This window comes from Alkalimarinus coralli (assembly GCF_023650515.1).
Classification (GTDB): domain Bacteria; phylum Pseudomonadota; class Gammaproteobacteria; order Pseudomonadales; family Oleiphilaceae; genus Alkalimarinus; species Alkalimarinus coralli.
The window spans coordinates 2,581,375-2,639,045 of record NZ_CP096016.1 but is presented as its reverse complement, the minus strand read 5'-3'; the positions used below and the strand labels follow the sequence as shown (position 1 = coordinate 2,639,045).

Genomic DNA, 57,671 nt, shown 5'->3' with positions numbered 1-57,671 from the left:
TAAGCGTCTGATAAGCCGGTTCTCATTTTTGGTGACGGCCGGTGGTGTTGATGCACTAGGTGATTTAAAAGCGCTTAAAAAATGCTTCTCTGTTGACTCTGTGCCTACTGCAAAGGTCCTGTATCAGAGTCTTGAGTTACTGGAATCTCTCGATGTAAGAAACAGGCTAAAAGACCTCAAGGTGCCTCTGTTGCATCTTTTCGGAGAGCAGGATCAACTGGTTCCGGTTGATGTGGCTTGCCAGGTTGATAGCGCTTTACAACGTAGCGAACTCGTTTGTAAGGGGCGACACTTCAGCAGGCGTGTTGAGTTAATACCTGAGATGTCTCACTTTCCATGTGTTAGTGCAGCAGACTTGGTTGTTAAGCAAATAGTTCGATTTATTGGGGAAACCGTTTGAATTCCGATGCCGTAATGATTGAAAAGCGAAATGTTGCAGCGTCATTTGGCCGTGCTGCGACAAGTTATGATACCGCAGCGCATTTTCAGAGAAGTGTTGGTGATCGGCTGTTAGCGTTGTTGCCAAGTAGCAAGTCTGACTTAGCGGTGGATTTAGGGTGTGGAACCGGGCACTTTACTCCGATGTTAGGCAACCAATTAAAGGCGGCTCAAACGGTCGGTATTGATCTCTCAGAGGGGATGATTACGTACGCTCGTGAAAACAGGGGGTATACAGAGGACTCCATTTCATGGTTGGTAGGCGATGCAGAGAATTTGCCGATAGCAACAGGCTCAGTTGATGTGATATTTACATCATTGGCGATTCAATGGTGCGATAGCTATCACTCACTGTTTGAAGAATTATATAGGGTGCTGAAACCGGGGGGAGATGTTGTTTTTTCCACTCTTCTGGATGGTACACTCAAAGAACTCGAACTAGCCTGGCGTGAGGTCGATAGCTATCGACATGTAAATACCTTTGTTAGTGCCGGTGTTATCGCCGACGCTGTGAAAGGTGCCGGATTTGAAACAGTTACATCTCAACAATACACTCACACCTTAAAATACCCGGCAGTTAAAGCATTGACTCGTGAGCTAAAAATGCTTGGTGCGCACAATGTCAATGAAGGCAGGCCAACCAAAGTGACTGGGCGAGAGCGCATTCTGCGATTTAAAAATGCCTATGAGCGTTTCAGAGGTTCGGATGGCATGCTGCCCGCAACCTACGAAGTATTTCTCGGACGTTTAAGAAAACCCTTAAACGAGTAGCCTGGCAAAGCCGGTTCTGCACAAGCTCAGTTAAATCAATAAAGAGTAATTAACTATGGCAAAAACGTTTTTTGTGACTGGAACTGATACCGATGTGGGTAAGACGATTGTTTCTGCCGCCTTGCTAGAGGCAGCCAAACAAAAGGGGTTGCAAACACTAGCCATTAAGCCTGTTGCAGCGGGCTGTGACATTACCGATGAAGGTTTGAGGAATAGCGATGCGCTGTTACTTCAGGAGCATATGACGCTGGATCTTCCATACGCACAAGTAAACCCTGTTGCGTTAGACGCTCCAGCCGCACCGCACATTGTAGCGGCGGGTCAAGGAAAAGCGTTATCGGTATCTCGTCTGGTCGGTTATTGTAGAGGCGCGTTGATGACAAAACACGACCTTTCGCTTATTGAAGGGGCAGGAGGGTGGCGAGTCCCACTTAACGCGCGTGAGACATTGGCTGACCTGCCTTGTGAATTAAACATTCCAGTCATTCTGGTGGTGTCGGTAAAGTTAGGCTGTATTAATCATGCGCTACTGACAGCAGAAGCAATTCGACGGGATGGATTGCCTATTGCGGGCTGGGTGGCAAACCGCGTCACTTCAGAGCCTATCGATTTCGAACATGAAAATATCGAAACGTTGCGATCTGCGTTGCCTGCACCTTGCCTGGGAGTGCTGCCATACTCTTCGCCCCTGTCAATTGAAACGCTGGCTAAAAGCCTTTCAATTGACGCGCTAAACTGTGAATAACCGCGCGTTATGTAGAGTTAGTAATCGCTTGTTGGTTGAAAATTGTACTATTAAGTGCTTTAATTGCCATGGGTATTGTTGTGTCTGGCGTTTGACCTTGGTATAGACGTCCAGAGAAGTAACAGCAGAATTGAGGTGTCTATGAGTATTGGTTCAGTTTTAAATACCGGCATACAAGGTGTTCAAACAGGTGTACGAGGCATGGAACAGGCTGCACAGGAGATTGTGCAGGCAGGTTCCAGCAACAGCACAAACGGTGGTGCTGGAGACTTCGTGGAACCGATTATGGATCTTAAGCTCTATGAAAATTCTGTTGAAGCGTCTGCCAAGGTGATTAAAACGGCAGATGAAATGATCGGCACACTGCTTGATACTATGGCGTAAAGCCCTAGGTTGAGCTAACTGTCAGTATAGTTTTGTGGGAGGTGAAGCCGTTGCAGATTACGAATGCTAGCGTTCCTTTCCCAAATGCTGTCGCACCGTTCTCTCCAAAGGTAGATCAGCCCAGTTCGGGCGTCACAAAAGATATACTCGCCTCAAGCTTCGCTCCTTTAAATGAAACCCAAACAGTTTCTGCGTCTCAAAATAGTCTAAGTGAAAGAAACGTTGTATATAGCCCTGAGTCGTTGGTTCAATCTGTTGGTGAGGCAGGACAGGAACCGGTCACCGGTGTTGCGCCGCAAACGATTGGCAATGCGCCAGAGCCGTCGACGAGTGGCGCTGTCAGCCTTTCACCTGAAGGCAGTGGCTCAAGAGCCTCTGATGAGGGAAGCAATGAAGCTGCAACAGGGACGGTTAATGGTGACGCTGCCCCAGATGCTGAGCAAGGGGACGTAAGCGGTGCCAATTCGACTCCAGGTTCCTCATCAAGCACCGAAGAAGGGACTTCTGAACAGCCTGATTCATTTGGTGGTTTAACGCCTGAAGAGCAAGAGATTGTCAGTGAACTGGCGGCAAGAGACCGAGAAGTGCGTACCCATGAGCAGCAACATCAGGCGGTGGGTGGACAATATGCCGGATCGGCCAGTTACTCCTATCAGGTGGGGCCTGATGGTGTTCAATATGCCATTGGTGGAGAGGTGTCCATTGACATATCAGAAGTACCTAATAATCCCCAGGCAACGATTGATAAAATGCGCATTGTGCAGAGTGCCGCGCTGGCACCGGCAGAACCGTCCGCTCAGGATCGCTCGGTGGCCTCTACTGCAAGCAGGATTATATTGCAGGCGCAGGCTGAATTAGCCTCTCAGCGGTCTGAGGAACTGCAAGCCAGCCGAGACGAAGTCCAGCAGCGGCAGATAGAGGCGGCTGAGGCGCGAGAGCAGCAGCAAGAACGCCAGGATGACGCACGAACCTCGGTTTCAGAGGGCGTTCGTACGTACGAAAGTCTGGTGGAGCTGGGCCAGCAATTTGAAAACGGTTTAACGCCTGCTGTTAACCTTGATGAAGTCGTCTGATTTACCCCCCCTGAAATACTTAACTCCCTTATTTAGTCGCTGATATCTACCTGTAAACGCGATGACTTTCCCGTCTTAATCCCAATACTCTTTCCCTCTTGGTACCTTCAGTATTACGTTTGTTAACAAAAAAAACCGGGATGCAGAAAATCGCCGCCACTATGTCGCTTTAGGGCTGTAACTCACTGAAAATAATACGCAATAAGAATATAGTCAGTAAATAAATGGCCTGCTACAAGGGGAAATATCATTGGCAAAAACTGAATTTTTACTCTAAACAAAGGTATTGTTTCTTGACAATTGGTTAAAGCAAACGTATGTTTCAAACAGTTGTTTGATATAAGGGTGTGGTACACATGTCCTTATCGTATTCGAATCATGTCCTTGTCGTATTCGAATATAGTATTTGAATACAATACTTGAAACAGTATTTGAATAGGTACGTTTAACCTTGGTGAGAAGTTCTTAGTCTCTATTATTAGAATGCTCCACTCACTGTGCCGTTGTAAATGTTATTGCGAAAAACAGACAGCCTAAGCGGTTTATTTAGCAGTGATGCCAAACCGAAACAAAAGGTCTAAGCATCACTCAATGTTGATAAACCGCTTGAGTTGTTTATCGCATAACCCAGATAAATTCGAGGTAAAAGAGTATGCCAGAATATAAAGCCCCCCTTCGTGAAATCAACTTTGTAATGAAAGAGCTTCTCGATAGTGAAAAACACTATGAGAGTTTTCCAGGTGGAGCAGAAGCCTCACCAGAGATGGTTGATGCAATTATCGGTGAAGGTGCAAAATTTTGTGAAGAAGTACTGGCGCCATTAAACACGGTTGGTGATGAAGAAGGTTGTACTCTAACAGAAAATGGCGTTACCACGCCTACAGGCTTCAAAGAAGCTTACCAGCAGTTTGTTGAAGGTGGATGGCCAACATTAAGTGCTGACACCAACTACGGTGGTCAGGGCTTGCCAGAGTCTTTGAACATTGTTGTAAGTGAAATGGTTGGTACTGCTAACTGGTCTTGGGGTATGTACCCAGGCTTGAGCCACGGTGCAGTAAATACTGTGAGCGAGTTTGGTACTGACGAGCAGAAAGAAACATACCTGACTAAGCTGGTTACAGGTGAGTGGACAGGTACCATGTGTTTGACTGAGCCTCATTGTGGTTCTGACCTAGGTATTCTGCGCACTAAAGCTGAACCAAATGCAGACGGTTCATACAGCATTACAGGCACAAAAATCTTTATCTCGGCTGGTGATCACGACATGACGGACAATATTGTTCATATCGTGTTGGCACGCCTACCAGATGCGCCTCAGGGCACCAAAGGTATTTCTCTGTTTATCGTTCCCAAGTTCTTGCCAGAAAACGGTGAAGCGAACGCAGTAACGTGTGGTTCTTTAGAGCACAAAATGGGTATCCATGGTAACGCAACGTGCGTTATGAACTTTGATGGATCAAAAGGTTGGTTGATCGGCCCTGAAAACAAAGGTCTGAACTGCATGTTCACGTTCATGAACACTGCACGTATCGGTACTGCTCTACAGGGTGTTGGTGCTGCTGAAGGCTCTTTCCAGGGCGCGATTGCATACGCTAAAGACCGTTTGGCCATGCGCTCATTAACAGGAATTAAAAACCCTGATGGTGCTGCTGATCCGATCATCGTACACCCAGACGTACGTCGTATGTTGTTAACTCAGAAGGCTATTGCTGAAGGTTCGCGTGCAATGTGCTACTTCTCAGCACAACAGGCTGACTTGGTGCATGGTTCAGACTCAGAAGAAGTTCGTAAAGCGGCCGATGACATGCTTGGTTTTATGACGCCAATCTTGAAAGCGTTTATCACTGAAGTAGGTTATGAAGCTGCTAACCACGGTATGCAGGTATTTGGTGGGCACGGCTTTATCTCTGAGTGGGGTATGGAGCAGATTGTTCGTGATACCCGTATCTCGTTGATGTACGAAGGAACAACCGGTATACAGGCTCTTGACCTGCTGGGTCGTAAAGTACTTATGACTCAGGGTGCTGCACTTAAGCAGTTCACCAAGCTTGTTCACGTATTCTGCAAAGAGAATGCTGACAACGAAGAGATGAAGCAGTTTGTTGAGCCACTACAGACACTTAACAAAGAGTGGGGCGATCTGACCATGAAGGTTGGTATGGCTGCAATGAAGAATCGTGATGAGGTAGGTTCTGCTTCTGTAGATTACTTGATGTACTCTGGTTATGTGACAATGGCATACTTCTGGGCGCGTATGGCTCTTGTAGCGCAGCAGAAGTTGGCTGAAGGAACGACTGAAACCGGTTTCTATACTGCCAAGGTTCAGACCGCTCAGTTCTACTTCAAGCGCTTATTGCCACGAACTAAAGCACACGCAGAGATGATGGTTGCTGGTTCTGACTCAGTAATGGCGATGGAAGAAGAAAACTTTATCTTCTAAGCATTGCTCGATAAAAAAACCCGCGAAAGCGGGTTTTTTTATGCCTGCTATTTGGCAATAGGCTAATCGCTGAGATCAAAATGATGGTTTGCTGACTGATTGGCTTGGGCAAATAAAGTGAAAATGCGAGTTTTGCCTTTCTTGATAGGAACTCATATTGAAATCAGGTAAAATGCTGGGTTGTACTGACTGATACAGATTGATAATTGAGTGCTTGTTCAAACTAAGGTACATCAAGGTTGTTCATCTGTATAGGCAGTACGATAAGGTGAATAGAAAGTAAATTTGAGAGTGGTATATCCATACCGTTAAACACAGTCACAATAGAGGAAACGTAAATGGCTGAGTATCAAGCGCCATTGCGCGATATGCGCTTCGTTCTTAATGAAGTCTTTGAAGCAGATAAGTTATGGGCTTCTTTGGCAGGGACTCAGGACACGGTTGACCCTGAAACAGCAGAAGCAATACTGGAAGAAGCAGGCAAAATAACTGCGTCTTTGATTGCACCTTTGAGCCGCGAAGGGGATGAAGAAGGCTGTACTTGGCATGAGGCGGGTGTGAATACACCAACTGGCTACAAAGAAGCCTACAAGACATTTATTGAAGGTGGTTGGTGTGGCCTGAGTGGTAATGCTGATTATGAAGGCATGGGTATGCCCAAAATGCTGGGTGCGCAGTACGAAGAAATGCTGTATTCATCTGATATCTCATTCGGTCTGTATGCATGTTTGACATCAGGTGCATGTCTTGCCATCGACGCTCATGCGACTGAAGAGCTTAAACAGAAATATTTGCCAAAAATGTATTCTGGCGAATGGGCGGGTGCGATGGACTTGACTGAGCCTCATTCAGGCACAGACCTTGGCATGATCCGTACTAAAGCCGTTGAAAATGGTGATGGAAGCTACTCGATTACTGGGACAAAAATATTCATTACAGGTGGTGAGCAAGACTTAAGTGAGAATATTATTCACTTAGTTTTGGCTAAGTTGCCGGGTGCACCTGCCGGTTCTCGTGGTATCTCACTGTTTTTGGTGCCTCGTAACTCTGTTGATGAAAATAATGTTGTTGGTGAGAACAACAAGGTAACCTGTGGTTCTATTGAGCACAAGATGGGTATCAAGGCATCAGCCACCTGTGTTATGAACTTTGATGGCGCTCAGGGTTGGTTAGTCGGCGAAGAGAATAAAGGCTTGGCTGCAATGTTCACTATGATGAACTACGAGCGTCTAAGTGTAGGTATTCAAGGGTTCGCGGCTGCAGAACGCTCTTATCAGAATGCTGTTGAATATGCGAAAGATCGCATTCAGGGCCGTGCGCCGACTGGTGTGGTTCTGGCCGATAAAGAAGCTGACCCCATCATTGTTCATCCTGATGTTCGTCGTATGCTTATGACAATGAGAGCATACACCGAAGGTAGCCGAGCATTCTCGACGTATGTTGCTTCTTTCCTTGATGTTGCCAAGTTTTCTGATGATGCAGAGCAGAAGAAGAAAGCAGACGCAATGGTTGCGCTGTTAACGCCGATAGCTAAAGCCTATATGACGGATCGTGCACTGGAAAGCTGTATAGCTGGCCAACAGGTCTTTGGTGGACACGGATTTATTCGAGAGTGGGGCCAAGAGCAGTTAGTACGTGATACTCGTATTACCCAAATTTATGAAGGAACCAATGGCATTCAGTCTCTTGACTTGATGGGGCGTAAAGTCGTTTCAAATGGCGGTAAGCTGTACGAACTATTCGCAACTGAAGTTTCTGAGTTTGTTGAAGCTAATGCTGGTAATGATGCACTTGCGTCATACATCAAGCCTCTGGCGGTTGCCATTGAGCGATTGTCTGATGTGACAGAGTTTGTTATCAACTCAGCCGCGGAAGATGCAAATGCTATTGGTGCTGCGTCAGTTGAGTATTTGGAGTTGTTCGGTCTTACTGCTTATGCATATATGTGGGCTCGAATGGCTGCAGTTGCTGCGCCAAAGGCTGGTAGCGATACCAGTGGCTTTTACGAAGCTAAGCTTAAAACAGCTAACTTCTTCTTTAGCCGTTTGTTACCTCGTTCAGCTTATCTTTCAGAGAGCATTCGTTCTGGTAGTGAGGATATGATGTCGCTAGATGCTGAAGCGTTTTAATCGGTGATGTGACTTCTATGAAACAAAAAAGGCGATCATAAGATCGCCTTTTTTGTGTCTGTTTGTCGTTATTTGGCTAAAGTGAATTTGCTCTCTCAGGGGTGTTGATAAATGGGTTTTCATTACCCTGAATTTCACCCACGCGCTTATTTCTTGCTATTTCTTCTTCGCTTGGAGGGTCAGCCCTGTTCCAGCGTTTTAGGTCATCAATAGCCCCCATGATAGGGAGTTTGTAGGTGTCGTGCATGTACAGAATTGCCCGCGCGATATCACCCTTAATTTCTTCGGGGGGTTGCAGAAGCTGGAATGAGCGACGGAACCCGCAATTCTCTATTTCAACTTCATCGCCTAGCTCTCCGAAGCGGGCATTTTTTCGCTTGAGCTCAAAGCGTGAATCAGCAGGTACTATATTGTGAAGGTCTGAGGTTATCTGGCGGTACTGTTCGCTTTCGTTTCGGCACTGTCTGGGTGTGCCACAGGCAAGGTGGTCACGAACCCATCCGGTTGAGTAAATATGGCTGTCTGTGACTAAAACATTCTTTTTAGTAAAAGGCTTTTTGCAATAAAAGGTGGTGCCGCCATCTTTATACAGCTCGCCCCAAAAGTACTTTTTTAATGTTTCTTTAGGATCGTTAAACCTTGTTTGCGCCTGCGCAGAGGTGCAAAAAGCTAAAAATACAATAAGTGATAGAAAAATACCTGTTCTTTTTATCATAAAGCCGACTCGTTTCTGCTGGTATATATTAAAACTGGTTTTGTGAAGAGTGGCTGCCAACCAAATTACTTTGCTTGATAATTAACGTGTAGCTTACAAAATGCTAACGCGCACTTTGCAAGTTGTTTATTATTTTCAATTTTAAGTATAGTTTAAAACCTTAGCTCATGAATTGAAAGACTGTTTTATTGTTTTACAATGTGTTTGAGCTGCGTTATCGGTTGTAACACTAATTCGTCAACGATATTAGAGCTTGGATGGATAAGACGTTGGGTTATGAGGTCTGCCAGCTAATGGAATATCGTATGCTGGCAGAGGAGTGATATTAAATTTTGGCTTTAACTCTTTCGTAGCCCTCTTTGATCTGGTGACCCAGTTCCTTGGCCGAGTCCATAATATCTCGTCCAGCGGTCTCGGCTTCTTTGCCGATATCTGACATCTTATCTAGCAGTTGATTCCACTTTTCTTCCAGTTCGTCCAAATCGTCTTTGATGTCTTCTTTGGCAAGGTGTAATTGTACGTTTATTTCATCTCGCTGCTGCTTGATCGCATCAGAAATTGATTTTAGTTCGTCGTGTAATGTAGACATGTCGACCTCCTTGAGTTTGCAAAAGCGCTATCTAATATAGGAACTTCTATATACATCCTTTATCTGTAATAACATACTTTGATTCAGTCTTGAGTCAATGATTTGGGTCAATCAGTGTTAAGGGAGTGATAGGGGTGGGGCGGCTTGTTAGATTGCAGAAAGATTTACAGGCTGCCCACTTAATATCAGTACAAATTCAGCCAATAGTTCCCAGCTTGAGCCATATTGCTTGTTCCCTTTGATGCTTTGATCTATGCGCTCTGATAACTTAATAAGGTGGTTGAGTTGCTGAACGGATAGCCTTGCTGCTGATCGACTCAGTAAATTCTGCCGTTTGGCGATAACGCGGTGAGCTGAAAAAACGGGTTTTTGGGGTGTTCCTTGTCGATTGCAGCTAGATAGCTCGTAGATTACCCTCAGGTCTCTGGTCAGTGCCCAAAGTATGACGGGGGGTTCTGTGCCTTCCGACTTTAACCCTTGTAGTATATGTAGTGCATGCTTGGTTTGTCCTTTGACGCACTCGTCTGTGAGGTTGAATATGTCAAAGCGGGCGCTATCAGCGACGCTCTGGCTCACTTGCTCTGGTGTAATCTGCCCATCTGGGCAGAGTAGTGCCAGCTTTTCCAGCTCTTGTTTGGCTGCAAGCAGGTTTCCTTCAACACGCTCTGCCAATAGGGATAGTGATTCTTGATCAAGGGTTAGGCCTATTTGGCGGCTTCTGGCTTGTATCCAGCTGGGGAGCTGCTCTCCACTAACGGGCCAAAGAGTGACAATGCTGCCGATTTTATCGATAGCGCTAACCCACTTTCTTTTTTGGGTTGCAGCGTCGAGCCTGCAGGTGATAACGATTAAAACGGTATCTTCCGATGTTGCCTGGCAAAACTGTTCTATTGCCTTGCTTCCTTTGTCTCCGGGTTTGCCGTTATCTAACCTGATCTCGATAATTTTTTTGTCACCGAAAAGAGATAGACTACCTGCTTCTTCGAGTAGCTGGTTCCAGTCAAACTGGCGATCAGCGTGCCAACTTAAGCGTTCTGTAAACCCCTCTTTTCGGCACGTTCTTCTGACTTCGTCGCACGCCTCCTGCACCAGTAGTGCTTCATCCCCATTGATCAGGTAAACCGGAAGCAACTGGTTGGATAGGTGACCTTTTAGCTGTTCAGGTTTAAGTTTCATTTATTGGCCTTTAATGTGACTTATCAATAGGCATGGGTGTCTGGTGCTTGTTTCTTAAGTGCGCGGCTTTACTAATCCGTACTATCAGCTTTCTTGTGAGGCTCTGATTTGATCGATTTTTAGTTTGTTATAGGGAGAGAGTCGGCTGATTATTTTATAGGCTAATTGTTTGTTGAGTTGTTCTTTAACTTGTTCTTCTTCTCGTGTTTTGCTGATGACGTTATCTTCATCAAATCGATAGCTCTGCCTTGCGGAGGTCGACGTGTCTTTAATAATGACGGTTTGGTCGGCAGCAACAAGGTTAAATGTTGCCTTATTAGTAACCTCATATTCGACAGCGACTGCCCGGTCTGTGATAGATACGGCGCGTCGACTGCTATTCAGTGAAATGATTGTTAGGATGTAGTTAGCTGAAGCGCTATCAACCAGATTCACGCCGTTAAGTTCAAGCTGTTTAGTCAGCGATTGGCATAACGCCTTCGACAGGTCGTTGCTGCAATTCAAGCTCATTAGGCGTAGCTCGGCCGGAATGCTGGCGCTACCTCTGAGTTGAAAGCCGCACGCAGTCAGTGCAAGGGTTAACAGGGCGATTGATATTACATTTAGCTTGTTGTGGAGCATATTGGCCTCAGATGAGAAGGGGGAATAATGTTTCCCCCTATGGGTCTGCTTAGTTGGCGACGATATTAACCAGTTTTCCGGGTACGACAATGACTTTTCGTATTGTCTTGTCTTCCAAAAAGCGTTGCACGTTAGCGTCGTCCATGGCTGCTTTTTCCATGCTGGCTTTGTCTGCATCGGCAGGCATTTCAAGTTTTGCCCTGACTTTTCCGTTAATCTGTGCAACCACTTGAATTGAGTCTTTGGTCAGCGCTGACTCGTCGACTGTTGGCCATGCAGCGTCAAGTACTACATCTTCATGGCCTAGTGCTTCCCACAACGTATGACTGATGTGAGGAACAATAGGGGAGAGCAGCAGTGTGGCAGCTTCTAGCGCCTCATGAAGTACGGCTCGACCTTGCTCACTGGTATCACTGTATTTGTTGACCTGATTCATCAATTCCATTACCGCAGCAATCGAGGTATTGAAGGTTAGGCGGCGACTGATATCATCGCTGACTTTTGAGATGGTCTCATGTGTCTTGCGTCTAAGCGCTTTCTGGCTATCGTTAAGCTGATTAATCTGAAGCGGCTCGACATCTCCCAGCTCTGTGTGGCTGTGAACGGCTTTCCAAAGTCGCTTCAAGAATCGGTGAGCCCCTTCAACAGCACTGTCGGACCACTCTAATGACTGCTCCGGCGGTGCAGCAAACATCATAAACAGTCTTACGGTATCTGCGCCGTATTTGTCGATAATCATTTGAGGGTCGATGCCGTTATTTTTTGACTTCGACATCTTGCCTGTACCGGCATGTAGAACTTCTTCACCATCTACCGTGCTTTTGTATCTTACGACCTTGCCTTTGTCATCGTGTTCAGCTTCGACATCTTGTGGAGATATCCACTGCTTACCGCCGCCTTCTTCGTCACGGTAATAGGTTTCTGCCAGAACCATGCCCTGGCAAAGCAAGCGCTTAAATGGCTCGTCTGAGTTAACAAGACCGACATCTCGAAGCAATTTATGGAAGAAACGCGCGTACAGCAAGTGAAGGATTGCGTGCTCAATACCACCAATATACTGGTCAACTGGCAGCCAGTAGTTTGCTGCATCACTATCAAGCATTACGTTGTCGTTATTTGGGCTGCAATAACGAGCGTAATACCATGAAGACTCCATAAAGGTGTCAAAGGTATCGGTTTCTTGCAGTGCAGGCTGTCCGTTATAGGTTGTTTTAGCCCACTCCGGGTCGCTTTTAATAGGTGATTTGACGCCATCTAACACCACGTCTTCGGGAAGTTTAACCGGTAAATCTTCCAGGGGCACGGGCACGGCGGAACCATCTTCCAACGTCATCATTGGAATCGGTGTTCCCCAATAACGCTGACGGGACACGCCCCAGTCGCGCAACCGGTAGTTAATGGTTTTGTGGCCTTTCCCTTCGGCATTCAGGTGCTCGGCTATCTGATCAAATGCCTCTTCAGAGGTTAAACCGGTAAATTTGCCAGATGAAACCAGAATGCCTTTTTCTGTGTAGGCGCTTTCCTGAATATCTATCTCAGTGCCATCTTTTGGCGAGATCACCTGTTTCACAGGCAGACCAAATGCCAATGCGAACTCATGGTCGCGCTCGTCATGGCCCGGTACCGACATGACTGCACCAGAACCGTATTCCATGAGTACAAAGTTAGCAACCCACACAGGTACGTCTTCACCAGTGATTGGGTGAACAACCGTTAAACCCGTTGCCATGCCTTTCTTTTCCATTGTGGCCATGTCTGCTTCGGCCATTTTGGTGTTTTTGCACTCGTCGAGAAAGTTTTGTAGTTCAACGTTGTTCTCAGCCTGCTGCAGTGCCAACGGGTGCTGAGCTGCGACCGCGACATATGTGACGCCCATTAAGGTATCTGGGCGTGTAGTGTAGACCGTCAACTCTTCTTCACTGTCTTTCAGAGAGAAGTTAAGTTCGACACCTTCAGAGCGGCCTATCCAGTTGCGCTGCATGGTTTTTACTTGTTCTGGCCAGTCGTCCAGCTGATCGAGGTCGTTGAGCAGTTCTTCAGCATAATCAGTAATCTTGATGAACCACTGCGGGATCTCTTTGCGCTCGACAAGAGCGCCTGATCGCCACCCTCTACCGTCAACGACTTGCTCATTAGCCAGCACTGTCTGGTCGACCGGGTCCCAGTTAACGGTCGCATTTTTTTTGTAAACCAACCCCTTCTCATACAGCTTGGTGAAGAACCACTGTTCCCACTTGTAGTACTCAGGTCGGCAGGTTGCCAGCTCACGATTCCAGTCATAACCAAAGCCTAACTGGTTAAGCTGGTTCTTCATGTACTCAATGTTCTCGTAGGTCCACTTAGCGGGGGCGACCTTGTTGTTGATGGCTGCGTTTTCTGCGGGGAGACCAAATGCATCCCAGCCCATGGGCTGCATGACATTCTTCCCTTGCATACGTTGATAGCGCGAGATTACATCGCCAATGGTATAGTTGCGAACGTGCCCCATGTGGAGCTTTCCGCTGGGGTATGGGAACATCGAGAGACAGTAGTATTTTTCTTTGCTTTCATCTTCAACGACCTGAAAGCTCTTGTTTTCTGCCCAGAAATTTCTAGCCTGCTCTTCGATTTGTTGAGGTTTGTATTGTTCTTCCATTGTTCCTGCTTTCGTTGTCATCAACTTACTACGCCATCTGATGAGACTGAAATCTATTGTTCTTATTCAGCCTGCTGAGAATTTATGCCTTGGATCAAGTGTGCCATTTTTAAAATGTGCCAGACTTAATTCGAAGTATGTACTTTCTATGGCGTTTGGCATGTTATAACTGCTCTAGTTAAAACTGTCCAAACAAAAGGCGATATTCTAACCTACTAATAGGAATACAGGTAGGGGGAAAAGGCGATGACTACACCAGAATTACCAAAACATTCAGAACAAGCGGCTACCGTGTATAACCGGATTCTGGAGAGGATAGACGACTCAATAGCCGATATTGAAGAGCGCACCTGGGAGACTCTCAAGCAAGAGATCGATGACGCGGTTGAATTTGAATATGATGTTGCAGAATTAACGCGGGATGAAATCGACTTGCTGGGCGCTTATATCAAGCGTGATCTGAAAGACCTATATCACCATGTTGCCGAGACGGGTGAAGGGGTCAAAGAGTGGTTAAAGCTTGATCTTGCGCTGGTAGAAAAGAAAGTGAAAGATACGCTTTTATCGATTGCTGATAAAAGTGTGGTTGAACAGACCGCGTTGGAACAAAAAATAGAGCACAAGCCGGGCGACTATATGAGTGGCGAGCTAGCATGTGCTGGAATGCTGAGATGCCTGGGCTGTGGCTATATGATGTGTCTGACAGACAATACTCATATTGAAGATTGCCATCAATGTGGTGGCCACTACTTCCGGCGTGTTACGTCACGCTGGCCGCGTGACCCTGAGGCAGAATCCTAGTAACTGGATTCGGTATATTTCTCTAGTAGAGGTGAGGTTATCGTTGGCCGTGTCTTTCATTTAAGCCTTGATGAAGGGGTTCACAGCCATCTGCTATCCCTTTTTCGTGGGGCGACTGATATTATCCTTCTTAACGAAGCCGTATAGCGGCAGATAGACTCGTAGAAGGTAAGTCGGGAGTAGATCAAGTAACGACCACTATCGACCAAAATGACCTACGGGAGAATCTAACAGCTCGTTGATACGGAAAGCTAGAGACTGGTGGATGCGTTGAGGTTGGTTAAGTTAAAAACAACGCGATGATCCTTTGTTTCGAGGGGCTTCCGCATAACTCAGTTTGTTAGGCATCAAAAGGAGTGGTCCATCTGATGGATAAAAGGTACCAGGTTTTTATTTCGTCAACGTTTGTCGATCTTATAGATGAAAGGCAAGCTGTACTGAAATCCATATTGGAAATGGACCATATGCCAGCGGGTATGGAGCTATTTCCTGCTACTGATGACACTGCATGGAATTTGATAAAAGATGTCATCGATGCCTCTGATTATTATGTCCTTATTGTAGGGGGTAGATATGGTTCGCTAAATGAGGAAGGGATAGGTTTCACCGAAAAGGAATATCAATATGCGATATCAACTAAAAAACCGGTTATTCCTCTTCTACATGAAAATCCTGATAACCTTCCTAGGGACAAAACTGAAACTGATGAAGATTCATGGGAAAAACTAAAATCATTTAGACGTGAAGTTGAAGATAAGCACACTTGCGTGTACTGGAATAGTGCTGATGATTTAAAGGCTAAAGTCATAATCGGGCTTACTTCTGCCGTAAAAACGTACTAATAAGACACTCATCCTATAGAAAAATCAATAATTCATCATCCATTCGAAATTTCGCTCTCAATAACGTGAAAAAGAGTAAATCAACAGGCCATTACTCGGTTCCTGTTGGAGTCTGATAGACATTTTGTATGGTTGACGAAAAATCCGTCAGTTCGAGATCGTTATGAACCCTCAGGCGAAAACCTGGTCATCTTGGTAGGTAAGCGGGGCGTTAGAAACAGGTTATCAGGCTGACAATAGCTCCCTACAACGCTGCAACCCTCTATGTCGTTGGTAACCCAGTGTCTGATAAGCCTCTTTCATCTTGTCTTCATCGCCAACAAAGTGTTGAAAGTATTTTTCGAAGTCTTGGGTGAGCGCCTTCCATTGGCATGGCGTTAGTGCGAGTCGTTGCAATATCGGTGGCAGGTTGTGATCGATAACGCCGCGTTTGTCATCACGAGATATCTTGCCGGTCCAATCGACCAGCGCCAGGTAATCGGTGAGTTCATAGGGGAGCCCGTCTGGCATATCCTGCCGTGGATTGCCGACAAACGGTAGCATGTGCCGGGGTTGATGAGGTCGTTCAGTTGGTTGAGCACATTTGATCCGCGCTTTGACGGAGGTGTGATCAGAGGTTTCCGGCGTATCGGCTATGCCCGCGCGGATCGGGTTGAGATCCACATAGACCATACAGGCCGCCAGTGCCTTTTCATCGAGCAAGGCTTGGGATTTGAATCGCCCTTCCCAGAAGCGGCCGGTACAGTTATCTTCGTGATTGGCCTTGCGTGCGATGTGCTCATTCAGGTTACGCATGAACCAGCTGATACTGTAGAGCCTCTCCCTCCAGATTTTCACCACGCTGTCGAGTTGTTGCTGTTCGGCAGGCCCCAGCGGTTGCCCAGCGATAAACCGTTGGGATAGATGATTGCCTGCATATAGCAGGTGCCAGCGTTCGATCACCTGTTGCTTACTCCAGGATTTGGCCAGTCGCTCATTAACTCGCAGGACGGTATGAGTGTGGTTCGACATCACTGCATAGGCACATAACTCGATGGCAAATGCTTCAACCAGTTTGATCAGCCGGTCTTCAACCCATTGGCGTCGATGTTCGTAACTGACGCCGGTGTGATGATCGTCTCCACATAAGAAACTACAACGGACACAGCGGGAAACGCAATGATAGTAGGGGGTAGTGTCGAGGGCAATCAGCGTTTTTCGGGCTTTGGGCATGAGACAACTCCTTGTAAGACTGTTTACATTCCTTGTAAATGGGGCTGGTTAAATATCCAGTATTTAGAGGGTGCTGTCAACTGTTAATATGGGTGTCTTGTTTAATCGGTTTAATCGTTTTTGTTTAATCGTTTAATCTTTCTTTTACGGACAATCAGAAGCTTATGGATGAAAATACTGAAATTTGGCGTCAGTACTACGAAAAGGCATTAGCTCGCCCACATTCAAAACGTACTGAATTTGCAGCCCGACTCAATGAATCAAACCTCAAGGTAGCCACTGACTGTGGTTGTGGAACAGGCAGTGATATCGAATACCTAGAGCAACAGGGTTTTCAAGTCCATGGTTTCGATATTAACCCTGATTCGGTCGCTATTTGTAGGGACAGGTTTGGGTCAAAGTCATTAGTGGATATCGTAGAGTCTTCGTTTGAGTCATTCGACTATCCAAAATCTGGTGTAGTTATCGCAAATTCCAGTTTGTTCTTCGCTGACCCAGACCAACTTGAAGCGACCTGGAGCAATATTAAATCTTCAATTGAAATTGGTGGGGTGTTTGCTGGTGACTTTATGGGTTTCAAAGACAGTTGGGCTAAAAATTATCGCAGCCCGACAGCACCGTTATCTGACTCAGAGGTAAAGGCTTTGCTTTCAGGTTTTGAAATAGTCAGGTTCTTTGAGCGTGATGAAGAAGCGAATACTTCATTAGGTAGAATGAAGCATTGGCATACATATTCCGTGGTCGCGGTGAAGCGTACATAACAAAGGGTTTAAAACTGTTAATATGGGTGTCTTGTTTAATCGCCAAACCGGTGTTTGAAGCGTTAGGCCCAAAAGAGGATTGCATGGAACTTAAGTGTAATTGTAATTCATATGAAGATCTTCCATTGGATCTTGCTGTTATTCAACAGAGAGTTCTGGAATATCAAAGCATGAAGAAGCACCTTAAACAATTGACGCAAAAAGTTGTAGAGCGATGGATCGAGCATTATCGGTTATTCAGGTGTGAAGTATGTGGTCAGTACTGGCAGTCAGCTTTAGCTCCGCGCGATGATGAAACGTGGTATTTATTTAGAGTGCCAAATACCACTCAAAAATCGTGGAAAGAGAGGCCATATATTTCGCCAGATATGATAGTTTTATATTTGGAAGCTAGAAGGGAATTTTTATCCAAAGATTTTGGTTTAAGCTCAAAATTGTGCAAAGTTGATGGTTGTAAGGAATTTGCAATTTCGGGTTTAAATAAATGCCAATATCATCAATTCTTGCAAATAGAAGGTCAGGAAGAAATGGATAATTTATTAAACAAAAGGTGGTTCGGTCCATATAGTCCTGACCTAATAAAAAATGCCTAACAAGTGCATGCTACGGACAAAAAACAGCTGTCACCTTTTCCGCATTTACGCTGCGCGGGCGCAAAAGCCGCCAGCTGTTTCTTGCCGCAGATGCAGGCGTGTGTGCCAGGCATGGCACTTAACTAGTTGGGTGAAAGTCCCGATACCAGGTATTCGCAGAGCCGAAGGTTAGCCAAAGGGCAAGGGCCAACTCGTGAGGGGCGGTCTGAAGGAAGCTCAAGGCAAATTCGCGGGGCGATGAACAAGAACCCAATAAGAGGTGTGACGTATTCGGGGCCAGTGGGCACGTGACCATTAAGCCCTCCATCTGCAATCGGGATACGTTTTATAAATTGGGCGTCTACGCGAGGAAAGTTAAGTGTCTTACCCTGGGAGGTCTCCTGATGTTGCGCTGGGACGCTGCGTGCAGCTGAAAACCGCTGAGGGTCGAGCAATTGACCCCGACCGCACAGGAGAAGTCAGCAGAGGGCATAGTACCGGTGATTACTCGGCTGGATTTTTTTTTCCAGAAGTGAATGTCTAAGGGAAGGCCCGAACGGTGCCCTTTATCGGGTTTAAATGAAGAGAGTAGTTATTGAAACAATGGATCTAGGTATGGCATCCGAACAGGATGAAACCCAGGTTGGGTTATTCAAAGAAGACGCTCCGGTTATCAATGATCAACTGATGGAACGGGTGCTGGAACGTGAAAACCTCCAACGTGCTTTCCGTCAAGTCAAACGCAACAAAGGAAGCGCGGGGATAGACGGGATGACCGTTGACGACCTGACCGCCTTTGTCAATCAACACTGGCCCAAGATTCATCAACAACTTCTGGAAGGTAACTACCGGCCACAACCGGTCAGACAGGTAGAAATACCCAAGCCCAAAGGCGGTGTTCGGAAATTGGGTATACCAACGGTACTAGATCGCTTAATCCAACAGGCATTGCTCCAGGTCTTACAAGCAGAGTGGGACGGAAGCTTCTCCCATTTTAGCTATGGTTTTAGACCGGGCAAGTCGGCCCATCAGGCTATCCGTCAATCGCAACACTTCATCAATGAAGGGTATAAGTGGACGGTGGACATGGATCTGGAGAAGTTCTTCGACAGAGTGAACCATGACAAGCTGATGAGCCTGATTAAACGCCGAACCCAAGATAAGCGTGTTCTTAAGCTGATCAATAGCTTCCTAAAGGCAGGAGCACTAAGCGGAGACGTTTGGGTTCCAGCTTCAGAGGGTACGCCCCAAGGAGGCCCCCTTTCACCACTGTTAGCGAATGTGCTCCTGGATGAATTTGATAAAGAGCTCGAAGCGAGAGGGCACAGGTTCGTGCGCTACGCGGACGATTGTAACATCTATGTGAAGAGTGCTCGTTCAGGCGAGCGCGTGTTGGCCTCGGTCACACGCTACTTATCAAACCGGCTAAAGCTCAAAGTAAACAGTGAAAAGAGTGCAGTTGATCGACCTTGGAATCGCTCATTCCTGGGATTAACGTTTAGCCGACGAAGAAAGCGAAAGGTGAGCGACGAGTCAATACAACGTTTTAAGTATCGAGTCCGTCAAATAACCAAGCGAACCCGTGGGCGTTCCATAGAAGCAATCTACAAAGAACTTTCGGCGTACATGCGGGGCTGGAAGGCTTACTTTGGTATAGCGGAAGTAAAGTCTCCTTTATTAGACCTAGCTAAATGGGTACGGAGGAAGTTAAGATGCTATCTTTGGAAGCAATGGGGACGATCAGGCTACCGGCAGTTAAGAAAACGGGGTATAGATAGATGGCTAGCCTGGAACACGGCGAAGTCAGCGCATGGCCCGTGGCGTTTGAGTGGGAGTCCGGCGTTAAGATACGCACTGCCAACGAAGTACTTTGTGGCAGTGGGTATACCGGAACTTGTTGATCGCAAATAACTCAATCAACCGAACCGCCATGGTACGTGATCCGTATGCCTGGTGGTGTGGGGGGAGAGGCATCGTGAGGTGTCTCCCTATCCCGATTAGGCATAAAATGAGCATCCGGGCATATACACAGAATGATCTAGCTGCGATTTTTGATATCTATAGTCGCTCAAAACTTGATGAGCTCAAATTCGAAGATAAAGTCTTTACGCTTCTACCATTAGAGGAAGATGACGTTAGATTAAACGGATTAATGGAGTCAGAAATATATGTGCACCAAGAACAAGGCCAAATATTGGGTTTCGGAGCTGTCTGTGGGAACGAAATTCGCGCCCTGTTTGTACTTCCCGAATGTAGAGGGCAAGGTGTAGGAAAAAATTTACTTGAATTTCTATTGTCAAATATCCAAGGCCAGCCTTGTCTATATGTCGCAAGCACAAATCAACCAGCTAAATATTTATACCAACGGTATGGTTTCGGTGTCACAGACACTTTTGAAACCACATATAATCAAGTGGCTGTTATTGCGCAAAAAATGGTTCGTATAGCTCCAGCCAGCACCAGTCGGAGTATGAGTTAAATGGATTTATCTACCGTATTTGGTATATCCGGGGTTGTTGCTAATGCGTCATGGCCTCTTATAAAACAACGAAAATTCCTTTTAATAGGCCAAGTTATAGCCTGCATTTTTATGTTTGCGCACTTCTGGTTGCTTGGTGCGTATACTGGGGCTACGGTTATGGCTGTTGCTGGAATACAAGCCTCCTTGGCTATTCCACTAGAGGCTCATCCGCAATTCAGGTCAGTCTATCTTGCATCTCTCCTATTAACTCCTTTGGTCGCTTGGTTAAGCTGGCACGGGCTGCCGTCTGTTTTTTCAACTCTTGCGCTAGTGTTTTTCTGTATAGGTAATCTCCAAATTAACACCAAGCGCCTTCGTATTTTTCTGTTGTTTTGCCTCTTTTGTTGGATCGGCCATAACCTGCTAATTTTATCGTACCCTGCGTTAGCGTCTAATTTAATCGCACTTTGTACCAGTATTTATGGTCTCTCGCGGGAGTTCATGCCTAACAAGTCAAGGCAGCAGGATGCGCAAACAGCGCGCGCCTCTGCTTGAGGTGTTAATTTCAGTTGATGACGTTCGGCACACGTTGTGCTAGTCTTTCTTGCATGAAACAAATTAACTGGAATGCAGAGAAAAATCAGACTCTGATGAATGAACGAGGTATCTCTTTTGAGGATATCCTTTTCTCTATTCAGCAGGGTGATTTACTGGATGACCTAATTCATCCGAATAGTGAAAAATATCCTAATCAGAGGGTATTCGCTATAAACGTTGAGGATTACGCATATTTAGTCCCATATGTTGAAAACGAAGAAGAGATTTTTCTCAAAACCATCATTCCAAGTCGCAAGGCGACAAAGAAATATTTACGAGGTGAGGTATGAGTAGAGTCAAACTGGATCAAGAAGAGCAAGACATTCTGGATGCTTTTGAATCAGGTGAGTTTGAATCAGCTCTAACAGAGGAGCGTAAGTCTTATTTAGCTCAAGCAGCAGAAGAAACGTTCAAGAAAGATAAACGTATCAATATAAGAATTTCTAGTAGAGACTTATCTGCACTACAAAGAAGGGCTCTAGAAGAAGGTCTGCCATATCAAACGTTAGTAGCAAGCATATTGCACAAATATGTTTCCGGTGGCTTGCGAGACATCACAGCTAACAAAGCATTGCACCGGACACGCTAACGCTCGCTCGGTGAATGCAGCGTTAGAAGAATATAGGAGTCATACCTCGGTTGTGGGCTGGACTCGCCCTGCTGCGCGCCGCTCGGCCTTTGTTGCGGCTGTAGAATAACTAAATTGGATATTGTTCAAGTGATATTGAACATAAAATAGACTAGAAATGGCGCTACTACGTGAAAAGTAGATAGGTTTTCCTCTATTTTTATTTTAAATTTACGTACGCGCGTTTCATTGAAAGCCGGTTAGGTTTTTCTACAGGCTCGTTAGGGAGAAATACGATCTCGCCAATAACCTGGTTTTCTGGACTGATGTGCAACTGCAACAATTATTGTTAGTTCGTGGCGTTCTAGAACAACTATATCAAATGGAAAGCGCTTAAGAATCAAACGCCTTAAGTCAATGCGATTTATTTTATTGGGCATAGGGCTTAATGGAATAAGTTTATCTTCTATAACGTCAAAGGCTGCTTCAATGGCATCATAGAAATCATATCCTAAGCCTTCACATTCTTTTTCATACCAGGCAGCCGCCTCTGCTGCTTCTTCGAGAGCCTGATCTAAAACCTTAATTGGCAAAATGTTACCCTTTCAGCCTAGCTTCCATGCGTTTACGAAAAGTATTTCTGTCTAGTAGTTTTGCGTTACCAGCATCAATTTGGGCAACTCGTTTTTCAATCTCATGCTCCCACTCACTTGAAACGTTACTTTTATTTGGGGCATCAAGGCTCTCTATTAAATCATGCGCAAGCTCTGCACGCTCTGATTCAGATAATGTCATTATTTGAGATCTTAAATGGTCAAAAGCGGCTGTAGACATATGGCCTCCATAAGGAATACTATCTGTAGCATTCTAATCGGATTAAATACCCCTAACAAGCGGCTCCACCGGACAAAATTTTAAGTCGCTTTTTTATACCAAAAAAGCCGCCATTAAATTTTCCAGTGTGCCATGCTCGTTATATGCCAAGGAAGTTGATATTTTGAAGAACTACCTAATTCAAGGCTAAGGGATACTAACAAGACACTTATTCTATAAAAAATCAATAATTCATCATCCATTCGATATTTCGCTCTCAATAACGTTAAAAAGAGTAAGTCAACAGGCCATTACTCGGTTCCTCTTGGAGTCTGATAGACATTTTGTAAGGTTGACGAAAAATCCGTCAGTCCGGGATCGTCATGAGTCCTCAGGCGAAAACCTGATCATCTTGATAGGTAAGGGGGCGTTAGAACACGTTATCACAAGAACACGAAACACTAACTGTTAATATGGGTGTCTCGTTTAATCTTTCATCGTTTAATCTTTCTAGCTATCTCACGCATCACTTGAAAAATGCTTAATATAGGTATATTTTTTATACCATGTATAATTTTGAATTTGACCATAAAAAGAGCAATTCAAATCTAGACAAACATGGTATTGATTTCAATGAGGCTCAGTCCCTATGGGGTGATCCAGACCTTATAGAAATCCAAGCCAAGTCAGAAGATGAGCCTCGCTCCTTAGTAATAGGCCGTATCGGTGAAAAACACTGGTCGGCAGTTATTACTTGTCGGAAAGAAAGTATCCGAATAATTTCGGTGAGGCGTTCTCGTAAAACTGAGGTAGCACTGTATGAAAGCTAAAGACTTCGACAAAAAGTTCGATAATAACGAAGATATTATAGATGATCTTGATTTGTCTTCCATTAAGCGTCCTAACCAAGCTCAGAAAAGAGTAAATGTAGACTTTCCTACTTGGATGATCGATTCCTTAGATAAGGAAGCAAATCGAGTTGGCGTAACACGCCAATCAATTATCAAAGTCTGGCTAGCGGAGAAGCTGGAAGAACAAGCAGCTAACAAGGCGTTGCACCGAACTCGCTAACGCTTGCTCGGTTAACGCGGCGTTAGTTTTTTTTGAAATGGAGTGATACTATAGTGATACATTTTATTTTAAGGTGTCACTATGAGAACCGAAGTCGTTACGACATTAAAGAGGCAAGCAACGAAACTACTTGCAGACTTGCATGAGTCAAAAGAACCTATTCTCATAACTGAGCATGGTCAGCCATCAGCCTATTTGCTTGACGTTGCCGACTACGAATTGATGGTCAATCGGATGAAAATTCTAGAAGGTATTGCCAAGGGTGAGCAGGCTATTCGAGACGGCAGAACCATGGATATGGGTCAAGCAAAAGATAAAATGAATAAATGGCTCAAATAATCTGGACTGAGCCCGCACTAAATGATTTGAACGATATTGCTGAGTATATTGCGGTCAGCAATCCGTATGCAGCTAAACAACTAGTAGAAAACGTTTTCAGCAATGTCCAGAGACTAGAACAATTTCCAGATTCAGGCAGAGTACCTGATGAGATTTCGAATCTAAATTACCGAGAAGTTGTAGTAAACCCTTGCCGTGTTTTTTACAAAATTGACATGGATTCGGTGTATATCCTTCATGTGATGAGACAAGAAAGGGATTTAAGGAAGTTCTTACTGTCTACCACAAATGGAAGCTAACCAAGCCTTCAACTGGCTTCGCTCGGTTAACGCGGCGTTATGTTTTTGAAGCAACAGCGCGTCAGCCTAAACAAAACAGTTGCAATAATCACGTCAGCCGTTTTTTTATTGTAATACCTTTCTTACGAAGCTTTCGGTAATACTCTGTAGCGGTTAAAGTGGTAGTCTTTGGCGATGCCAAAGTATTTGATCCAGCTATGCAACGCGCTGAGTTGCTGCACTAAGCCGGGCAAGGCTGACTCTACGAACGATCAAAATCAGGGCGCAGAGTAGCAATATTGGCGTGGAGCCAAAAATGTTAAACGGTGTTCTTCCGCCCATGGCATAAATTTCTCCTGTCATCACGGTTCTGACAAATTGTTCTGACTGATTTTGAATCGCCCCTTCCGGTGTAATGATGGCACTGATGCCGTTGTTGGTTCCTCTTACGATATACCTTGCATTTTCAAGTGCTCTCATCTGGGCCATTTCAAGATGCTGTAGAGGGCCAATAGAGCGACCAAACCAGCTGTCGTTACTGATTGTGAGGAGGTATTCGGCATCATTTGCGTTATTGGCAACAAAATCCGGGTATACGATTTCATAACAAATATAGGGTGTAACAAGCCTGCTACCTTCTTTGAGGGCTGACTGTTCAGGCTTGCCAGCAGAGAAGCTGGACATCGGTAGATCAAAAAACTCAATAAGACCGCGAAGCATGCTCTCCAGCGGAACGTATTCGCCAAATGGTACAAGCCGCTGTTTATGGTAAATACCTTCTCCCGCTCCTATGCTGATAATGCTGTTGTGTATCGTCATGCGACCGGTGTCGGGGTCTTTTTCCCGGTAGGGAATTCCGCTAATCAGCGTGCTGTGTTCGTCGTTTGCTTGTGTTGATATGGACTGAATAATGTTTTTGGCCTGATCATGGAGCACGGGAATAGCCGTTTCTGGCCAGATTATAAGATCCTTTCCCCAGTGTGGTTCTGAAAGTGTTTGATAGATATCGATGGTTTTTAGGCGATAACCTCTGGTCCATTTTAGTTCTTGTGGAATATTGGCTTGCACCGCAGCGACGGTGATTGGGGTTTTGTCTTTAAGATAACTCCAATTAAATGTTCCCAGCAGCGCACCCATTATCCAGAGTATGGCTGCAAAAAACACAAAACTGGCCGGAAGTCTCTTGCGTTGAGGCTTTCCTGTTTGTGCTGGAAAGGCCGGTTTGCTTCCCAGCCAGCGTTGTATAAGAGAAGACTTGTTTACAAAGTACCAGATAGCGCTGCCTGACAGGCAGCATATAAAGGTAATCCCGTGGACGCCCAGTATGCTGGCCCAGCCTGAAAGAGGGGTATTTAAATGCCCATAGCCAAGATAAAGCCAGGGAAAGCCTGTTAAGAACCAGCTTCTGAACCAGTCCCCCAATACCCAGATAGCCGGGAACGTGAGCACTGACCAGCGGTCTTGCCCATTAAATAGCTTACGGAAGAGCCAAAAGGTCGCCGCAGGAAAAAACGCAATGGCGGCCACAAACAGTGCGGTTAGGGCCCCGGCTAGGGGAGGCGGAGCATTTCCAAAATTGTTGATGCTGACATAAACCCAGGATGCACCTGAGCCAAAGAGGCCGATGCCGAATAACCAGCCAAAGAGTAAGCTCTTTTTAGCGCTGGAACCACTCATTCCTTGCATGATGAGTGTGATGGAAAGAATGCCGAGCGGCCATAAGTTGAATGGACTTAGGCTCAACGTCTGCATGACGCCAGCGACCGGAAAAGCGAGCCACTTAAGCCATTCGCTGTGTAAAAATGAGAATGGCTTTTGAGTGTTCCGAAGTTGGTTTGAGGTCATTGGCGCTTTATTGTTGGTGAGTCATTGGGCTATTGATCGCGAGGCTATCAATTATTGTCATAAGTTGCGTCACGTATAGCCATAGGGTCGCCCATAAGCTAGCGGGTTTTGTGAGCCTGAAGCAATCTTACTGTTCGGTTGTCTGCATTCAGTACTGTAAACCTGAATCCGCTGAACTCTACGCTTTCTCCGCGGCGGGGAAGGCGACCAAACTGCTGCAGCACTAAGCCTCCAATTGTATCGAAGTTGTCCTCACTGAGTTCAAGCTTAAAGAACTCATTGAAGTCTTCAATGGGGGTGATGGCTTTAATAATATATTCGCCAGCGCCTCGCACCTTAATAAGGGCTTCCTCATCAATATCGTGCTCGTCTTCAATTTCGCCGACTATTTGCTCCAGCACGTCTTCAATCGTTACAAGCCCTGAGATGCCGCCGTATTCGTCCACCACTATTGCCATGTGGTTGCGTGTCGCTTTGAACTCTTTCAGCAGTTGATTGAGTCGTTTGCTTTCAGGAACGACGGTTGCAGGGCGAAGTACGTCAGTCAGTGAGTTTTTTCTTAATTCACCTTTAAGTGCTAAAGGAAGCAGGTCTTTGGCAAGTAAGATGCCAACGACATCATCGGGTGATTCGCCAATGACCGGAAATCTGGAGTGTGCAGAACTAATGATGTCATCAAGGTATTCTTCGGGCTCTTGAGAGGCCTTTACCGTAATCATCTGGGAGCGAGGAATCATCACTTCGCGAACTTGCATGTCGATGACCTGCATTGCGCCTTCAATAATGTTCAGCGAGTCAGTGTCTATGACATTCTGTTTTTCAGCTGTTCGCAGTATCTCTGTGACATCTTCGGTCGATTGAGGCTCGCCTGAAAAGGCTTTTGATATTTTTTCCAGCCAAGACTTATTGTCTTGACCGCTTATCGAGTTGTCTTCGCTCATTGGCTTGTGTCCTGATCCTGATAGGGGGCAGGATAACCTAGCTCCATAATTATTTCAGTTTCAAGCCCTTCCATTATTAGGGCTTCCTCTTCTTCTATGTGGTCGTACCCTTGCAGGTGAAGTACGCCATGCACAACCATGTGAGCCCAGTGGGCTATTAGTTCTTTACTCTGCTGTTCAGCTTCTTGTTCAACGACTGGCGCACAGACGACAAGATCGCCAATAGAAGACTCACCCAGCAAGTGTATATCGATTCCGGGGGGCGCTTCAAATGGAAAAGACAAAACATTTGTTGGGCCGTCTTTTCCCCGATAAGTTTGATTTAAATCTGCACTTTCTTCAATACCCACAATACGAATCGTTACTTCGGCCTCACTCTTTTTTGCTTGATGAGCACTGTTGGCCCACAAGCTGAGCTGTTCAGGGGAGGGAAGTGCAGGGTTCTCCGTCTCGATCTGCAAATCAATATGGATGGTCATGATTTTGCCGCTTGATCCTGTTTGGTGTTGTGCTTATCGTAGGCTTCTACGATCCGTTGCACCAATGGGTGCCTGACAACATCTCTGGATGTAAAGCGTGTAAAGCCTATCCCCTTAACATCCGCCAGGACTTCCCCAACATGTTTAAGGCCAGATGCAGTGCCTTTCGGCAGGTCAATCTGAGTGATATCGCCTGTGATTACCGCCGTAGAGCCAAAACCGATGCGTGTTAGAAACATCTTCATTTGCTCGCGAGTGGTGTTCTGACTCTCATCCAAAATGATAAATGAACTATTCAGTGTTCGCCCTCTCATGAACGCCAACGGTGCAATCTCGATGACGTTTTTGTCGATAAGTCGTGTCACCTGATCAAACCCAAGCATCTCATAGAGCGCATCGTAAAGTGGGCGCAAATAGGGGTCGACTTTCTGGGCCAGATCGCCAGGCAAGAAGCCTAACTTTTCGCCAGCTTCGACTGCGGGCCTAACCAGTAGAATACGCTTAACCTCTTCATTTTTAAGCGCTTCGACGGCACAGGCAACAGCTAGATAGGTTTTACCGGTTCCTGCGGGGCCAATGCCAAAATTCACATCATGGGTTTTAATATTGCGAACATAATCGAGCTGGTTATCACCTCTGACTTTCACCTGCACCTTTGATGCTTTTATTATCTGATAAGCATCATACATTGAGCTGCCAGACTCAGAGTGATCAAGGCCTGACTCTCTGATAAACAGGTGGATCAGCTCAGGGTCGAGCGATGCGCTGGCTTCTGTTTCCCGGTATAAGTGTTTGAGGATTTCTATTGATGCCTGAGTGGATTTGCTGTCGCCGGTAAGCTTGAAGAGATTGCCACGATAATTTATAGACACGCCCATTCGTCGTTCTATTAATTTCAGGTTCTCATCGAACTGGCCCGATAAGGCAGCCAGGCGGTCATTATCACTCGGTTCCAGGTGAACCTGTTTGGAATCTTTTGCTGTCTTGGTGGTATTAATCGTGTTTACCTGCTGCAAGGGGCTAATATTAGTAGAGAGTTTCGCTCATGACGTCGTTCAGTGCTCTCTAGTATTTTAGTTCGTCAATGCGTTGACCGCGAAGAGAGTTTGGCAATGCCTCAACAATTTCGACATCAACAAAGTGCCCGATCACCTGCGTATCATCAGTACGGAAGTTTACGACACGATTGTTCTCAGTTCGCCCCTGCAACTCACCTGGGTCTTTCTTTGAATGGCCGGTCACCAGTATACGTTGAGTTGTGCCCACCATCTTTCGACTAATGTCCTGAGCATGCTGCAAGATACGCTGCTGAAGAATTGAAAGGCGTTCTTTTTTGGTTTCTTCGGAGATGTCATCCGGCAAATCAGACGCCGGTGTACCTGGTCTGGCGCTGTAGATAAAGCTAAATGAATGGTCGAAGCCGATATCCTGAATCAGTTTCATTGTGTCGGCAAAGTCATGATCGCTTTCACCGGGGAAACCCACGATGAAGTCAGACGAGATGCTCATATCTGGTCTGATATTGCGTAGTCTTCTGATCTTGGACTTATACTCAAGTACCATGTGCCCACGCTTCATTGCGGCGAGAATGCGGTCAGAGCCGCTTTGAACCGGCAGATGAAGGTGGCTGACCAGCTCTGGCACTTCGGCGTAAACATCAATCAGGCTATCAGAGAACTCTACCGGGTGAGAGGTAGTGAAACGAATGCGGTCAATACCTTCTATCGCGGCAACATACGTAATCAGTTCGGCCAAGTCGATGGTGTCGCCGTCATGGGTATCCCCACGATAAGCATTTACATTCTGACCCAGTAGGTTCACTTCCCGCACGCCTTGTTCTGCCAAGTGCACGATCTCAGCAATAACGTCGTCTACAGGGCGGCTTACCTCTTCGCCTCGCGTGTAAGGAACGACGCAAAATGTGCAGTATTTACTACAACCTTCCATAATCGAAACAAAGGCAGAAGGGCCATCTGCTTCAGGTTCTGGCAAGCGGTCAAACTTCTCGATTTCAGGAAAACTGATATCGACGATGCCAACGCCACCGTTTTCTGACGCGTCAATCATCTCTGGCAGCCGGTGAAGGGTTTGTGGGCCGAACACCATGTCCACATAGGGCGCACGCCCCATTATGGCTTCACCTTCCTGGCTGGCAACACACCCCCCTACACCAATTTTTAGATCGGGGTTGGAATCTTTGAGTTTTTTCCAACGACCTAACTGGTGAAATACTTTTTCCTGTGCTTTTTCTCTAATAGAGCAGGTGTTTAGTAGCAATATGTCCGCATCATCGGCGTTGTCGGTTAATACAACTTCGTGACTGTCTTGAAGTAAATCTGCCATACGTGATGAGTCATATTCGTTCATCTGACAGCCGTGGGTTTTAATAAATAACTTCTTAGTCGCCATTTTGCCTTACTACTAATAATTGATGATGGTTCTATATTGATTGGGTGATTTTGCCCAGCGTCTGTAACGCCGTAACCGACCAGTGTGAATGTTGGTCAAACACGCTTGAACAGCCACTACAGAATAATCACGGCATTATACATTGGGATGTTTTAAATTTCGAACTATCTGTAGTGACGATGCTTAATCTGCCGCTGCTATTTTGCTGGAGAACAAATTAATCTGGGCTTTGAGATGTGGTATGATTGCCGCCGATTCAATTCTTTCCGGCTTAACTCTTTTTAAGCCCGCGTTGTGTACTATTTAAAATCAGGTTTATAGCTTAATGGCAGTAAAAAAAGTCTACAAAGTTATTTTTTATAACAATGATGAAATATTCGAAATCTATGCGACACATGTCTACCCCAGTGAAATGTATGGATTTGTAGAAGTTGAGCAGCTGTTGTTCGGAGAGCGTTCCCAATTACTGGTTGACCCTAGTGAAGAGAAACTTAAAAACGAGTTTGGTGGTGTGAATAGAACGTATATTCCGATGAATGCCATTGTTCGTATTGACGAAGTAGAGCAGGAAGGTATTTCAAAAGTGACGGCGGTTGGCAATTCTGTTGCCTCGTTTCCTCGTTCTCCTGTAAAGCCTGATTAGTGCCTTTTTGCATGCAATATAGCTATTTAATCTAGCATAGAGTGCTTGATATGACCCCTGAACGTTATGCTCGACTGCGTGATACGCTGGATCGCCGGCAGCCAGATTTAACGCTCATAACCGAGCAGATTCATAAACCCAGAAACATTGCGGCCCTGGTAAGGACGGCAGATGCCGTCGGGATTCATCAGGTTCATATGGTCTGGCCGTGGGATAAGCACCGCCATTATCGGGGCACGGCAATGGGCAGTGACCGCTGGGTGAATGTTAATCGGCATGAGTCTATGCCTTCTGCCATCGCTCAGTTGAAACAGAGTGGATACACCGTTTATGCTGCGCACTTTTCAGATAAATCCGTTGACTACCGAGACGTTGATTACAGCGCCCCTTGTGCGCTGGTATTAGGGAATGAGAAGCAAGGCATTTCAGATGAGACGGCAGATTTGGTTGATGCTCATGTTGTTGTGCCGATGATGGGGATGGTTGAATCGTTCAATGTTTCCGTTGCCGCGGCGATTATTCTTGCTGAAGCTCAGCGGCAAAGGGCTGCTTTGGGAATGTATGACGAGGTGCGTTTAGACGATGATGAATATTGGCAGACGCTTTTCCGGTGGGCTCACCCAACGGTTGCAGAGTATTGTCATAAGAAAGCGCTGGCATATCCAGCGATCTCAAAAGAGGATGGAGAGATTATCGACCCTTCAGCCTGGTACGCTCGGGTGAGAGAGGCGGCGCAGCAAGCCGAATAGTCATTTGCCGCACATTACCGGGGTTACTGTCGGTAAATCGTCTCAATCAGGTGATAGCCAAACTGGGTTTTGACTGGCCCGTGAACCTGCAGCACTTTTTTCTTGAATACTACATTATCAAAGGCCTTAACCATCTGACCGGGGCGAAACTCGCCCAGGTCTCCACCTCTTTTGCCCGACTTGCACTGCGAATACTTTTTTGCCAGCTTGCCGAAATCTTCCCCTTTGGCGAGTCTCTGTTTCAGCTTTTCGGCTTCTTCTTTCGTTTTAACTAAAATGTGTCTTGCGCATGCAACGGGCATTATAGAATCCTTGCCTTGAACTTGCGGCCTTTTATTTTACCGTTTAACAATCGACCCAGTGCGGTTTTGGCGTGTGCTCTTTCAATCGCAACGTATGATGAGAAGTCAGTAACATCAATCTTGCCAACGGCTTTTCCCGCGATGCCTGCTTCGCCTGTCAGTGCGCCTAGAATATCGCCTGGTCTGACTTTTTGCTTTCGTCCACCATGTATACACAGAGTCGCCATCTTAGGCAAAGGAGGGAGTCTGTCCTCACTGTTATCTGACTTCTGCATTTCACCATACTTAATAGGCTGCTGCTGGCCATCTTCAATGGCTTCAAGTTTGTATTTCTCAGAGCTGGTATACAAACTGAGTGCCAGCCCTTTCTTTCCGGCCCGGCCTGTGCGCCCTATACGGTGCGTATAAATGTCGTTGTCTCGCGAAAGGTCGTAGTTGATCACCGCTTGAAGGTCATCAATATCGAGGCCTCGAGCCGCAACGTCTGTAGCAACGAGAATCGACACGCTCTGATTTGAAAAGCGGATAAGTACTTCGTCTCGCTCCCGTTGTTCTAAATCTCCGTGCAGCGATAGAGCGCTTAGCCCGCTGTCGGTAAGGTAGTCGGTTAACTCTTGGCAGCACTGTTTGGTATTGCAAAAAATTACCACTGATGCCGGTTGATGGGTGATGAGCAATTGATAGGTTGCATCATTTTTCTGGTTTCTTGAAACCTGATAAAAAACTTGTTCTATCTGACTGTGGCTATGGACAGATTCAACACTGATCTCAATAGGCTGTTTTTGAAGGTGACCGCTAAGCTGCTCTATTTTATCTGGATACGTGGCAGAAAAGAGTAGGGTCTGCCTTTTTGAGGGGGTCTGCATGACAATATTTTCAATATCATCATAAAACCCCATATCGAGCATTCGGTCAGCTTCGTCAAGTACCACTGTATCGACACCATCTAAAACAAGGGTGCCTTTTCGTAGATGATCTTTAATACGCCCTGGCGTGCCGACAACGATATGGGCACCATGTTCCAGCGAGCCAATCTGAGGGCCAATGGGTTGTCCGCCACATAAGGTGACCACTTTAATATTCTGTTGGTATCGGGCAAGGCGACGAATCTCTTTAGCAACTTGAGCGCTCAGCTCGCGAGTAGGGCACAAAATCAGTGCTTGCACACCGAAGAAGCGAACGTTCAGTTTATTGAGAATAGGCAGCGAGAATGCGGCTGTTTTACCGCTACCGGTTTTAGCTTTGGCGATTAAGTCATGACCTTTGAATGCCAATGGCAGGCTCTGCTCCTGGATAGCCGTCATGGCAGTGTAACCAAGGGCGTTTAGGTTATCGATAGCGGCTTTAGGCAGGTTTAGGCTGGAAAAAGTCTGGGTATTCAAAGGTGTTGTCACGTATATCTCTTTTAGGCATGTGGCTGAGAGCCGGGATTATACCAGAGAGGGGGCGTTCATAAGGTAAAAAAAATCGCAAAACTTCGGCTCAGCTACATAATATAAGAAAAAACTCAATATATAAGAAAACCTCAATCTGCTACAAAATGTTATATGAACGGGCGATAGCAAGCGCTTGGGTTCGCCTATGGACACCCAGCTTGCTGTAGATATTGCGTATATGGCTCTTGATGGTGGTTGGTGCCACTGAGAGTGTTGCAGCGATAACCTTGTTGGAGTTGCCTTCATCAATTAGTTTTAGCACTTGAATTTCTCTTACGCTTAGAGGGTCAACAAGCGACTTTTGCTCATTCGGAGCCTTGGCCTCTGAACCCTTGGCATGATTGGCGTCATCATCTGCGTAAGCCAAATCATTACTGTTAGCGGGCACACCCGCTTGGTTGATCTGATCCAGGATCATCTGTGCGTATGGGGCGTGAATTCCTAGCTGAATAGATGCTTCAAGTAAGGGGACTACCGGTTCACCTTCGCTGACCAATAATCGCACAAAACCGTGCTCAGACGCTTGTGTTAGCACTTTTTGAAATAGTTCAATGGCACGACCTATATCGCCCTGTGAGCCTAGAGAGTAGGCGTCCAGCAAGTCGCAAATGATCAATCGTTTGACGATGTTATTTTGGGCGGCGTTGCCTCGAATGCTTTCAACCAAATCTTTGCAATCGCGCTCCTGTAAAACCAGTGCTCGGGCCTGCACGATGCGCTCTTCTTCGAATCGAAATTGATTGGTAGCAGGGGGAGAGGCTTCGAATTTGTCAGCCCATTCACAAATAGGGGTTTTCTTGCCATGCACTAGCTGAATTAAGGCTCGAAATATGTCGATAGACGGAATGACAAACTGCCAGACTTTAAAATGACGTGAATAAATGTGCTCTAACTCATCTAATGCTTTGATGGCTGCGTCACTGTCTTTTAGCGCGATATTTAGCTGAAACTCCTGGAACATCCAATATAGCTGGTTGAGTGGTTCCAGGTTGTGCCCCCATTTTTCTTTGGCTTGGTAATGGCAGCGCTTGGCCTCGTCTAATTTATTAACTTCAATGTAAAAGATCACTCTGGCGTAGTCGAGGGTGATGTAATTCGGGAGTGCCTCGGGGTTAAAGGGGGTTAACCATTCGGTCAGCTCATCTACAAGGCTCAAGCCTGCCTTTATTTCACCCAAGTGGTAAAGTGTTGGTGCCAGCCAAGAGAGTGCAGAGAGCAAACAAAACGGATCATTTTTTTGTTTGGATACCTGAACTGAGGTTAATAAGTTCTCTTTTGCCGCCTGTAGTTCATTATTAGCGAACTGCTCTGCGCCCAGTCCAAACAGTGTCCAACCATATACATCAGATGAGGACGACACTTTAAGGTGAAGATCGGAGGTTTGGTGCGGGCCAGAGTCGGGCTTCCCTGTGCATCGGTCAATTTGGCGAATTAGAATCAGGCAAATTGCTGTAAGATCATTCAGGTTTTCTTCTGCTGTAAGGCCTATGTCTGCCAAGCTTTGTTGGGGATAATGCGCCGCTTTCTTTAAGATTTGCTCAGCGCATTCAGCATATTGCCGCGCTTCCAGATATTGTTCGCGACTGTAATAGTCAAGGGCGCGCATAAAGCAGAGCTTTGGCTGCGACTGCACAACATCGTCAGGGAACTTATTAGCGATGCTTGCCGCCATGGTAAACTCACCATTGCGGGTCAGGTCTGGTAGCAGCAATCCTGATAGACGGCTGCCCCATTGCCACTGGTTGATTTTGGTCACCTGATCCAATGCTTCAAAAATAAACCCCTCTTTCTCAAGCCAGCGGGCCGCTTTCTCTCTCAGTACTGGCAGGTCGGTTAGCGCTGATCGTTGCTGCTGGTTTTCCAGCCATTCACGAAACAGATCATGAAATCTAAACCAGCGGCCTTCATTGTCGAGCGATACAATCAACAGGTTTTGATTAAGCAGTGTTGAGATAAGTTCCTGGCTTTTGTTATGCCCCGTTAGCTCTTCTGCCAGTTCACCGCAAAAACGGGGCACGGTGGCCAATTTCAACAAAAATAACTGAATGTATTCGGGTTGTAGTTCAAATATTTCAGACATCAGGTAGGAGGAGAGCAATGTCTCCTTGCCTGAAAAGCTCTTAATGAACTGGTCTTTTTCGAGCTTACGCTGGAGTGACAGGCCAGCAAGTTGAACCGCGGCAATCCAGCCTTCGGTTTTTTGGTGAAGCATCGCTAGAGACGTTTCACTTAAATCAATAGCGAGCCTTGAACTTAAAAAATGCTGGCATTCAGTCATGCTAAAGCGCAAATTCTGACTGTTGATTTCTGTTACTTGATGGCGAACTCTTCGCCGGGGTAGATCCAGTTCCGGTTCGTGTCGCGCTGTAACGATAAATTTTATCCAGTCAGGCGCATAGTTAATAAAATGGTTGAGCTGCGCGTGAATAACCGGGTTGCTGATTACATGATAGTCATCTAACACGAGCGCCAGTTGGTTGGGGGACTTCCATGTTCTTGAGAAGTCAATTAACGCCGTAATTAACGCGTCAATTTTTGTATTGAGGTCAACTGTATCTAAAGGTGTGGTCTTATTTGAGAGATTGCAAAAACGTTCATCTAATTTTGCCACGGCAGCCGTTATATATTGCCAGAAAACGGCTGCATCATTGTCTCGACTATCTAGCGATACCCAGCAGTGATTCAGTTGTTTATTATGCAACCACTGAGTCACCAGTGTTGTTTTTCCATATCCCGCAGGTGCGCAAAGAATAGCCAAGCCAGTCTTAAACAGGTCATCAAGCTGATCGATCAAAGCCTTTCGGTGAATGAGGCCTTCTTTATGTTGTGGCATAAAGAGCTTTGTTTGTAGCAACATTTCTGCTCCATCAAAAAGTATATGGCATTGCCTTTAATCGCGCCTATAGCGGTTTAAATAACCTTATCGCCGCCATCTGGTTCGAGAGATGGGCCAAGACCAATTTCTACAGTAAATTGAGGGTTAGCAAAAGAGGATGGTGTGAACTGGCTCACAACACAGGGTAAGAGTATTACTATGACTTGGCCGAGGTTTTGTTAAGTCTCTGCATTGCTTTGAGTCATATTTCGAGTTATCGCGACCTTGGTCAAATTAGCCCTGCATTGCCAGCACTTGTTACTTTTAGTCGTTGCCGCCAGTTGGCGTGCTAATCCCAGCTGAAGTGTCAATCAAGCTAACCTGCGTATAGGTCTTTCCCCTTATTATCTTCGCGCTTCATATCGACTATATTGGCCTGTTAGTTCGCTCGTGGAGAGTGCAATGCACAAATCACAAAAAATATTTCAACTCGCGCTGCCTCTTATTGTTGCTCAACTTGCTCAAGCTTCCATGGGGTTTATCGATACCGTATTGATGGGAATGCTCGGGGTTGAAACCCTTGCCGGTGGCGGGTTAGGTGCGGTGATTTTTAACCTTACCCTCATCGTCTGCACGGGAGTATTGGTCGCATCTTCCAATATTATTGCCTACGCGATTGGCAAAGATGATCACGATGAAATTCATCAGTCGCTGCTTGCTTCAATGGTTATAACTGTGACCCTTACCCTATTGTTTGGCCTCTGCTTATGGGGTGTCGGTGACCTACTGGCATATATTGGTCAAAGCCAAAGCAGCATAGAGCATACTGAAATATATCTACGGTCTGTGGTCTGGGCGCTGCTTCCTGCGCTGGGTTTTATGGCGTTGCGGAATTTTGCGCTGGGAATGGGGCGTACAGGCTCGATACTGAAAATTACGCTGATAGCCGCGGCACTCAACTTTCCAATTAGTTATGCCTTGATGAAAGGTGTGTGGATTCTGCCTGAGCTTGGATTAAAAGGAATTGGCTATGGAACTGCGTTGGTATCGCTGATTATGTTTTTTGCCTTTGTGTGGGATATCTACCGCTTACCAGAGTTAAAACCTTACCCATTTTGGAAGGGGTGGGATACATTCCAACTCAATTCAATTTTACATACCTTGCGTTTGGGGGTGCCTATTGCGATTGCATATGCCATGGAAGCGGGGCTTTTTGCAGCGGCTGCATTATTAGTGGGTACGATTGGCGAAGTCGAGCTGGCTGCGCACCAAATTGTACTTCAATGCACGACATTATCGTTTATGATCCCGGTGGGTTTATCGCAGGCTGTTTCTGTTCTGGTGGGACGAAGTTATGGGGCCAATAACCTGGTGGATGTAGGTGGTTATACGGGGGCAGGGGTTTTATTGGGGCTTGTCTGTAGCTCAATTGCAGCGCTGGTTTTCTGGTTCTTCCCTGAGGTCATTGTGAGTCTTTTTACCCAGGCCAAAGATACTCAAGATCTCGCCATCGTTCAGGGCGTAGGTATTCAACTGCTATGGGTCGCAGCGTTGTTTCAGTTGGTGGATGGGGCTCAGGTTATTACCATGGGGGCGTTAAGAGGAATGAAACTAGCGTCTTCGCCAACACTAATAACGATTGTGGGTTATTGGGGCGTCGGTTTCCCCAGTGCATACCTGTTAATGAATTACTGGGGTGTTCAAGGGGTATGGGGAGGACTGGGTGTTGGTTTGGCGGTAACGGCTGCGATGCTTATAGCGCTATTTATTGTTCACCTTAGAGGACTGAAAAAGAAGCATCAAGTGCATTTGCCTGCTTCTTCGCCCGAGGCTACAGTGGTCTGAGACTGTGTTTAACTGGGGCCGTGTTCAACTGGAACCGTGTGCAACTGGAACGATAGCATTACTCTGTAACAGCAATGTGGTATTTGGAAACACAAAGATATTTAAAGTTGGTACATATTTACCTTTTTACCGTAGTGACTTTTTATATTAAACGCTACAGTTAAGGGTAGGTAAGATCCTTTATAGAGCAGTGAAGAGAGCTTTAACTCTGTATGCGAAGGTTAAAACATTCCACTGAAAATCATAAGTCGCCTCCCTCGCCGAGGTATCCAGAGGTATACTCGAGAGGGCTTACACTCAACAAAGGAGACGGCTTATGCAACTTTACTGCGGAATCGATCTTCATAGCAACAATAGCGTTGTATCGTTAATTAACGATAACGACACTATTGTTCAAGAAAAGCGTTTAGATAATGATCTCAATGATATATCTAAACTATTAGCCCCCTACCAATCAGACATTTTCGGAATAGTTGTTGAATCGACATACAATTGGTATTGGCTTGTTGATGGTCTAATGGATGAAGGCTATCCAGTTCATCTAGCTAATACGCTTGCCATTCAACAATACAGCGGATTGAAATACACGAATGATTTAACGGATGCGCGTTATTTAGCTCACCTACTAAGATTAGGCATACTTCCTACGGGATATATTTACCCTAAAGCTTTACGTGCTATTCGCGATCTACTAAGGAGAAGGCTCTTGCTGGTTAAGCAACGAACCGCTCATCACCTTAGTTTACAAAGCATGATTAACCGGCACACAGGTGAGAGGCTTAATGCGAATAAGATAAAACATCTTACAGAAGCAGAACTGAAAGCTCACTTTTCAACAAGCGCAGCGCAACTAACTGCGTTGACTGAGTGGCATATGATGAAAAAACTCTCTCAGCAAATTACTACGATAGAAAATTTTGTTCTCAGAGAATGCCAGCAAGGGGAATTGTATTCAATTCTACTTAGTATCCCTGGCGTTGGAAAAATACTGGCGATGACCATTTTGCTTGAGACTGGACCAATTGAGCGTTTTCCTCGTGTTGGAAATTATTCATCTTATGCTCGTTGTGTGCCTTCCGATAAGGTCAGCAATGGTAAATCAAAAGGGAAAGGAAATACGAAGAACGGAAATAGATATTTAGCAATGGCTTTTGTTGAAGCAGCACATTATGCATCTATCTGGAATACTGATATAAAACGAGCCTATCAACGCAGGCTGAAGAAATCACCAACAATGGTTGCCAAGAAAGCGATAGCCAATAAATTAACGAGAGCGTGTTATCACATGCTCAAGGAGAAAACGATGTTTGATATTAAACTCGCATTTGGTTAAACAGCTTTTCAGGCGATGAGATCAAAAGGGGTATGGTTAACCTAGGGCTCTGAATATCCTTCGCCTGAACCTAATTTGGTTTAATGGAGTGCCCTCTGCATAAGCTCTCCGGAGACTGACTTCGAGTCTTTAATTCTGTACCAATTAGCTATGCAGGGGTACTGATTATTTAATGGGGTATGAATATACCAGGGGCAAGCGGCTTTGCGCGTTATGGGGCTCAGCCGTTTAGCCTTGATCCTGATGGGTGACTGAAGCACTTCATTTTGAAGTAGCACAACACAACTAAAATCAGGTGTACTTCATGACAGCCAAAACAGTTTATATTTAGGCATGGGTGCCACGACGCGCTTCGTTCAAACTCGTGCTATTGACAAACTAGCGACTTATGGGTGCCCCTTTTATATTTCAGCACCTAATCAGGAGGTGTTTATGAAGGATAGCAATGCAGAGTTCCAAAGATTGCAGAAGCTATATCTATTAAAAGTTCGACAGCTAGGCAGAGCATTAACGGGTAGCAATCGTTACCGTTGTCAAGTTTTGGAAGCAGAGGCTGAAGCTATTTGTGATGAGCTAAAAGAGCTTTGCCCATCTAAATAACTTGTGTACCTGACGTTTTGCGGACGGCTAAAGGCACTTTTCAATACTGAAAAGGCTTTTGGCCATGAGCCAGCAATGGTTATACGCAATACCATCTTCTAATATATTACCCTCTTCTATCCCATACGTTATTCCGCTTCATTTGCCGTTGATGACTCTGGTCAGAACAGTACCCTCTTTCCGTACTTGTGAATCTCTTTTTACAATTTTGGCCAACTCTGTGCATAGTATAGGTAACTGATCAATTTCACGGTTGTAATAGGGTAAGCGTGTTCCACTATGGTGCATGAAGAGATTCTTTTGGAAATACACCAACAGCGGCTGCCAGAACGTTATTTGTCTTCCGTTGAACGGTATTTGATGCCATTAGCCGATAAAATTGCGGCCTTAAAAGTGCACCGAAGCGGCGCATTATTGGTCGGCATTCAAGGTGCTCAGGGGACTGGAAAATCAACAACGGCCTCGTTTATTTCGTTAATCCTCCATCACACGCACAACATTAATGCTGTTTGCTTATCGTTGGATGACTTCTATCTGACAAAGGCGGAGCGAGAGAAGCTGGGTAGAGAGGTACATCCTCTATTGGAGACGCGTGGTGTGCCCGGCACTCACGATATAGCTCTTGCCTTAAGCACTATTAACCAATTAAAGAAAAGTGACGGGCATCATGAGGTGCTGATTCCCAGGTTCGACAAAGCCCGTGATGATCGGAAACCCATCGAGCAGTGGGATGTTATACAAAATCGTGTGGATGTTATATTGCTTGAAGGCTGGTGTGTTGCTGCCGAACCTGTTGATGAGTCAGCGCTTGTTGACCCCATCAATACGCTAGAAGCAACCTCTGATTCATCGGGTGTATGGCGTAACTGGGTCAATGAGCAGCTACAAAATGAGTATCAGGTACTTTTTGGTCTGATTGATTATCTTGTAGTGCTACAGGCTCCATCATTCGACGTTATTTATGAGTGGCGCTTACTCCAGGAGCAGAAGCTCAAAGATGAGGTTATTCAATATAACGGCGACCTAAGCGCTGTCATGGACGATGATCAAATTGCCCGTTTTATACAGCACTACGAGCGCATAACCCTAAATAACTTAAAAATGCTGCCTGACAAAGCGGATTGCTTGTTGAAATTGGATAGAGATCATCAAATTTATGAAATGCAGGCGTCTCATCGACCCCGTTCTTTTATGATCGTGACTGATTTGGATGGTACTTTATTGGATCATTATGACTATTCGTTTGACGCCGCCATGCCTGCCTTGAAAGTCCTGAAGTCTAGAACTATTCCCCTGATTCTGAATACCAGTAAAACATATGCTGAAGTCGTAGGCATAAAGTCAGAGCTTGGCATCGACACCCCTTGTATTGTCGAAAATGGCTCAGCCATCTATCTACCTGAAGCAATGGGTGAGCGGTTATCAGATGACCTTAAAGGTGAGCTAACATTCGAGGACGATCACTATGTGCATGTTTTTGGCGAACCCCGAGAGGAAATTCTAACGGTTTTGGATTGCCTAAAAGAGCAGTATGGTTATCAGTTTGAAGGATTTTCTGACTATGATGTCAATGCGCTGGTAGCTAAAACAGGGCTGGCGCCTGATCGAGCAGAACAGGCACTCAACCGGCACTTTTCCGAACCTGTTATTTGGTGCGATAGTGATGAGCGCTACCAGGCCTTTTTGCATGATATAGAACGTCATGGGTTGATGCTGCTGCGAGGCGGGCGATTTATCCATGTGTTGGGCAGATGTGATAAAGGGCGCTCGCTGTCTTGGTTAAAGTCGCTTTATCGAGCACAAAGAGGGGAGGGGAAAACCCCCATTGTGGTGGCGCTCGGTGACAGTCAAAATGATAGTGCGATGCTGTCGGTTGCCGATATCGCTGTTGCCGTTAAATCACCTGTTCATGAATTCCCCGATATAAATAATCCGCAGGGCAGGCTTATCTACACCACGAAAACAGGGCCTGGTGGGTGGAACGAAGCGATACTTGAGATCCTTCAGTGATTGCGCTGAAGTTGCCAAATACGACGATTTAAAATGAGATGGAGTAATAAACGATGGGTGACTTTTATCAAAATGGAATTATCACAACACTTCATAACTTGTCCAAGAGGCCTTTAGAAGAGCTGGAGCAGGAGCTGCAAAACTTTTCGAAAACACGCCCTATGTCACTTATTTTGCCGTCGCTTTATTCCGAACTGCAGGGGCCAGCACTGCCAAATATCGTGCGAGAGTTGCGAGGTGCCTCATACCTCAATGAAGTGGTTATAGGTTTAGACCGAGCATCAGAAGATGAGTATCGCAATGCGCTCCAGTTCTTCTCTGAACTGCCACAGCACCACAGGGTTCTATGGAATGATGGCCCTCGACTGCAAGCGATAGACAAGAAACTACAGCAAAAAGGCCTGGCACCCATGGAGCTTGGGAAGGGCCGAAACGTTTGGTATTGCATGGGATACACGCTAGCCTCAGGTCGTGCAGAGTCAATCGCCTTGCATGATTGTGATATTGTGACTTACGAGCGTGGCTTGCTTGCGCGGCTTATCTACCCTGTGGCTAACCCAAATTTCAACTATGAGTTTTGTAAAGGATATTATGCCCGTGTGGCAGACGGTAAAATCAACGGTCGAGTGAGTCGCCTGTTGGTTACACCGTTAATTAGAGCGTTGAAGAAAGTCTACGGCTCTCTGGACTACCTGGAGTATCTTGATAGTTATCGCTACCCGCTGGCGGGGGAGTTCTCATTTCGAGTTGATGTGTTGAACGATATTCGTATACCCAGTGACTGGGGGCTTGAAATTGGCGTGTTGTCAGAGGTTAAACGAAATTACTCCACTAACAGGTTATGCCAAGTGGATATCGCTGATATCTATGACCATAAGCATCAAGAGCTTTCAGAGGGCGATGATAGTGGTGGTCTATCCAAAATGTCGATTGATATCTCAAAAGCGCTTTTTAGAAAACTGGCGACGAATGGTGTTGTATTTAATGCAGAAACCTTTAGAACGATTAAAGCTTCGTATTTTAGGATCGCGCTGGATTTTGTCGAGACCTACCATAACGACGCCATTATCAACGGGCTTAACTTTGATATTCACGCAGAAGAGCAGGCCGTAGAGCTATTTACCAGGAATATAGTGAAGGCAGGAAATCACTTTCTTGAACGGCCAATGGAACGGCCTTTTATACCCAGCTGGAACCGGGTAGTCAGTGCTATCCCTGATATTTTTGAACAGATTAAGACCGCTGTTGAGTTAGACCATGAAGAGTTTTCCCAGGCCTGACTTAAAAAGACTTTCGCGATCACTATCGTTGTGCAAAAGTTTCTTACACTATTCATGGTGATCTGTTTACTGCGTTTAATAAGGTATCGGTTATGATCGACGAGTTAAGGTTTCGGGTGATATCTCATCTTGCTGTTCTTTATCCTGACCAGGCACAGGATCAGCTCAAGGTGCTGGCTGAGACGCTTATTGCAGTCATTGGCATTGACGATGTCGCCAAGCCACCCGAAGCGTATGTAAACCACTGGGATCAACACGATGTGTTTGTGATCACCTATGGCGATAGCATTCTGGATTCGTCATCAAAACCGCTGGAATGCCTGCATCTGTTCTTGAACACATATTTGGCGGGCACCATTAGTGGTGTTCATATATTACCTTTTTTCCCCTTCAGCTCTGATGATGGTTTTTCTGTTATAGACTATCTGGAAGTCAACAAATCACTCGGCACATGGCAGGATATTCATGCGATAGCGTCTGATTTTAAGCTAATGGCTGATCTGGTAATTAACCACTGCTCTGCTGAAAGTGAGTGGTTTAGCAATTTTTTGGCAGGCCGTATACCGGGTCTTAATTACTTTGCTGAGGCTTCGCCACAAGATGACCTCTCTCAAGTGGTCAGGCCCAGAACCTCACCGCTACTCAAAAAGGTGACAACCGACGAAGGCGTTAAGCACGTTTGGTGTACATTCAGCCATGACCAGGTTGACCTGAACTTTGAGAACCCTGATGTGTTGGTGGAGCTGGTCAACATAATTAAGCACTATCTGGATGTTGGCATATCGGTATTCAGGCTAGATGCTGTTGCCTTTATCTGGAAAGTGGTTGGCACCAGTTGCCTGAATCTGCCTGAGACTCACGAGATCGTCCGTTTGTTAAGAACGCTGATAGAGGCACGAAAAAGCGATGCGGTCATCATTACCGAAACCAATATCCCCAATCGTGAAAATTTGTCGTATTTTGGCAATGCCAATGAGGCCCATGTTGTTTACAACTTTTCGCTTCCGCCCTTGCTGATTAATGCCCTGGTTACGGGGAGTTCACACTACTTAAAAAACTGGCTTATGAGTATGCCGCCTGCACAAATGGGGACGACCTACCTGAACTTCATTGCCTCTCATGATGGCATTGGGCTTCGACCTGCCGAAGGGTTGTTAGCCGAAGAGGAGATTAAGTTGCTACTTGATACCATGAAATCCTTTGGTGGCGATATCTCCTGGCGAGCATTGGAGTGCGGCCAAGACAAACCCTATGAGGTCAACATCAGTCTGTTTGACGCGCTAAAAGGCACAGTTGACGGTGAGGATGAGTGGCAGGTTGAGCGGTTTATATGTGCGCATGCCATTATGCTGGCACTGGAGGGGATTCCGGCAATTTATATTCATAGCCTGTTCGGCACGCCAAACGATTATGCCCGAGTCAAAAGAACCGGGCACAAACGTTCAATTAATCGCCATCAATGGAATTACGATGAGCTTACGCTGGCGCTAGGGGCGCCTGAATCTGTTCATCATATCGTATTTAACAGGTTGAAGGCGCTCATTGATATCAGAATCGCTCAGCCCGCATTTCACCCAAATGCCATTCAATATACTTTGCACTTAGGTGATGGCGTATTCGCGTTTTGGCGCCAAAGTTTAAGGCGAGATCAGAGCATTTTTGCGATTCATAACATTACCGGTCAGACACAGGATATTCCGCTGACAAGTATTAACCTTGTGGGTACAGATGAATGGATTGATCTTATCTCGGGAACGGGTTACCAAGACTTGCGAGGAACGCTGGTACTGACACCTTATCAATCAGTGTGGTTAACCAACAAAACGACGCACTAAACCAGATGGCACGATATGCCGGTTTATCGCGTTATTTTGGGCGTTACTCTTTGGGCGGCTGCCGCTTGCTTCTTTTTCTGTCGTTGATGTTGTCAATTGTCGTTAAGCGTTTGTTTTTCACTAACGGAGAGCTCTTGGTGGCCGTCTTGCTAGACGGTGTCTTTCGCGTAGAAAGCAAGGCATCGGTAATCGCGCCAACCTGCTTATTCACCACCTTGACTGATTTATAGACATCACTGCTGGTTTGGTCGTGAAGGTCTCTGAGTTTCTGATTGCGGGCTTTTATTTTGTTGGTCGATGATAAGTTATTGATGACATTGAAGGCTGCATCAGAAAGGGTCTGATGGATGGTTTCTACCGCAACGGTGCTGTCATTAACGGTTTTTTCTACTAGTGCCTGTTTATTTTTCAGTGAAGTCTTACGTGATTGTTGTTTGCGGACAAAGTCCAGTAGGCCAAGCGTTTTTTGATGGCTGTTCTTAATGCCGCTTTTTAGCTGCTTAATTTTGATCATGAGCAGCCAGTTGACTGCTAGAGGGACAACTCCCAATATGAGGATTAGAGGGCTGATAGCTTCGGTGTTCATTGTGAATATCTCTTCCGTAAGTAATGGTTTAGCGTTTCTCAATGCTGACGGATGCGTTTACGCTTTTTTCTTTAAGGCCGCTTTCAACTTCGCTGGCAACCTGCTCATAAACCTTTCTAACGATTAACTCAGGTGCCAGTTGGCTTAAATATTTGGTTAATGGCTGTTCTCGTTTAGCCAGCTCAAGTGGGTCATTTATCTCAATGGTAACTCGCATACTGGATGGAGCGGGAGGGTTCTCTGCCTCAGAGAATGCTAGAAGTTGCTCTAGTTGTAGACGGGCTTCTTCGGATTGCATAAGGACTTTTTTGCTATGGTTTATCTGTCTTAACAGATAGCAAGGGAAGAGCGTCAGAGCGATAAGGCCGATAATTAGAAATAGTGACATCATAAATTTGGTACAGATCTATTAAAAACAAAATAACTGCCATTGAACCGTGAAGAGGTTATCTTTGGCAAGCGAAACTTTAGTGAAGTTAGCTCACGATCACATAGTTGAAGTCTCGGTTACCCCGTTGTTTATGGCCTGTGTTAGAGAGCTCCTGCCAGTAACCCAAAATGGTCTAAGCTTCAATCAGAGGCTAAGCTTGATCAATACTCGGTACGTCACGTTCTAATTGGTATTCGAGAAACTTCAAGTCTCACTGATAAGTGGTTGGTGCAGCAGGGGGTTGAAATACCTTCCTGTCTGGCACAGCTCAAAAAGTTTTATAAAACGGGCCTGTTTGACTAGCGGTTAATCATCTTCAAAAATATGAACCTGCCATAACCATCATAGCTCTAGTGGCTAGAGATATGGGGGAAAGTAAAAAGCTGGTTGCGAAGAGTTGTTTATAAGAGGTCTTTATAAAGAGGTAACATGGGATTTATAAGTGTAGATGAAGCCATCCGTGTTTTGCGTAAAGGCAGAAAAGATGATCAGTGGTTCGAAGCCGCCTCATTTCTTATTGATCGAGCCTCTCCTGAAGTAACGTTAATGCTCGAAGTGGGACGAGAACTGGAGAGAAAAGAGAGGGCCGACAATGGAAAGCAGTTAAGCCGTCACCCTTATAAAGTCTGGGGGTTGGTCTTTCTGGGAGCTTTGGCACTGGCAGGCAGTGCCGGTTATATTGGCTGGCTGATAACTCGCAGCATCGGCGTGACTTGTTAAAGAGGGCTACTCGTCCCCTTTATCGATAAATTTGGCCAGTTGAGCTTTAAGGCTTTTAGGTATTTCCGTAATGGTTAGCGTATCGTTGGACGGGTTGTAGTGCACAGATGACTGAATCAGGTCAGATGAAAATGAGAGACTCATACCATTGCCTTTGCCGGTAAACCTAACTAAATGTTTTAGCTTGCGGTTATCGGGTCTGAACTCGGTTTCGCTATTGAGCGCTTTCTCTTCTCTGGCGAAGCTGGCAAAGCGCTGGGGCTCATTCTCATCAAGGTAGTTCGAAAGCTGCTCTATTTGAACTGGCTCCCCCATCTGCTGTTGCTCAACGCAGAAATCATAGGCTTTCTTACGGTACTGAGTGGCGTCTTTGCTTTCGACTTTGTTGGTGTATTTCTCTAGTGTCTCAAGCAGTGTTTCGGTCTCTTTTTCAGTATCAATACTGTTTTGATATCCGAGGGTTTTCGCGAACACATCACCACTTTTTGCAGCGCTTCGGCTTACTGCGAGGACAAAATAGTCGTCAGTAGGGGAGTCACCTTGCCAATCAGACAGCTCAATTCTGGCCGCCATATCTAACTTGGAGGTGTTAAGGTAATCCACTGTTTCAAGTTCAAGCGAACCACTTAGCTCCATGCCAGAGGCTGTTTCAAGAAATAGCAGATAGAACACATCGCCATCGGCCCGACTATCCAGTACAAACATGAGATAACCGTCTAGGGTGATGGGTTGTTCGTCAAGATGTTGTTTGAAGGTCTCAGTGGCTTTTTGCGAGAAACTCAAAAAGCTCATTTTGCCGTCCAGCGTTTCAGTTAACCAGCTAGAGAAAGGCGACTCGCCAACGTCATCGCTGAATCGGCCGTACTTTTTGCCCGGTTTGCCGTTAAATAGCTTTTTTTCTTGTGAGAGCAGAGATTCGTAGTCTGCTGTGACCGTTAGAAGCTCGTCCCGAAGTTTTAACTCCGCAGGCTGATCATCTTGCCAGCGGGTAATACGATGAATAACGAGAGACTTGATGGCCATAATAGTGATACCCAAATGCTGTGAAGAGGGGCAATATTGTAACCCAGAGCGTTGTGTTTTGGGGAGATAAAATGGTGAGTAAAAACTAAATAGAACTATAGGGTGAGCTTGCGCACCTAATGGACTCAATAAGACGTCTATTCAGGTTGCTGGTGCGCGAACGCACCCTACAATATCGTTAGCGTAACTTTTGAACGAGCGTATTAATATCGTTTTTCAGGTCACTATCGCTTTCGGCAGATAACACGACATCTGCTTCTTCAGGTGCAGAGCTAACCACTGTAACAGCAATTAGGCCAGCCTGAGTGAGTGCTTGAGCTATCTTGTTTCGCTCGCTGTCATCCGCTGTGTTGATTTCAGACAACACAACGGCAGATTTGCCTAGATCAAACAGCTTACGCTCAACAGCAAGGGCGAGTTGCTCTGCTGCTGCGCCGGTGCAGGCAATCTGCATTGGCTGTTGGTTGAAGCGGATTGCTCGCTCGTCTGCGGTTACCGGAGCCCACTCATCAAGGTCGCCTTCGTCACATGCATTTTCGATCATCCCCGCGCCAATGGTGACATTGGTTAGTCGGTCAATAATAATGAATGCGCCCGTTGTGCGGTTAGACTTGTATGGGTCAAATGCAATGGGTTGATTCAGGTGGAACCGGCATAGTGCAATGCTGTTTAAATCAAGCTGCTCACCTTGGTCTTTTTCAAACGTGTTAACGTTGATCAAGTGATGTATTTTTTGTACCGAACCTGACACGGCACTTGTCGCCAGCTTAATGTCATATAGCTTGCCGGGTTTTAGTGCGTCTTCGGCCATCCATACAACATGTGCATCAAATGATGCACCGACTTCTGGCAGATCGTCAGTTTTAACAATCATGTTGCCGCGACTGATATCGATCTCATCTTTTAATGTTAAGGTGACTGCCTGATCTGCGAATGCTTCGTCAAGGTTACCGTCAAATGTCACGATCTCTTTAACGGTGCTTACCTGGCGGGAAGGAAGCGCCATGATTTCATCGCCCGGGTGAATCTTGCCCGATGCTACGGTGCCGCAGAAACCTCTAAAGTCGAGGTTAGGGCGGTTTACGTATTGAACCGGGAAGCGGAAGTTTTCAAGATTGCGGTCAGCTGAAATCTCAACACTCTCCAGCAGCTCCATTAATGTCTGGCCTTCAAACCATGGCATGTTTTCGCTACGATCAACAACATTATCGCCTTTTAACGCAGAGATCGGCGCAAAGTAGATATTGTCGATGTCGAGTTGAGAAGACAGCTCAAGATACTGCTCTTTGATTTCGTTATACCGTTGCTCACTGAAGTCTACGATATCCATCTTGTTGATGGCGACAACGATGTGCTTAATACCCAATAGCGAAGCAATAAACGAGTGGCGGCGAGTCTGGGTCAGAACGCCGTGTCTCGCGTCAATTAGAATGATGGCCATGTTTGCGGTAGATGCACCGGTTGCCATATTGCGGGTATATTGCTCGTGCCCCGGAGTATCAGCAATAATAAATTTACGCTTGGTTGTTGAGAAAAAGCGATAGGCCACATCGATTGTGATGCCTTGTTCGCGCTCTGCCTGCAACCCGTCAACCAATAACGCCAGGTCAACTTCTTCACCTGTTGTTCCAGACTTTACGCTATCTGCTTTAATGGACTCTAACTGATCTTCATAGATCATTTTTGAGTCATGCAACAAGCGACCAATTAAGGTGCTTTTCCCATCATCCACGCTGCCACAGGTTAGCAGTCTTAATAGTTCTTTATGTTCGTGTTGCTTAAGATATTCGTTAATATCCTGGCTAATTAGATCCGACTGATTTGACATGTCTGTATCTCTTAAATTCTCAATCTCAGAAGTATTTGTTTTAAACAAGCCTTGTTAGTGCGCTCATGCTGGCAAGCAGAAGCGGAAACAAATGTCGGGCAGGTTTAAAAATATCCTTCACGCTTTTTCTGTTCCATTGAACCGGCTTGGTCACTATCGATTAAACGGCCCTGCCTTTCCGAGGTCGTTGCCAGAAGCATCTCCTGGATAATTTCTGGAAGCGTTGTAGCTTCAGATTCAACGGCACCCGTTAGCGGATAACAGCCAAGCGTTCTGAAGCGCACAGACTTCATCTCGGGTGTTTCGCCAGGCTCAAGAGGCATACGCTCATCATCAACCATAACCAGGATGCCGTCTCTTTCAACAACAGGGCGCTTCTTAGACAGGTATAAAGGGACGATATCAATATTCTCGAGGTGTATGTATTGCCAGATATCGAGTTCAGTCCAGTTTGACAAAGGGAACACGCGAATGCTCTCGCCCTTGTCTTTCTTGCCGTTATAAAGGCTCCAAAGTTCTGGGCGCTGGTTTTTTGGATCCCAGCTATGGTTTTTGTCACGGAATGAATAAACACGCTCTTTCGCACGAGACTTCTCTTCGTCGCGTCGTGCGCCACCAAACGCTGCATCAAACTGGTACTTATTGAGTGCCTGTTTCAAGCTTTGGGTTTTCATGACATCAGTATGCTTTGCGCTGCCATGAGTGAACGGGCCAATGCCCTGTTCAACACCTTCCTGGTTAATATGGACTAACAGATCAAGACCGTACTTCTTAGCTTGTTCATCTCTGAACGCGATCATCTCTTTAAATTTCCAGGTGGTATCCACATGCATCAATGGGAAAGGGGGTTTACCTGGATAAAACGCTTTCCTTGCTAAGTGAAGCATTACGGTAGAGTCTTTGCCGATAGAGTAAAGCATTACAGGGCGTTCAAACTCTGCTGCGACTTCCCGGATAATTTGGATACTCTCCGCTTCAAGCTGCTTCAGATGAGTCAGATTGTAATCGGTCATGTTTTAAAACCTGCTTTTGATAGACGATGGATTGCCACGAGCGTGACAAATCCCGCATGTTGTAACCTGTCAATTTTACGTTTATCCATTGATTCTACTTAAGTTTTATTGAATCAAACTTAATGGTTAAACGTGTCGATATTCTGAATTCCGGAATTATATCAAATAATAGGTGATTATAAGAAGTTGACCTTCTAGATATAAAAGGAATATCGATATAGCTTCAGGATTCTTGCTAAAGGCTATTACCGTATTAGCTATAAGAGAGATTGTAGCAGTGAATATGACAAGTAGCAGTGAATATGAGGCGTTGCCTGCTCTGTATTAGTTCGTTGTTTTTGTTGTCGGACTAACCAGCCTGTTGTTGGGCATCAATATACTGATCGATGTAGTTGTAACCATTGTTCTCAACAGAGTCAAACTCAAGCCCTATTTGAAACGAATCCCGTGATAAGCGGCGGGTGTAGATAACATTGCAACGTGTTTTGACAATAACTCTCTGTGTAGCAACAACAGGAACCGTAAACTCAACATCAAGTTGAACCGGTTGTCTGGGGATGATCGGGGTCGTGTTTGGTAGAAATTCGTTAAGTGTTTTACCGTCACAAGCCAGCATCATGCCTGCGCGCGAGAGGTTCGCTATATCGGCAGTGACTGTCTGGCCTTCATTTTTTTGAACTGTCGCTTCCAGCTGCGCTCTGATTCGAGTGTAGTGTCTCAGGTTTTTTTTCGTATGACTGGTATTCATAAAACGTTGCTGCCACAGTAACAAATTGATGCGTTTCCAGGGGTTAACTTAACAGAGCGACCTCCAATATCTTGTGGTTAATGGCGCGTTACAAATTTGCTTTAACCGACTTTCTGCTTAAATTTACCTAGTTGTATGAATTTTAAGCGTTTATGCCAAATATGGCAATTAAATGACTGTTCTAGTTTGAAACAGAATGTATCGATGTGAACTGGTCGCACGAACGCTGCCCAAGAGGTCGTGGCATTTTTAATATTCGGGATCGATATATCCAGCGCTGGAGCCTGAGCGGTGATCTACTGAGGTGCATGTAGAGCGTGTTTCGCACTGGGTATCAAGCGCGACCAGGCTGCTGGGAGGGAAGTATTTAGCCGGCAAGGATTTGATTACAAAGTTGATCGATTTTTAACCTGTATTGTTAGGGATGTTCAGGTATAATTCGCGAAATTTCGCCTCGACAGACTATTTAGTATTCTGGATATAGCCGCAAACAGCGGTTTCCCGATGCCACTTAAGTACCCTGTATCACTAACTATGATTGAGACCTATGACCGTTAAGAGCTTTGACCCCAACCAGCAGAAAGACACGACTATCGAGAACCAACCGATTACAGAGAATGATGCGGTTGATATCACTACTGTTGAGAGGGATGACAGCGGGTCAAGGATTGGATTTGTATCGCTTGGCTGCCCTAAAAATCTTGTAGATTCTGAGCGCATTTTGACCCAGCTCCGAATTGAGGGCTACGAAGTAACCCCGAGTTATGACGATGCAGATATGGTTATCGTCAACACCTGTGGTTTTATAGACAGTGCTGTTCAGGAGTCGCTTGATGCGATTGGGGAAGCATTGGCGGAAAACGGTAAAGTGCTGGTCACAGGCTGTCTGGGCGCTAAAGAAGATGATATTACCGAGGTTCACCCTGGCGTGTTAGGCGTTACCGGCCCTCATGCCTATGAGAACGTGCTGGATCAGGTTCATCAGCATGTGCCAAGACCTGAACATAACCCCTTTGAGCATCTCATTCCGGCTCAGGGGGTAAAGCTGACACCTCGCCACTATGCCTATTTGAAAATATCTGAAGGCTGTAACCAGAAATGTACTTTCTGCATTATCCCTTCAATGAGAGGTCGTCTGGATAGCCGCCCGGTTGGAGAAGTGCTGGATGAGGCCCAGCGCTTAGTTAGCAATGGCGTAAAAGAGTTGTTGGTTGTGTCGCAAGATACGGGGGCGTACGGGGTAGATACTAAATATCGCATGGGCTTTTGGCAGGGGCGGCCGGTTAAAACCCGTTTTCTTGATCTTTGCCAGTCATTGGGAGAGCTAGGTGCATGGGTTCGCCTGCATTACTTGTACCCTTATCCTCATATTGATGATGCCATACCACTGATGGCAGAAGGGAAAATTCTCCCTTATCTTGATATCCCACTCCAACATGCCAGCCCTCGTATATTAAAGATGATGAAGCGGCCTGGTGCGATTGATAACACACTGGCGCGGATTAAAAAGTGGCGTGAAATCTGTCCAGACTTAACTATTCGCAGTACTTTTATTGTAGGTTTTCCAGGAGAAACCGAAGAAGACTTCCAACTGTTGCTGGACTTTATTAAAGAAGCACAGCTAGACCGCGTGGGTTGCTTTAAATACTCACCTGTAGAAGGGGCGGTCGCAAATGACCTGGCAGAGCCGGTACCTGAAGAGGTTAAAGACGCGCGTCTGGAGCAATTTATGGCGCTTCAAGCGCAAATCAGTGCAGATCGTTTACAGTTGAAAGTCGGCAAGCAGATGCAGGTAATAGTCGATGAAGTGACAGAAGAGGGCTCCGTTGCTCGAACCATGGGTGATGCGCCTGATGTCGATGGTCTGGTGTTTATCGACAATGTGACCAATGTCGAGCCCGGCGATATTCTTGAGGTGGTTATTGAAGAAGCGGATGAGCACGATATGTGGGCTCATTTAGCTGACTCTTGATAGTAGGTTTGATTTGCTTGGTTTAATAAGTCATCCTCGCGAATGCGGGGATCCACTGTTTTGTGCGACAGTTGACTATGGATTTCCGCCCACCCCAGGGTGCTCTCTCTTGCTTCGCAATTCACCTTGTGCGGGGGAATGACAGTGTCGGATTGCAGGAATAACAATGGTTAAAGGTATAGGCACAGATCTGGTCAAAGTGGCTCGAATAGAAGAGGCACTTGCGAAGCATAGCGAGCGTTTTGCTTCCCGGATTCTGACACCTGATGAAAAGTTGTTATTCGACGCAGCACCTGATAGTGCTCGTTATCTGGCCAAAAGGTTCGCGTTAAAAGAAGCCATTGTTAAGGCGCTAGGTACGGGAATTGCCAAAGGTGTTGGCTGGCAAAATATCTCTATTGCAAACAACGAAGCCGGACAACCGTACGCAGAGTTAAATGGTCGTGCCGAGGCGGTAATGGTGTCCAAGGGAGCGTCCTGTTTGAATATCAGTCTGTCCGACGAGCAAGATTATGTGCTGGCATTTGCCGTATTGTCTTAATTACAAACATAACTGTCCAATCAAACTAAGTTGCTTGTAACTGGTATATTGCTCCACTGCTTATTTACATTTATTTTATCGGGCGCGGGGCACCCTCCTACTTCTTTGTCGCCATACATGTTGCCAAGGTCTTTGTACGAGATGTATGGACTCCTCCCCGTAAGGGGCATTTACAGCAATATAGGGTGCGCTTGCGCACCATGGTATATCTGGGATATTTCGTATTCGCGGGGGCAACCGGTGCGCAAGCGCACCCTATAATTTAATTCTACATGTGTCAGTCAAGAGGTGCTGCTTGCTGGTTATTGGGTGGCGCTGTCTACACTATAGTCTCTCAGCGCGCTTTGCCAGTTGTTATATTCAGCCCATCGTTGTACTTGCTCTATCGCTTCGATGAGGTCTTCGTAGCGAGCTTCAAGGTCTCCATTCTTTCGTTTTAGCGTTGTTTCCATTTTTTCTGCGGCAGCTTGCAGCTCTGGAACGCCGCAGTAACGAGTAGCGCCATGGAGTTTATGCACTCGCTCCAATAATGCCTCATGATCACCATCTTCGTAGAGTGTCTGTATGGCTTCAATGTCGGAGACTAAATGTTCAAGCAGCATGCTGAAAAGCTCTTCGGCCAAGTCGTTTTTACCGGCAGCGAGTTTTATGCAAAGGGCAATGTCAACGCAAGAGGCTTGTCGCGCCCGAGTTGATGGTCTGATAGGTTGCGGGACAGGTTCAAAGACGTCGGACGCACTTTGATTTGAGGCCTTGTAGCCCGTGCGGTGATAAATAACATCTTGTAGCTGTTGTTCGCTAATTGGCTTGGTCAGGTAGTCATCAAAGCCTTTATTCAACAGCGTTTTCTTTTCTTCTGCCAGTGCGTGGGCAGTAAGGGCAATAATGGGGATACGCTGTCCGCTCTTTTCATGGCCCCGAATTTTCTCCGTGGTCTCAATACCGTCCATTCCCGGCATTTGGACGTCCATAAATATCAGGTCAAACTTTTGTAGCTTCCACTTAGTCAGTGCTTCAAAACCACTGGCCGCTGTAACGACATTAATGCCAAGTTCCTTGATCAATACTTCAACCAGTTTCAGGTTTGCGTCGTTATCGTCTACTGCCAAAATTGTCGGTACTGGCGTATTTGCACTGGGTTGCTGGTCTGGACTTGGCAGCTGCAATGCTGAATTGCCTGAGGTTGCAGTTGCGTCTATAAACGGCGCATCATCGTATGGCCCGTTAAGCAGTGGCTCAGCAACATCACCGTTAATCAGCTTGTTAAGTATGCCGTATAGTCGTTGGTAGATTATGGGCTTGGTCAGGTGTGCGCTGACCATATCCAGAATAGGGTGTTGATGATGATCCAGAGTGGGGGTCAGTAGCAGTGTCCGACAGCCCCGGTTGTACTCAAGCTCGCTTAATAGCTGTTTATACTGATTTGAAGCCATCAAATGCCGGTTAATGCCCACAATTGCAGCGGCGAACCCCTTGCGCTGCTCCTGGGCTTCTATCACGCCTTTAATAAGCGCCACTGGCGAGTCAACCTGTTTAACGTGAACGCCCAGATTACTCAGCATATGCTGAACGGCCAGCCCTGTGGTTGCCTGGCTTTCCATGTAGATAATTCGTTCACCGGATAGAGATTCAAGCTTCGGATCAGGACTGGCATTGGCTGCGATTTCGGTTGTTAGGGTAAACCAGAAAATAGATCCTTTGCCTAGCTCACTATCTAGTCCAATCTCACCACCCATCTCCTCAATCAGGCGCTTGGAAATAACCAGGCCCAAACCTGTTCCGCCATATTGACGCGCTGTCGAAGCGTCAGCTTGAGCAAACGCATTGAACAGAGACTGTTGCTGAACGCGGGAGAGGCCGACCCCGGTATCGGAAACGCTTATTTTAACGGTAATGCTACTGTCTTTCTGCTCCTCAAGCATCGCGCGTAAGACCACTTCACCGCTTTGGGTAAACTTGATGGCGTTGTTGACCAGATTTGTGATGATCTGTTTGATTCTAAGCGGGTCACCCAAAATATTATTTGGCACATCACTGTAGATTAGCGGTACCAGATCAAGTCCTTTGCTATGGGCTGTAGGTGCCAGCATGGTCATTACATCTTCGATAATTTCTCTCAGTTTTAGCGGTGTACGGTCAAGAACCAGCTTGCCTGCTTCAATTTTCGAGAAATCTAAAATGTCGTTGATAATGGTGAGCAGAATTTCAGATGACTTTTTTATGGTGGTCAGGTGATCTTTCTGGTGTTGTGACAGGTGACCTTTCATTAGCAGGTTGGTAAACCCGAGAATGCCATTAAGTGGCGTACGTATCTCATGGCTCATGTTGGCTAAAATTTTGATTTAATGCGGCTCGCTTCCAGTGCTTCTTTTCGAGCAATATCGAGTTCGATATTCTGAATTTCAATAGTTTCGAGTGTTTCCCGCAGGTCTTCAGTTGCCTGGTCAATATTGTGCTGCATTTCGTTGTGGGCTTTGCTCAATGTTTCCGCCATTGAGTTAATACCTGCTTCCAACAGTTGCAGCTCTTGCCCCCCGCCGCTATATACGCGGGTGTCGAGCTTGCCTTCCTTTATATCGGTAACCGCACGGGTCACTTCTTCTATTGGTCGAATAACGCCGCGGGTCATTCTCAGTGCAATGAACCAGTTGATCAGTATGCCAAGTACAATAATCAGCCCACTGGTCATTAACGTCTGGTACTTGGCGACGGTTGAATTGGCATGGGATAGCTCAAGCGCCACCCAGCCGACAATGCTTTGGCTTTCGCCATTGACAGGTGGAGGCGTATCAACATCCAACAGTTCGTCGACAATAGGCGTTTGCAGTTTAATTGGGGTAATAAATAGGGTTGAGCTTTCGGTTTCTTCAATCACGACCCGGTCAGAGGGGAGTTTGGCCGGATTAATAGTCGATAGCATCTTAGGACCAGAGTGAACCAGGCTTCGATTAAAGCTATCCATAATTTTTATAGCGCGGACATCTTTTTCTTCAAGCGTTGCATTAGTCAGGCTTAAAAGCAGAGGGCGATTGCTGGTAAAAACGCCATATTCACTCGCCGTTGCAAGCTGTCGGCCTAATGACAGCCCTCGCTCATGTAGCAGGTTATGTATGCTGCTGATCTGAGTGTGGGTAAACACAACGCCCAGTAAAAGTGCGATGGTGATGGCAGGGAAAAGTGCCAATACCATGACCCGTGTTTTAACTCCCCATTTTCTCATTGGAAGCCCTGCAATGCTGAGTGTAAAATGACTTATTTCTAAACGTTATATAAATATCAAAATCAATGCTATATGTTTAGCTACACGTTTAAAGTGAGAGCACGTATATTAGTGCGTTAGCCAACGCTGGGAAAGTACTCGTCAAAGTACATGTAGGCCAATGCCAGTATCGAACTTATAGACGTTCGGGCAGTCTACCATAAGCGTCATCATTATTTTTATATCAGTTAGCATTTCTTAGAGATCATTCATGGAATTCCCTACTATAGAGTCCTATGTTGGTAATACGCCGCTCGTTCGATTACAGCGACTACCCGGTAAAACCACTAATACGATACTGGTTAAGCTGGAAGGTAATAACCCTGCGGGGTCGGTTAAAGACAGGCCTGCATTGAACATGATACAGGCAGCAGAACAACGTGGTGAAATAAAACCCGGTGACACGCTTATTGAAGCCACCAGTGGCAATACCGGCATAGCCCTGGCAATGGCCGCCGCGATCAAAGGCTATAAAATGGTTTTGATCATGCCTGAAAATATGAGCGAAGAGCGGCGGGCATCAATGTCGGCCTATGGCGCTGACATAATCACTGTTACCAAAGAGCAGAGCATGGAGGGGGCGCGCGACCTGGCTCAACAGATGCAGGCGGAAGGCAAAGGTAAAGTGCTTGACCAGTTTTCTAATGAGGATAACTTGCTCGCTCACTACCAGACGACAGGGCCAGAAATCTGGCAGCAAACCGGCGGAACCATCACCCATTTCGTCAGCTCTATGGGGACAACCGGCACCATTATGGGAACCTCTCGTTACCTTAAGGAGCAAAACCCCAGCGTAGAAATTGTTGGCTTGCAGCCCAGTGAAGGTGCATCTATTCCTGGTATCAGGCGTTGGCCGGAAGCCTATATGCCCCGTATCTTTGATGCGTCTGCGGTTGATCAGACCATCGATATGGGGCAGGAAGAAGCAGAAAAAACCATGAAAGACCTGGCTCAGCAAGAGGGGATTTTTTGTGGCGTCTCTTCCGGTGGGGCAGTTG

At 45.9% G+C, this 57,671-nt stretch carries 56 protein-coding genes and 1 pseudogene (2 of these 57 only partly in view); 33 read left to right on the top strand and 24 right to left on the bottom strand.

Translation table 11 applies throughout. The annotated features are described in order from the left end of the window. The 7 genes from MY523_RS11700 to MY523_RS11670 form a co-directional block, all read left to right on the top strand. Positions 1–400, top strand: the 3' portion of a protein-coding gene (locus tag MY523_RS11700; RefSeq protein ID WP_250654883.1) for an alpha/beta fold hydrolase. Its footprint begins 368 nt before the window's first position; 400 of the gene's 768 nt are visible here — the last part of the coding sequence; the start codon falls outside the window, past its left edge; the stop codon is at positions 398–400. Next, positions 397–1,209: a malonyl-ACP O-methyltransferase BioC gene (gene bioC / locus MY523_RS11695; RefSeq protein ID WP_250654882.1), complete on the top strand. Its 813-nt coding sequence runs from the start codon at positions 397–399 to the stop codon at positions 1,207–1,209. Before MY523_RS11700 ends, bioC begins: the two co-directional genes overlap by 4 nt. 55 nt (positions 1,210–1,264) lie before the next feature. After that, positions 1,265–1,954 (top strand): dethiobiotin synthase, encoded by a 690-nt coding sequence (gene bioD / locus MY523_RS11690; RefSeq protein WP_250654881.1) that lies wholly within the window; start codon positions 1,265–1,267, stop codon positions 1,952–1,954. A gap of 141 nt (positions 1,955–2,095) precedes the next feature. After that, positions 2,096–2,338, top strand: a complete 243-nt coding sequence (locus tag MY523_RS11685) for a hypothetical protein (RefSeq protein WP_250654880.1) — start codon at positions 2,096–2,098, stop codon at positions 2,336–2,338. A 50-nt stretch (positions 2,339–2,388) separates the two neighbouring features. Further along, entirely contained in the window at positions 2,389–3,411 is a 1,023-nt protein-coding gene (locus tag MY523_RS11680) for a putative metalloprotease CJM1_0395 family protein (protein ID WP_250654879.1), read from the top strand. Positions 3,412–4,063: 652 nt separating this feature from the next. After that, positions 4,064–5,851 (top strand): acyl-CoA dehydrogenase C-terminal domain-containing protein, encoded by a 1,788-nt coding sequence (locus MY523_RS11675; RefSeq protein ID WP_250654878.1) that lies wholly within the window; start codon positions 4,064–4,066, stop codon positions 5,849–5,851. A 338-nt stretch (positions 5,852–6,189) separates the two neighbouring features. Further along, positions 6,190–7,980 carry an acyl-CoA dehydrogenase C-terminal domain-containing protein gene (locus tag MY523_RS11670; RefSeq protein ID WP_250654877.1) on the top strand — a complete coding sequence of 597 codons (1,791 nt, stop codon included), beginning with the start codon at positions 6,190–6,192 and terminating at the stop codon, positions 7,978–7,980. 76 nt (positions 7,981–8,056) lie between these two features. Here MY523_RS11670 and MY523_RS11665 read toward each other — a convergent pair whose 3' ends face one another. From MY523_RS11665 to leuS, 5 genes are all read right to left on the bottom strand, one after another. Continuing rightward, positions 8,057–8,695, bottom strand: coding sequence for an endonuclease (locus MY523_RS11665; protein WP_250654876.1), 639 nt, complete (start codon positions 8,693–8,695; stop codon positions 8,057–8,059). A 325-nt stretch (positions 8,696–9,020) separates the two neighbouring features. Beyond that, positions 9,021–9,284 carry a hypothetical protein gene (locus MY523_RS11660; protein ID WP_250654875.1) on the bottom strand — a complete coding sequence of 88 codons (264 nt, stop codon included), beginning with the start codon at positions 9,282–9,284 and terminating at the stop codon, positions 9,021–9,023. 147 nt (positions 9,285–9,431) lie between these two features. Beyond that, positions 9,432–10,460: a DNA polymerase III subunit delta gene (holA, locus tag MY523_RS11655; RefSeq protein ID WP_250654874.1), complete on the bottom strand. Its 1,029-nt coding sequence runs from the start codon at positions 10,458–10,460 to the stop codon at positions 9,432–9,434. Positions 10,461–10,544: 84 nt separating this feature from the next. Further along, positions 10,545–11,081 carry an LPS-assembly lipoprotein LptE gene (locus MY523_RS11650; protein ID WP_250654873.1) on the bottom strand — a complete coding sequence of 179 codons (537 nt, stop codon included), beginning with the start codon at positions 11,079–11,081 and terminating at the stop codon, positions 10,545–10,547. A gap of 49 nt (positions 11,082–11,130) precedes the next feature. After that, positions 11,131–13,716, bottom strand: coding sequence for a leucine--tRNA ligase (gene leuS, locus MY523_RS11645; RefSeq protein ID WP_250658813.1), 2,586 nt, complete (start codon positions 13,714–13,716; stop codon positions 11,131–11,133). 246 nt (positions 13,717–13,962) lie between these two features. On the opposite strand from leuS, the gene MY523_RS11640 reads away from it, so the two are divergent. Then, positions 13,963–14,517: a zinc ribbon-containing protein gene (locus MY523_RS11640; protein WP_250654872.1), complete on the top strand. Its 555-nt coding sequence runs from the start codon at positions 13,963–13,965 to the stop codon at positions 14,515–14,517. A gap of 368 nt (positions 14,518–14,885) precedes the next feature. After that, on the top strand, positions 14,886–15,359 hold the full coding sequence (locus MY523_RS11635; RefSeq protein ID WP_250654871.1) for a DUF4062 domain-containing protein: 474 nt from the start codon (positions 14,886–14,888) through the stop codon (positions 15,357–15,359). A gap of 225 nt (positions 15,360–15,584) precedes the next feature. Here MY523_RS11635 and MY523_RS11630 read toward each other — a convergent pair whose 3' ends face one another. Next, complete coding sequence (locus MY523_RS11630) at positions 15,585–16,571, bottom strand: transposase (RefSeq protein ID WP_250654870.1); 987 nt, start codon at positions 16,569–16,571, stop codon at positions 15,585–15,587. Between the two features lie 164 nt (positions 16,572–16,735). Here MY523_RS11630 and MY523_RS11625 point away from each other — a divergent pair, with 164 nt between their 5' ends. From MY523_RS11625 to MY523_RS11595, 8 genes are all read left to right on the top strand, one after another. Further along, a complete protein-coding gene (locus MY523_RS11625; protein WP_250654869.1) occupies positions 16,736–17,332 on the top strand; it encodes a class I SAM-dependent methyltransferase in 597 nt (198 codons plus the stop codon). 83 nt (positions 17,333–17,415) lie between these two features. Beyond that, positions 17,416–17,925, top strand: a complete 510-nt coding sequence (locus MY523_RS11620) for a hypothetical protein (protein WP_250654868.1) — start codon at positions 17,416–17,418, stop codon at positions 17,923–17,925. Positions 17,926–18,283: 358 nt separating this feature from the next. Next, a complete protein-coding gene (locus MY523_RS11615; protein ID WP_250654867.1) occupies positions 18,284–18,448 on the top strand; it encodes a hypothetical protein in 165 nt (54 codons plus the stop codon). A gap of 35 nt (positions 18,449–18,483) precedes the next feature. Further along, the gene (gene ltrA / locus MY523_RS11610) at positions 18,484–19,815 is read left to right on the top strand and encodes a group II intron reverse transcriptase/maturase (RefSeq protein WP_250654866.1); all 1,332 of its coding nucleotides are present in this window, start codon (positions 18,484–18,486) and stop codon (positions 19,813–19,815) included. Between the two features lie 97 nt (positions 19,816–19,912). After that, complete coding sequence (locus MY523_RS11605; RefSeq protein ID WP_250654865.1) at positions 19,913–20,383, top strand: GNAT family N-acetyltransferase; 471 nt, start codon at positions 19,913–19,915, stop codon at positions 20,381–20,383. Continuing rightward, a complete protein-coding gene (locus MY523_RS21950; RefSeq protein WP_370300971.1) occupies positions 20,384–20,920 on the top strand; it encodes a YgjV family protein in 537 nt (178 codons plus the stop codon). A gap of 53 nt (positions 20,921–20,973) precedes the next feature. Further along, on the top strand, positions 20,974–21,252 hold the full coding sequence (locus MY523_RS11600) for a BrnT family toxin (RefSeq protein WP_250654864.1): 279 nt from the start codon (positions 20,974–20,976) through the stop codon (positions 21,250–21,252). Continuing rightward, positions 21,249–21,551 (top strand): hypothetical protein, encoded by a 303-nt coding sequence (locus MY523_RS11595; RefSeq protein ID WP_250654863.1) that lies wholly within the window; start codon positions 21,249–21,251, stop codon positions 21,549–21,551. Before MY523_RS11600 ends, MY523_RS11595 begins: the two co-directional genes overlap by 4 nt. Before the next feature lie 260 nt (positions 21,552–21,811). Here the strand turns inward: MY523_RS11595 and MY523_RS11590 are convergent, their stop codons facing one another. Further along, on the bottom strand, positions 21,812–22,123 hold the full coding sequence (locus MY523_RS11590) for a type II toxin-antitoxin system RelE/ParE family toxin (RefSeq protein WP_250654862.1): 312 nt from the start codon (positions 22,121–22,123) through the stop codon (positions 21,812–21,814). A gap of 4 nt (positions 22,124–22,127) precedes the next feature. Further along, positions 22,128–22,364, bottom strand: coding sequence for an addiction module protein (locus tag MY523_RS11585; protein ID WP_250654861.1), 237 nt, complete (start codon positions 22,362–22,364; stop codon positions 22,128–22,130). A 545-nt stretch (positions 22,365–22,909) separates the two neighbouring features. On the opposite strand from MY523_RS11585, the gene MY523_RS11580 reads away from it, so the two are divergent. The 4 genes from MY523_RS11580 (at position 22,910) to MY523_RS11565 (ending at position 24,052) form a co-directional block, all read left to right on the top strand. Beyond that, positions 22,910–23,173 carry a BrnT family toxin gene (locus MY523_RS11580; RefSeq protein WP_250654860.1) on the top strand — a complete coding sequence of 88 codons (264 nt, stop codon included), beginning with the start codon at positions 22,910–22,912 and terminating at the stop codon, positions 23,171–23,173. After that, a complete protein-coding gene (gene brnA / locus MY523_RS11575) occupies positions 23,163–23,414 on the top strand; it encodes a type II toxin-antitoxin system BrnA family antitoxin (protein ID WP_250654859.1) in 252 nt (83 codons plus the stop codon). The genes MY523_RS11580 and brnA overlap by 11 nt, the downstream gene beginning before the upstream one ends. Positions 23,415–23,495: 81 nt before the next feature. Next, entirely contained in the window at positions 23,496–23,753 is a 258-nt protein-coding gene (locus MY523_RS11570) for a type II toxin-antitoxin system Phd/YefM family antitoxin (RefSeq protein WP_250654858.1), read from the top strand. Beyond that, the gene (locus MY523_RS11565; RefSeq protein WP_250654857.1) at positions 23,741–24,052 is read left to right on the top strand and encodes a type II toxin-antitoxin system RelE/ParE family toxin; all 312 of its coding nucleotides are present in this window, start codon (positions 23,741–23,743) and stop codon (positions 24,050–24,052) included. Before MY523_RS11570 ends, MY523_RS11565 begins: the two co-directional genes overlap by 13 nt. A 195-nt stretch (positions 24,053–24,247) precedes the next feature. Here MY523_RS11565 and lnt read toward each other — a convergent pair whose 3' ends face one another. The 5 genes and pseudogenes from lnt to miaB form a co-directional block, all read right to left on the bottom strand. Further along, on the bottom strand, positions 24,248–25,876 hold the full coding sequence (lnt, locus tag MY523_RS11560) for an apolipoprotein N-acyltransferase (RefSeq protein WP_250654856.1): 1,629 nt from the start codon (positions 25,874–25,876) through the stop codon (positions 24,248–24,250). Between the two features lie 98 nt (positions 25,877–25,974). Next, the gene (locus MY523_RS11555) at positions 25,975–26,817 is read right to left on the bottom strand and encodes a CorC family transporter (RefSeq protein ID WP_250654855.1); all 843 of its coding nucleotides are present in this window, start codon (positions 26,815–26,817) and stop codon (positions 25,975–25,977) included. Continuing rightward, positions 26,814–27,296, bottom strand: a complete 483-nt coding sequence (gene ybeY, locus MY523_RS11550) for an rRNA maturation RNase YbeY (protein WP_250654854.1) — start codon at positions 27,294–27,296, stop codon at positions 26,814–26,816. Before ybeY ends, MY523_RS11555 begins: the two co-directional genes overlap by 4 nt. Then, positions 27,293–28,312: a PhoH family protein gene (locus MY523_RS11545; protein WP_250654853.1), complete on the bottom strand. Its 1,020-nt coding sequence runs from the start codon at positions 28,310–28,312 to the stop codon at positions 27,293–27,295. Before MY523_RS11545 ends, ybeY begins: the two co-directional genes overlap by 4 nt. Before the next feature lie 76 nt (positions 28,313–28,388). Beyond that, positions 28,389–29,705: pseudogene (gene miaB, locus MY523_RS11540) on the bottom strand (tRNA (N6-isopentenyl adenosine(37)-C2)-methylthiotransferase MiaB); the annotation flags it as partial. 325 nt (positions 29,706–30,030) lie between these two features. On the opposite strand from miaB, the gene MY523_RS11535 reads away from it, so the two are divergent. After that, entirely contained in the window at positions 30,031–30,348 is a 318-nt protein-coding gene (locus MY523_RS11535) for a DUF1820 family protein (protein WP_250654852.1), read from the top strand. Positions 30,349–30,398: 50 nt separating this feature from the next. After that, positions 30,399–31,097: a tRNA (guanosine(18)-2'-O)-methyltransferase TrmH gene (gene trmH / locus MY523_RS11530; RefSeq protein WP_250654851.1), complete on the top strand. Its 699-nt coding sequence runs from the start codon at positions 30,399–30,401 to the stop codon at positions 31,095–31,097. 23 nt (positions 31,098–31,120) lie between these two features. Here the strand turns inward: trmH and MY523_RS11525 are convergent, their stop codons facing one another. The 3 genes from MY523_RS11525 to MY523_RS11515 form a co-directional block, all read right to left on the bottom strand. Then, positions 31,121–31,399: a peptidylprolyl isomerase gene (locus MY523_RS11525; RefSeq protein WP_250654850.1), complete on the bottom strand. Its 279-nt coding sequence runs from the start codon at positions 31,397–31,399 to the stop codon at positions 31,121–31,123. Then, positions 31,399–32,781: an ATP-dependent RNA helicase DbpA gene (gene dbpA, locus MY523_RS11520; protein ID WP_250658812.1), complete on the bottom strand. Its 1,383-nt coding sequence runs from the start codon at positions 32,779–32,781 to the stop codon at positions 31,399–31,401. Before dbpA ends, MY523_RS11525 begins: the two co-directional genes overlap by 1 nt. Positions 32,782–32,932: 151 nt before the next feature. After that, a complete protein-coding gene (locus tag MY523_RS11515) occupies positions 32,933–35,692 on the bottom strand; it encodes a winged helix-turn-helix domain-containing protein (RefSeq protein ID WP_250654849.1) in 2,760 nt (919 codons plus the stop codon). 420 nt (positions 35,693–36,112) lie between these two features. Here MY523_RS11515 and MY523_RS11510 point away from each other — a divergent pair, with 420 nt between their 5' ends. The 6 genes from MY523_RS11510 to MY523_RS11485 all read left to right on the top strand — a co-directional run bounded on the left by MY523_RS11510 (position 36,113) and on the right by MY523_RS11485 (position 44,553). Further along, on the top strand, positions 36,113–37,495 hold the full coding sequence (locus tag MY523_RS11510) for an MATE family efflux transporter (protein ID WP_250654848.1): 1,383 nt from the start codon (positions 36,113–36,115) through the stop codon (positions 37,493–37,495). Positions 37,496–37,811: 316 nt separating this feature from the next. Beyond that, positions 37,812–38,828 (top strand): IS110 family RNA-guided transposase, encoded by a 1,017-nt coding sequence (locus MY523_RS11505; protein ID WP_250654847.1) that lies wholly within the window; start codon positions 37,812–37,814, stop codon positions 38,826–38,828. A gap of 432 nt (positions 38,829–39,260) precedes the next feature. After that, on the top strand, positions 39,261–39,428 hold the full coding sequence (locus MY523_RS11500) for a hypothetical protein (RefSeq protein ID WP_250654846.1): 168 nt from the start codon (positions 39,261–39,263) through the stop codon (positions 39,426–39,428). Between the two features lie 300 nt (positions 39,429–39,728). Next, positions 39,729–41,438, top strand: a complete 1,710-nt coding sequence (locus tag MY523_RS11495) for an HAD-IIB family hydrolase (RefSeq protein WP_250654845.1) — start codon at positions 39,729–39,731, stop codon at positions 41,436–41,438. A gap of 53 nt (positions 41,439–41,491) precedes the next feature. Further along, a complete protein-coding gene (locus tag MY523_RS11490) occupies positions 41,492–42,718 on the top strand; it encodes a glycosyltransferase family protein (protein ID WP_250654844.1) in 1,227 nt (408 codons plus the stop codon). Positions 42,719–42,810: 92 nt separating this feature from the next. Beyond that, complete coding sequence (locus MY523_RS11485; protein ID WP_250654843.1) at positions 42,811–44,553, top strand: sugar phosphorylase; 1,743 nt, start codon at positions 42,811–42,813, stop codon at positions 44,551–44,553. A gap of 43 nt (positions 44,554–44,596) precedes the next feature. Here the strand turns inward: MY523_RS11485 and MY523_RS11480 are convergent, their stop codons facing one another. Together MY523_RS11480 and MY523_RS11475 are read right to left on the bottom strand one after the other, a co-directional pair. Further along, entirely contained in the window at positions 44,597–45,139 is a 543-nt protein-coding gene (locus tag MY523_RS11480) for a hypothetical protein (RefSeq protein WP_250654842.1), read from the bottom strand. Positions 45,140–45,167: 28 nt separating this feature from the next. After that, entirely contained in the window at positions 45,168–45,530 is a 363-nt protein-coding gene (locus MY523_RS11475; protein ID WP_250654841.1) for a hypothetical protein, read from the bottom strand. Between the two features lie 468 nt (positions 45,531–45,998). On the opposite strand from MY523_RS11475, the gene MY523_RS11470 reads away from it, so the two are divergent. Continuing rightward, on the top strand, positions 45,999–46,289 hold the full coding sequence (locus MY523_RS11470; protein WP_250654840.1) for a hypothetical protein: 291 nt from the start codon (positions 45,999–46,001) through the stop codon (positions 46,287–46,289). A gap of 6 nt (positions 46,290–46,295) precedes the next feature. On the opposite strand, the gene MY523_RS11465 is transcribed toward MY523_RS11470, so the two are convergent. The 4 genes from MY523_RS11465 to MY523_RS11450 all read right to left on the bottom strand — a co-directional run bounded on the left by MY523_RS11465 (position 46,296) and on the right by MY523_RS11450 (position 50,901). Continuing rightward, the gene (locus MY523_RS11465; protein WP_250654839.1) at positions 46,296–47,312 is read right to left on the bottom strand and encodes a nucleoid-associated protein; all 1,017 of its coding nucleotides are present in this window, start codon (positions 47,310–47,312) and stop codon (positions 46,296–46,298) included. Positions 47,313–47,490: 178 nt separating this feature from the next. Continuing rightward, positions 47,491–49,140: a sulfate adenylyltransferase subunit CysN gene (cysN, locus tag MY523_RS11460; RefSeq protein WP_250654838.1), complete on the bottom strand. Its 1,650-nt coding sequence runs from the start codon at positions 49,138–49,140 to the stop codon at positions 47,491–47,493. A 104-nt stretch (positions 49,141–49,244) separates the two neighbouring features. Next, complete coding sequence (cysD, locus tag MY523_RS11455) at positions 49,245–50,153, bottom strand: sulfate adenylyltransferase subunit CysD (RefSeq protein ID WP_250654837.1); 909 nt, start codon at positions 50,151–50,153, stop codon at positions 49,245–49,247. A 349-nt stretch (positions 50,154–50,502) separates the two neighbouring features. Then, positions 50,503–50,901: a PilZ domain-containing protein gene (locus tag MY523_RS11450; RefSeq protein WP_250654836.1), complete on the bottom strand. Its 399-nt coding sequence runs from the start codon at positions 50,899–50,901 to the stop codon at positions 50,503–50,505. 547 nt (positions 50,902–51,448) lie between these two features. On the opposite strand from MY523_RS11450, the gene rimO reads away from it, so the two are divergent. Together rimO and acpS are read left to right on the top strand one after the other, a co-directional pair. Further along, positions 51,449–52,873, top strand: coding sequence for a 30S ribosomal protein S12 methylthiotransferase RimO (rimO, locus tag MY523_RS11445; RefSeq protein WP_250654835.1), 1,425 nt, complete (start codon positions 51,449–51,451; stop codon positions 52,871–52,873). Between the two features lie 166 nt (positions 52,874–53,039). Next, complete coding sequence (gene acpS / locus MY523_RS11440; protein ID WP_250654834.1) at positions 53,040–53,414, top strand: holo-ACP synthase; 375 nt, start codon at positions 53,040–53,042, stop codon at positions 53,412–53,414. 302 nt (positions 53,415–53,716) lie between these two features. Here acpS and MY523_RS11435 read toward each other — a convergent pair whose 3' ends face one another. Further along, the gene (locus MY523_RS11435) at positions 53,717–55,738 is read right to left on the bottom strand and encodes a response regulator (protein WP_250654833.1); all 2,022 of its coding nucleotides are present in this window, start codon (positions 55,736–55,738) and stop codon (positions 53,717–53,719) included. 5 nt (positions 55,739–55,743) lie between these two features. Continuing rightward, positions 55,744–56,634 carry a HAMP domain-containing protein gene (locus MY523_RS11430; RefSeq protein ID WP_250654832.1) on the bottom strand — a complete coding sequence of 297 codons (891 nt, stop codon included), beginning with the start codon at positions 56,632–56,634 and terminating at the stop codon, positions 55,744–55,746. Between the two features lie 250 nt (positions 56,635–56,884). On the opposite strand from MY523_RS11430, the gene cysM reads away from it, so the two are divergent. Then, positions 56,885–57,671, top strand: the 5' portion of a protein-coding gene (cysM, locus tag MY523_RS11425; protein ID WP_250654831.1) for a cysteine synthase CysM. 104 nt of this gene lie beyond the right edge of the window; the window shows 787 of its 891 coding nt (coding positions 1–787); the start codon lies at positions 56,885–56,887; its stop codon lies beyond the right edge, outside the window.

What these genes read in the sequence shown, in the direction of transcription:
- bioD (WP_250654881.1), top strand. Translation starts at nt 1,265, where the DNA reads ATGGCAAAAACGTTTTTTGTGACTGGAACTGATACCGATGTGGGTAAG.
- MY523_RS11685 (WP_250654880.1), top strand. Translation starts at nt 2,096, where the DNA reads ATGAGTATTGGTTCAGTTTTAAATACCGGCATACAAGGTGTTCAAACA.
- MY523_RS11675 (WP_250654878.1), top strand. Translation starts at nt 4,064, where the DNA reads ATGCCAGAATATAAAGCCCCCCTTCGTGAAATCAACTTTGTAATGAAA.
- MY523_RS11670 (WP_250654877.1), top strand. Translation starts at nt 6,190, where the DNA reads ATGGCTGAGTATCAAGCGCCATTGCGCGATATGCGCTTCGTTCTTAAT.
- MY523_RS11665 (WP_250654876.1), bottom strand. Translation starts at nt 8,695, where the DNA reads ATGATAAAAAGAACAGGTATTTTTCTATCACTTATTGTATTTTTAGCT.
- MY523_RS11660 (WP_250654875.1), bottom strand. Translation starts at nt 9,284, where the DNA reads ATGTCTACATTACACGACGAACTAAAATCAATTTCTGATGCGATCAAG.
- holA (WP_250654874.1), bottom strand. Translation starts at nt 10,460, where the DNA reads ATGAAACTTAAACCTGAACAGCTAAAAGGTCACCTATCCAACCAGTTG.
- MY523_RS11650 (WP_250654873.1), bottom strand. Translation starts at nt 11,081, where the DNA reads ATGCTCCACAACAAGCTAAATGTAATATCAATCGCCCTGTTAACCCTT.
- leuS (WP_250658813.1), bottom strand. Translation starts at nt 13,716, where the DNA reads ATGGAAGAACAATACAAACCTCAACAAATCGAAGAGCAGGCTAGAAAT.
- MY523_RS11640 (WP_250654872.1), top strand. Translation starts at nt 13,963, where the DNA reads ATGACTACACCAGAATTACCAAAACATTCAGAACAAGCGGCTACCGTG.
- MY523_RS11635 (WP_250654871.1), top strand. Translation starts at nt 14,886, where the DNA reads ATGGATAAAAGGTACCAGGTTTTTATTTCGTCAACGTTTGTCGATCTT.
- MY523_RS11630 (WP_250654870.1), bottom strand. Translation starts at nt 16,571, where the DNA reads ATGCCCAAAGCCCGAAAAACGCTGATTGCCCTCGACACTACCCCCTAC.
- MY523_RS11625 (WP_250654869.1), top strand. Translation starts at nt 16,736, where the DNA reads ATGGATGAAAATACTGAAATTTGGCGTCAGTACTACGAAAAGGCATTA.
- MY523_RS11620 (WP_250654868.1), top strand. Translation starts at nt 17,416, where the DNA reads ATGGAACTTAAGTGTAATTGTAATTCATATGAAGATCTTCCATTGGAT.
- ltrA (WP_250654866.1), top strand. Translation starts at nt 18,484, where the DNA reads ATGAAGAGAGTAGTTATTGAAACAATGGATCTAGGTATGGCATCCGAA.
- MY523_RS11605 (WP_250654865.1), top strand. Translation starts at nt 19,913, where the DNA reads ATGAGCATCCGGGCATATACACAGAATGATCTAGCTGCGATTTTTGAT.
- MY523_RS21950 (WP_370300971.1), top strand. Translation starts at nt 20,384, where the DNA reads ATGGATTTATCTACCGTATTTGGTATATCCGGGGTTGTTGCTAATGCG.
- MY523_RS11600 (WP_250654864.1), top strand. Translation starts at nt 20,974, where the DNA reads ATGAAACAAATTAACTGGAATGCAGAGAAAAATCAGACTCTGATGAAT.
- MY523_RS11595 (WP_250654863.1), top strand. Translation starts at nt 21,249, where the DNA reads ATGAGTAGAGTCAAACTGGATCAAGAAGAGCAAGACATTCTGGATGCT.
- MY523_RS11585 (WP_250654861.1), bottom strand. Translation starts at nt 22,364, where the DNA reads ATGTCTACAGCCGCTTTTGACCATTTAAGATCTCAAATAATGACATTA.
- MY523_RS11580 (WP_250654860.1), top strand. Translation starts at nt 22,910, where the DNA reads ATGTATAATTTTGAATTTGACCATAAAAAGAGCAATTCAAATCTAGAC.
- brnA (WP_250654859.1), top strand. Translation starts at nt 23,163, where the DNA reads ATGAAAGCTAAAGACTTCGACAAAAAGTTCGATAATAACGAAGATATT.
- MY523_RS11570 (WP_250654858.1), top strand. Translation starts at nt 23,496, where the DNA reads ATGAGAACCGAAGTCGTTACGACATTAAAGAGGCAAGCAACGAAACTA.
- MY523_RS11565 (WP_250654857.1), top strand. Translation starts at nt 23,741, where the DNA reads ATGGCTCAAATAATCTGGACTGAGCCCGCACTAAATGATTTGAACGAT.
- lnt (WP_250654856.1), bottom strand. Translation starts at nt 25,876, where the DNA reads ATGACCTCAAACCAACTTCGGAACACTCAAAAGCCATTCTCATTTTTA.
- MY523_RS11555 (WP_250654855.1), bottom strand. Translation starts at nt 26,817, where the DNA reads ATGAGCGAAGACAACTCGATAAGCGGTCAAGACAATAAGTCTTGGCTG.
- ybeY (WP_250654854.1), bottom strand. Translation starts at nt 27,296, where the DNA reads ATGACCATCCATATTGATTTGCAGATCGAGACGGAGAACCCTGCACTT.
- MY523_RS11535 (WP_250654852.1), top strand. Translation starts at nt 30,031, where the DNA reads ATGGCAGTAAAAAAAGTCTACAAAGTTATTTTTTATAACAATGATGAA.
- trmH (WP_250654851.1), top strand. Translation starts at nt 30,399, where the DNA reads ATGACCCCTGAACGTTATGCTCGACTGCGTGATACGCTGGATCGCCGG.
- MY523_RS11525 (WP_250654850.1), bottom strand. Translation starts at nt 31,399, where the DNA reads ATGCCCGTTGCATGCGCAAGACACATTTTAGTTAAAACGAAAGAAGAA.
- MY523_RS11515 (WP_250654849.1), bottom strand. Translation starts at nt 35,692, where the DNA reads ATGTTGCTACAAACAAAGCTCTTTATGCCACAACATAAAGAAGGCCTC.
- MY523_RS11510 (WP_250654848.1), top strand. Translation starts at nt 36,113, where the DNA reads ATGCACAAATCACAAAAAATATTTCAACTCGCGCTGCCTCTTATTGTT.
- MY523_RS11505 (WP_250654847.1), top strand. Translation starts at nt 37,812, where the DNA reads ATGCAACTTTACTGCGGAATCGATCTTCATAGCAACAATAGCGTTGTA.
- MY523_RS11500 (WP_250654846.1), top strand. Translation starts at nt 39,261, where the DNA reads ATGAAGGATAGCAATGCAGAGTTCCAAAGATTGCAGAAGCTATATCTA.
- MY523_RS11490 (WP_250654844.1), top strand. Translation starts at nt 41,492, where the DNA reads ATGGGTGACTTTTATCAAAATGGAATTATCACAACACTTCATAACTTG.
- MY523_RS11485 (WP_250654843.1), top strand. Translation starts at nt 42,811, where the DNA reads ATGATCGACGAGTTAAGGTTTCGGGTGATATCTCATCTTGCTGTTCTT.
- MY523_RS11480 (WP_250654842.1), bottom strand. Translation starts at nt 45,139, where the DNA reads ATGAACACCGAAGCTATCAGCCCTCTAATCCTCATATTGGGAGTTGTC.
- MY523_RS11475 (WP_250654841.1), bottom strand. Translation starts at nt 45,530, where the DNA reads ATGATGTCACTATTTCTAATTATCGGCCTTATCGCTCTGACGCTCTTC.
- MY523_RS11470 (WP_250654840.1), top strand. Translation starts at nt 45,999, where the DNA reads ATGGGATTTATAAGTGTAGATGAAGCCATCCGTGTTTTGCGTAAAGGC.
- MY523_RS11465 (WP_250654839.1), bottom strand. Translation starts at nt 47,312, where the DNA reads ATGGCCATCAAGTCTCTCGTTATTCATCGTATTACCCGCTGGCAAGAT.
- cysN (WP_250654838.1), bottom strand. Translation starts at nt 49,140, where the DNA reads ATGTCAAATCAGTCGGATCTAATTAGCCAGGATATTAACGAATATCTT.
- cysD (WP_250654837.1), bottom strand. Translation starts at nt 50,153, where the DNA reads ATGACCGATTACAATCTGACTCATCTGAAGCAGCTTGAAGCGGAGAGT.
- MY523_RS11450 (WP_250654836.1), bottom strand. Translation starts at nt 50,901, where the DNA reads ATGAATACCAGTCATACGAAAAAAAACCTGAGACACTACACTCGAATC.
- rimO (WP_250654835.1), top strand. Translation starts at nt 51,449, where the DNA reads ATGACCGTTAAGAGCTTTGACCCCAACCAGCAGAAAGACACGACTATC.
- acpS (WP_250654834.1), top strand. Translation starts at nt 53,040, where the DNA reads ATGGTTAAAGGTATAGGCACAGATCTGGTCAAAGTGGCTCGAATAGAA.
- MY523_RS11435 (WP_250654833.1), bottom strand. Translation starts at nt 55,738, where the DNA reads ATGAGCCATGAGATACGTACGCCACTTAATGGCATTCTCGGGTTTACC.
- MY523_RS11430 (WP_250654832.1), bottom strand. Translation starts at nt 56,634, where the DNA reads ATGAGAAAATGGGGAGTTAAAACACGGGTCATGGTATTGGCACTTTTC.